The sequence below is a fragment of the Paenibacillus sp. JT22N15 genome, from assembly GCF_059383755.1.
This window is the reverse complement of the sequence record NZ_JBXENV010000019.1, coordinates 1-57103: the sequence shown is the minus strand read 5'-3', so window position 1 is coordinate 57103 and position 57103 is coordinate 1. Positions and strand designations below refer to the sequence as shown.

At 49.0% G+C, this 57103-nt stretch carries 58 protein-coding genes, 2 rRNA genes and 4 riboswitches (1 of these 64 cut by a window edge); of the genes, 10 read left to right on the top strand and 50 right to left on the bottom strand.

All coding sequences use genetic code 11. The features are described from left to right. A riboswitch (guanidine-I (ykkC/yxkD leader) is annotated at positions 1-55 on the bottom strand (it extends 95 nt beyond the left edge of the window). A gap of 148 nt (positions 56-203) precedes the next feature. From AC50X8_RS28640 to AC50X8_RS28610, 7 genes are all read right to left on the bottom strand, one after another. Then, positions 204-995 (bottom strand): hypothetical protein, encoded by a 792-nt coding sequence (locus AC50X8_RS28640; protein ID WP_494882949.1) that lies wholly within the window; start codon positions 993-995, stop codon positions 204-206. Between the two features lie 241 nt (positions 996-1236). Then, positions 1237-1437 (bottom strand): type II toxin-antitoxin system antitoxin, encoded by a 201-nt coding sequence (locus tag AC50X8_RS28635; protein WP_056034846.1) that lies wholly within the window; start codon positions 1435-1437, stop codon positions 1237-1239. 13 nt (positions 1438-1450) lie between these two features. Then, entirely contained in the window at positions 1451-2323 is an 873-nt protein-coding gene (locus tag AC50X8_RS28630; RefSeq protein ID WP_494882947.1) for an SPFH domain-containing protein, read from the bottom strand. A gap of 560 nt (positions 2324-2883) precedes the next feature. Then, positions 2884-3684 (bottom strand): ABC transporter permease, encoded by an 801-nt coding sequence (locus AC50X8_RS28625; RefSeq protein ID WP_056034985.1) that lies wholly within the window; start codon positions 3682-3684, stop codon positions 2884-2886. 5 nt (positions 3685-3689) lie between these two features. Further along, the gene (locus AC50X8_RS28620) at positions 3690-4706 is read right to left on the bottom strand and encodes an ABC transporter substrate-binding protein (RefSeq protein ID WP_494882945.1); all 1017 of its coding nucleotides are present in this window, start codon (positions 4704-4706) and stop codon (positions 3690-3692) included. A 182-nt stretch (positions 4707-4888) separates the two neighbouring features. Next, positions 4889-5037: riboswitch (guanidine-I (ykkC/yxkD leader) on the bottom strand. 144 nt (positions 5038-5181) lie between these two features. After that, on the bottom strand, positions 5182-6357 hold the full coding sequence (locus AC50X8_RS28615) for an asparaginase (RefSeq protein ID WP_494882943.1): 1176 nt from the start codon (positions 6355-6357) through the stop codon (positions 5182-5184). Positions 6358-6571: 214 nt separating this feature from the next. Then, a riboswitch (guanidine-I (ykkC/yxkD leader) is annotated at positions 6572-6720 on the bottom strand. Between the two features lie 58 nt (positions 6721-6778). Continuing rightward, complete coding sequence (locus tag AC50X8_RS28610; protein ID WP_494882941.1) at positions 6779-7954, bottom strand: asparaginase; 1176 nt, start codon at positions 7952-7954, stop codon at positions 6779-6781. A gap of 187 nt (positions 7955-8141) precedes the next feature. Here AC50X8_RS28610 and AC50X8_RS28605 point away from each other — a divergent pair, with 187 nt between their 5' ends. Further along, positions 8142-8717, top strand: a complete 576-nt coding sequence (locus AC50X8_RS28605) for a TetR/AcrR family transcriptional regulator (RefSeq protein WP_494882939.1) — start codon at positions 8142-8144, stop codon at positions 8715-8717. Positions 8718-8811: 94 nt separating this feature from the next. After that, on the top strand, positions 8812-10635 hold the full coding sequence (locus tag AC50X8_RS28600) for an alpha/beta fold hydrolase (protein WP_494882937.1): 1824 nt from the start codon (positions 8812-8814) through the stop codon (positions 10633-10635). Between the two features lie 8 nt (positions 10636-10643). On the opposite strand, the gene AC50X8_RS28595 is transcribed toward AC50X8_RS28600, so the two are convergent. Continuing rightward, entirely contained in the window at positions 10644-11279 is a 636-nt protein-coding gene (locus AC50X8_RS28595; protein ID WP_056034867.1) for a DUF2306 domain-containing protein, read from the bottom strand. A gap of 145 nt (positions 11280-11424) precedes the next feature. Between AC50X8_RS28595 and AC50X8_RS28590 the strand changes: the two genes are divergently transcribed. Both AC50X8_RS28590 and AC50X8_RS28585 read left to right on the top strand, forming a co-directional pair. Further along, positions 11425-12021: a TetR/AcrR family transcriptional regulator gene (locus AC50X8_RS28590; protein WP_056034870.1), complete on the top strand. Its 597-nt coding sequence runs from the start codon at positions 11425-11427 to the stop codon at positions 12019-12021. A 119-nt stretch (positions 12022-12140) separates the two neighbouring features. Continuing rightward, on the top strand, positions 12141-13163 hold the full coding sequence (locus tag AC50X8_RS28585; RefSeq protein ID WP_494882935.1) for an iron chelate uptake ABC transporter family permease subunit: 1023 nt from the start codon (positions 12141-12143) through the stop codon (positions 13161-13163). Positions 13164-13223: 60 nt separating this feature from the next. Here the strand turns inward: AC50X8_RS28585 and urtE are convergent, their stop codons facing one another. The 6 genes from urtE to AC50X8_RS28555 all read right to left on the bottom strand — a co-directional run bounded on the left by urtE (position 13224) and on the right by AC50X8_RS28555 (position 19936). Further along, complete coding sequence (gene urtE, locus AC50X8_RS28580; protein WP_494882933.1) at positions 13224-13937, bottom strand: urea ABC transporter ATP-binding subunit UrtE; 714 nt, start codon at positions 13935-13937, stop codon at positions 13224-13226. Then, a complete protein-coding gene (gene urtD, locus AC50X8_RS28575; RefSeq protein ID WP_494882931.1) occupies positions 13915-14694 on the bottom strand; it encodes an urea ABC transporter ATP-binding protein UrtD in 780 nt (259 codons plus the stop codon). The genes urtE and urtD overlap by 23 nt, the downstream gene beginning before the upstream one ends. Further along, positions 14663-15748 (bottom strand): urea ABC transporter permease subunit UrtC, encoded by a 1086-nt coding sequence (gene urtC, locus AC50X8_RS28570; protein WP_056034881.1) that lies wholly within the window; start codon positions 15746-15748, stop codon positions 14663-14665. The genes urtD and urtC overlap by 32 nt, the downstream gene beginning before the upstream one ends. A gap of 24 nt (positions 15749-15772) precedes the next feature. Then, on the bottom strand, positions 15773-16678 hold the full coding sequence (gene urtB, locus AC50X8_RS28565; protein WP_056034884.1) for an urea ABC transporter permease subunit UrtB: 906 nt from the start codon (positions 16676-16678) through the stop codon (positions 15773-15775). Positions 16679-16788: 110 nt separating this feature from the next. Beyond that, positions 16789-18051, bottom strand: a complete 1263-nt coding sequence (gene urtA / locus AC50X8_RS28560) for an urea ABC transporter substrate-binding protein (RefSeq protein WP_056034886.1) — start codon at positions 18049-18051, stop codon at positions 16789-16791. A 487-nt stretch (positions 18052-18538) separates the two neighbouring features. Then, complete coding sequence (locus AC50X8_RS28555) at positions 18539-19936, bottom strand: MATE family efflux transporter (protein WP_056034888.1); 1398 nt, start codon at positions 19934-19936, stop codon at positions 18539-18541. A 158-nt stretch (positions 19937-20094) separates the two neighbouring features. On the opposite strand from AC50X8_RS28555, the gene AC50X8_RS28550 reads away from it, so the two are divergent. Beyond that, on the top strand, positions 20095-20979 hold the full coding sequence (locus AC50X8_RS28550; RefSeq protein ID WP_056034891.1) for an AraC family transcriptional regulator: 885 nt from the start codon (positions 20095-20097) through the stop codon (positions 20977-20979). A 114-nt stretch (positions 20980-21093) separates the two neighbouring features. Here the strand turns inward: AC50X8_RS28550 and AC50X8_RS28545 are convergent, their stop codons facing one another. From AC50X8_RS28545 to pth, 4 genes are all read right to left on the bottom strand, one after another. Then, on the bottom strand, positions 21094-22254 hold the full coding sequence (locus tag AC50X8_RS28545) for a peptidylprolyl isomerase (protein WP_494865476.1): 1161 nt from the start codon (positions 22252-22254) through the stop codon (positions 21094-21096). A gap of 77 nt (positions 22255-22331) precedes the next feature. Next, positions 22332-25859 (bottom strand): transcription-repair coupling factor, encoded by a 3528-nt coding sequence (gene mfd / locus AC50X8_RS28540; RefSeq protein WP_494882928.1) that lies wholly within the window; start codon positions 25857-25859, stop codon positions 22332-22334. Positions 25860-26061: 202 nt separating this feature from the next. Further along, a complete protein-coding gene (gene fin, locus AC50X8_RS28535) occupies positions 26062-26295 on the bottom strand; it encodes an anti-sigma-F factor Fin (protein ID WP_056034901.1) in 234 nt (77 codons plus the stop codon). Positions 26296-26370: 75 nt separating this feature from the next. Next, on the bottom strand, positions 26371-26931 hold the full coding sequence (gene pth, locus AC50X8_RS28530) for an aminoacyl-tRNA hydrolase (RefSeq protein WP_056034903.1): 561 nt from the start codon (positions 26929-26931) through the stop codon (positions 26371-26373). A 374-nt stretch (positions 26932-27305) separates the two neighbouring features. Here pth and AC50X8_RS28525 point away from each other — a divergent pair, with 374 nt between their 5' ends. Continuing rightward, on the top strand, positions 27306-28448 hold the full coding sequence (locus AC50X8_RS28525) for a WG repeat-containing protein (protein ID WP_494882926.1): 1143 nt from the start codon (positions 27306-27308) through the stop codon (positions 28446-28448). Here the strand turns inward: AC50X8_RS28525 and AC50X8_RS28520 are convergent. Continuing rightward, on the bottom strand, positions 28445-29359 hold the full coding sequence (locus AC50X8_RS28520) for a metallophosphoesterase family protein (protein WP_494882924.1): 915 nt from the start codon (positions 29357-29359) through the stop codon (positions 28445-28447). The two genes, AC50X8_RS28525 and AC50X8_RS28520, sit on opposite strands and share 4 nt — an antisense overlap. Here AC50X8_RS28520 and AC50X8_RS28515 point away from each other — a divergent pair. After that, on the top strand, positions 29358-29492 hold the full coding sequence (locus tag AC50X8_RS28515; RefSeq protein WP_494882922.1) for a hypothetical protein: 135 nt from the start codon (positions 29358-29360) through the stop codon (positions 29490-29492). The two genes, AC50X8_RS28520 and AC50X8_RS28515, sit on opposite strands and share 2 nt — an antisense overlap. A gap of 22 nt (positions 29493-29514) precedes the next feature. On the opposite strand, the gene AC50X8_RS28510 is transcribed toward AC50X8_RS28515, so the two are convergent. Genes AC50X8_RS28510 through AC50X8_RS28490 form a run of 5 tightly spaced genes read right to left on the bottom strand, consistent with a single transcriptional unit; the run spans position 29515 to position 33853 of the window. After that, a complete protein-coding gene (locus AC50X8_RS28510) occupies positions 29515-29859 on the bottom strand; it encodes a DMT family transporter (protein WP_046234480.1) in 345 nt (114 codons plus the stop codon). Positions 29860-29866: 7 nt separating this feature from the next. Beyond that, the gene (locus tag AC50X8_RS28505) at positions 29867-30763 is read right to left on the bottom strand and encodes an HAD family hydrolase (RefSeq protein WP_081418784.1); all 897 of its coding nucleotides are present in this window, start codon (positions 30761-30763) and stop codon (positions 29867-29869) included. A gap of 3 nt (positions 30764-30766) precedes the next feature. Further along, positions 30767-32125, bottom strand: coding sequence for an ABC transporter substrate-binding protein (locus AC50X8_RS28500; protein ID WP_494882919.1), 1359 nt, complete (start codon positions 32123-32125; stop codon positions 30767-30769). Between the two features lie 40 nt (positions 32126-32165). Then, positions 32166-33005, bottom strand: a complete 840-nt coding sequence (locus AC50X8_RS28495; protein ID WP_494882917.1) for a carbohydrate ABC transporter permease — start codon at positions 33003-33005, stop codon at positions 32166-32168. A gap of 23 nt (positions 33006-33028) precedes the next feature. After that, a complete protein-coding gene (locus AC50X8_RS28490; protein ID WP_056034991.1) occupies positions 33029-33853 on the bottom strand; it encodes a carbohydrate ABC transporter permease in 825 nt (274 codons plus the stop codon). Positions 33854-34138: 285 nt separating this feature from the next. On the opposite strand from AC50X8_RS28490, the gene AC50X8_RS28485 reads away from it, so the two are divergent. Next, complete coding sequence (locus tag AC50X8_RS28485; RefSeq protein WP_056034994.1) at positions 34139-34678, top strand: GbsR/MarR family transcriptional regulator; 540 nt, start codon at positions 34139-34141, stop codon at positions 34676-34678. Positions 34679-34906: 228 nt separating this feature from the next. Here the strand turns inward: AC50X8_RS28485 and AC50X8_RS28480 are convergent, their stop codons facing one another. The 14 genes from AC50X8_RS28480 to AC50X8_RS28415 form a co-directional block, all read right to left on the bottom strand. Continuing rightward, positions 34907-35554, bottom strand: coding sequence for a 50S ribosomal protein L25 (locus AC50X8_RS28480; protein ID WP_494882915.1), 648 nt, complete (start codon positions 35552-35554; stop codon positions 34907-34909). A gap of 113 nt (positions 35555-35667) precedes the next feature. Then, on the bottom strand, positions 35668-37068 hold the full coding sequence (glmU, locus tag AC50X8_RS28475; protein ID WP_056034926.1) for a bifunctional UDP-N-acetylglucosamine diphosphorylase/glucosamine-1-phosphate N-acetyltransferase GlmU: 1401 nt from the start codon (positions 37066-37068) through the stop codon (positions 35668-35670). Positions 37069-37297: 229 nt separating this feature from the next. Further along, positions 37298-37585, bottom strand: a complete 288-nt coding sequence (gene spoVG, locus AC50X8_RS28470; RefSeq protein WP_020620824.1) for a septation regulator SpoVG — start codon at positions 37583-37585, stop codon at positions 37298-37300. A 129-nt stretch (positions 37586-37714) separates the two neighbouring features. Then, positions 37715-38113 (bottom strand): RidA family protein, encoded by a 399-nt coding sequence (locus tag AC50X8_RS28465; RefSeq protein ID WP_056034997.1) that lies wholly within the window; start codon positions 38111-38113, stop codon positions 37715-37717. Between the two features lie 35 nt (positions 38114-38148). Continuing rightward, a complete protein-coding gene (gene purR / locus AC50X8_RS28460; RefSeq protein WP_046234486.1) occupies positions 38149-38979 on the bottom strand; it encodes a pur operon repressor in 831 nt (276 codons plus the stop codon). Positions 38980-39062: 83 nt separating this feature from the next. Continuing rightward, the gene (gene ispE, locus AC50X8_RS28455) at positions 39063-39917 is read right to left on the bottom strand and encodes a 4-(cytidine 5'-diphospho)-2-C-methyl-D-erythritol kinase (protein ID WP_056034929.1); all 855 of its coding nucleotides are present in this window, start codon (positions 39915-39917) and stop codon (positions 39063-39065) included. 144 nt (positions 39918-40061) lie between these two features. Then, complete coding sequence (locus tag AC50X8_RS28450; protein WP_056034932.1) at positions 40062-40250, bottom strand: small, acid-soluble spore protein, alpha/beta type; 189 nt, start codon at positions 40248-40250, stop codon at positions 40062-40064. Positions 40251-40424: 174 nt separating this feature from the next. Continuing rightward, the gene (gene veg, locus AC50X8_RS28445) at positions 40425-40694 is read right to left on the bottom strand and encodes a biofilm formation stimulator Veg (protein WP_056034935.1); all 270 of its coding nucleotides are present in this window, start codon (positions 40692-40694) and stop codon (positions 40425-40427) included. A gap of 203 nt (positions 40695-40897) precedes the next feature. Beyond that, positions 40898-41788: a sporulation peptidase YabG gene (gene yabG / locus AC50X8_RS28440; protein ID WP_056034938.1), complete on the bottom strand. Its 891-nt coding sequence runs from the start codon at positions 41786-41788 to the stop codon at positions 40898-40900. Between the two features lie 103 nt (positions 41789-41891). Continuing rightward, positions 41892-42806, bottom strand: coding sequence for a 16S rRNA (adenine(1518)-N(6)/adenine(1519)-N(6))-dimethyltransferase RsmA (rsmA, locus tag AC50X8_RS28435; protein WP_056034941.1), 915 nt, complete (start codon positions 42804-42806; stop codon positions 41892-41894). A gap of 9 nt (positions 42807-42815) precedes the next feature. Continuing rightward, positions 42816-43364, bottom strand: coding sequence for a ribonuclease M5 (gene rnmV, locus AC50X8_RS28430; RefSeq protein ID WP_056034944.1), 549 nt, complete (start codon positions 43362-43364; stop codon positions 42816-42818). 332 nt (positions 43365-43696) lie between these two features. Beyond that, complete coding sequence (locus AC50X8_RS28425; protein ID WP_056034946.1) at positions 43697-44842, bottom strand: resuscitation-promoting factor; 1146 nt, start codon at positions 44840-44842, stop codon at positions 43697-43699. A gap of 245 nt (positions 44843-45087) precedes the next feature. Next, a riboswitch (cyclic di-AMP (ydaO/yuaA leader) is annotated at positions 45088-45295 on the bottom strand. Positions 45296-45479: 184 nt separating this feature from the next. After that, positions 45480-46253: a TatD family hydrolase gene (locus tag AC50X8_RS28420; RefSeq protein WP_056034949.1), complete on the bottom strand. Its 774-nt coding sequence runs from the start codon at positions 46251-46253 to the stop codon at positions 45480-45482. Between the two features lie 116 nt (positions 46254-46369). Beyond that, on the bottom strand, positions 46370-47665 hold the full coding sequence (locus AC50X8_RS28415; protein WP_056034952.1) for an HD domain-containing protein: 1296 nt from the start codon (positions 47663-47665) through the stop codon (positions 46370-46372). A 280-nt stretch (positions 47666-47945) separates the two neighbouring features. Here AC50X8_RS28415 and AC50X8_RS28410 point away from each other — a divergent pair, with 280 nt between their 5' ends. Then, entirely contained in the window at positions 47946-48200 is a 255-nt protein-coding gene (locus AC50X8_RS28410) for an AbrB/MazE/SpoVT family DNA-binding domain-containing protein (protein ID WP_012772023.1), read from the top strand. A 120-nt stretch (positions 48201-48320) separates the two neighbouring features. Here AC50X8_RS28410 and rsmI read toward each other — a convergent pair whose 3' ends face one another. From rsmI to AC50X8_RS28360, 10 genes are all read right to left on the bottom strand, one after another. After that, positions 48321-49199, bottom strand: coding sequence for a 16S rRNA (cytidine(1402)-2'-O)-methyltransferase (rsmI, locus tag AC50X8_RS28405; protein ID WP_056034954.1), 879 nt, complete (start codon positions 49197-49199; stop codon positions 48321-48323). A gap of 31 nt (positions 49200-49230) precedes the next feature. Next, complete coding sequence (locus AC50X8_RS28400) at positions 49231-49887, bottom strand: tRNA1(Val) (adenine(37)-N6)-methyltransferase (RefSeq protein WP_056035000.1); 657 nt, start codon at positions 49885-49887, stop codon at positions 49231-49233. Positions 49888-50008: 121 nt separating this feature from the next. Next, positions 50009-50449, bottom strand: coding sequence for an initiation-control protein YabA (locus AC50X8_RS28395; RefSeq protein WP_494882912.1), 441 nt, complete (start codon positions 50447-50449; stop codon positions 50009-50011). A gap of 94 nt (positions 50450-50543) precedes the next feature. Continuing rightward, positions 50544-51347, bottom strand: a complete 804-nt coding sequence (locus AC50X8_RS28390; RefSeq protein WP_046234497.1) for a PSP1 domain-containing protein — start codon at positions 51345-51347, stop codon at positions 50544-50546. Between the two features lie 4 nt (positions 51348-51351). Then, a complete protein-coding gene (gene holB, locus AC50X8_RS28385; protein WP_056034957.1) occupies positions 51352-52329 on the bottom strand; it encodes a DNA polymerase III subunit delta' in 978 nt (325 codons plus the stop codon). Positions 52330-52368: 39 nt separating this feature from the next. After that, positions 52369-52812: a YaaR family protein gene (locus AC50X8_RS28380; protein ID WP_046234499.1), complete on the bottom strand. Its 444-nt coding sequence runs from the start codon at positions 52810-52812 to the stop codon at positions 52369-52371. A 16-nt stretch (positions 52813-52828) separates the two neighbouring features. After that, positions 52829-53158, bottom strand: a complete 330-nt coding sequence (gene darA / locus AC50X8_RS28375) for a cyclic di-AMP receptor DarA (RefSeq protein ID WP_046234500.1) — start codon at positions 53156-53158, stop codon at positions 52829-52831. A gap of 66 nt (positions 53159-53224) precedes the next feature. Beyond that, entirely contained in the window at positions 53225-53851 is a 627-nt protein-coding gene (gene tmk / locus AC50X8_RS28370; protein ID WP_494865449.1) for a dTMP kinase, read from the bottom strand. A gap of 107 nt (positions 53852-53958) precedes the next feature. Continuing rightward, positions 53959-55485, bottom strand: a complete 1527-nt coding sequence (locus tag AC50X8_RS28365) for an aminotransferase class I/II-fold pyridoxal phosphate-dependent enzyme (RefSeq protein ID WP_494882983.1) — start codon at positions 55483-55485, stop codon at positions 53959-53961. Positions 55486-55669: 184 nt separating this feature from the next. After that, positions 55670-55861, bottom strand: coding sequence for a sigma factor G inhibitor Gin (locus AC50X8_RS28360; RefSeq protein ID WP_081418785.1), 192 nt, complete (start codon positions 55859-55861; stop codon positions 55670-55672). A gap of 217 nt (positions 55862-56078) precedes the next feature. Between AC50X8_RS28360 and AC50X8_RS28355 the strand changes: the two genes are divergently transcribed. Beyond that, positions 56079-56609, top strand: coding sequence for a transposase (locus tag AC50X8_RS28355; RefSeq protein WP_494882909.1), 531 nt, complete (start codon positions 56079-56081; stop codon positions 56607-56609). A 164-nt stretch (positions 56610-56773) separates the two neighbouring features. Here AC50X8_RS28355 and rrf read toward each other — a convergent pair. Beyond that, positions 56774-56890 (bottom strand): 5S ribosomal RNA (gene rrf / locus AC50X8_RS28350). A gap of 121 nt (positions 56891-57011) precedes the next feature. After that, a 23S ribosomal RNA gene (locus AC50X8_RS28345) occupies positions 57012-57103 on the bottom strand; the annotation flags it as partial.

The following is a 57103-nucleotide window of genomic DNA, read 5'->3' as shown; positions in this document are numbered from 1 at the left end:
TCATCAGAGGAGGCAATCCCCATATGCACCTAACGGAACCCTAGACAGCGGTTTGTTTCCAGTTTATTTTGCAACGGAAACCCATATTCAATTGTCACATAACCTAACACTAAATAGATTATATGACCATTGAATATCACTTGTCAACATTTATGTTAGATAATATAACATTAAATATGACGCTATATAAACAACTCACCCTTCTACGGCATTGAGTATGCGTCTAATCGCTCCTCTCGGTTTAGCGAAATAGTAATCTTCTTGATTTTTCGTTCACTTGAAGCGAACCAATTTCGAACTTCTTCAAACCCCGTTTTAGATGATTGCAGATCAGCCGAAGCTATCCAAAATTGATTATTATCTACCCATTCGTAGTCAGGAATCGGCCAAGTTGGCGTGTACATATACACCTCGCCCAGTTCCGCCCTCTCATATGGAACAACCTTCATCTGCACCAAATCAACAGCAAACAACACATTCCGGACAATCTGCCCGCCCTCATTGTAGCCAAATCTCAATAACAGCCTATTTTTCTCTGGAGAAAGCTTATAATCTTGAAAAATGCCGTCCGCCAAGCCAACGCTCACAAGCCCGGAATTACTTTCCTTCACCAAAATAGTCGAGCATTGCTTATTGCCACAATTGTACTTCAGCAAAATAAAACGTTCTTGATCAGCGATATCGAGCATTTCCAATTGAGTCCGTTTGACTTCTTTTTCAATATCAGCAGCATGAGCTTGCAAGCCTAAATATTCCTTATAGAGCGGGATATCCCCAATAGCTAATTCCACCTTCTCGCCGTTAGCCCCTTCGACCACGAGCACCTCAGGTCCAACCTTCTCCGTTTCCAAGCGAACCGAATCAGCCGCATCTGTACCGGCAGGAACCTCCTTATGATTGCCCTTCAAGAAATAAACAGCCGCTGCTCCCGAGACAAATACAAATGCCATCACAATAACAAGCACCAGAGATGAACTCTGCCGCTTTTTGTTCATTTTCATCCCCCCATCTGCTATACCATTAACCCTCATGCCTGCAACATACATACTAATAGCTTTAAAGTAAACGACGCTTCCTTCCATAAAAAAGTTACAAGGCAGCCGCGCTCGTTTAATGACCGCTGACCCAGTGAATCCCCCACCTCAAACAAAGCCAAACAGCAGCTTATCGTCCTTAGACGGCAGCTGCTGTTTGGCTTTGCTCTTGCCCATAATCAGGCTCTCTATCTGCTTCTCTCTATTCCTTAGGCTCACCAGCAATTTCCGGAGGCTCGGCTGGTTTTGGCTTTGGCAGCCTGCCAGAGCGGCTAAGCGCCTCGCGCAGCAGAAACTCAATATGTCCATTAACGCTGCGAAATTCCTCATTAGCCCATTGCTCCAGAGCGCGGTGAATGTCAGGATTCAGTCGGAGCGGAAAAGCTTTCTTTTCTTTTCCCATTATCGACAGCTCCTTACGTGTACAAAGACCCGGTATTAATGACCGGAGTAGCAGAACGATCCGATACGATCGCCACCATCAGATTGTTGACCATCGCCGCACGCCGCTCCACGTCCAGCTCAATTCCACTATCCTCCAATTGCTTCAACGCCGCATCTACCATACCAACTGCGCCTTCAACGATTTTCTGGCGAGCCGCCACAATCGCTGTCGCCTGCTGCCTTTGCAGCATCGCGCTAGCAATTTCCGGCGCATAGGCCAGATGCGTCAGCCGCGTCTCAATCACTTCAACTCCCGCAACAGCAAGCCTGCTTTGCAGCTCCTTGAGCAGCTCTTCAGCCACTTCCTCCGAATTGCCTCTGAGCGACATCGCATTCTCATCCGTATGCGTATCATATGGGTGCTGCGCCGCCGTGTGGCGAACAGCCGTCTCGCTTTGGATTTCTACAAAACGCTCATAATTGTCGACATCGAAGCTGGCACGGGATGTATCCGTCACTTTAAATACAACAACCGCTCCAATTTCAATCGGATTGCCGTCAGCATCATTGACTTTCAGCGTATGGCTGTTAAAGTTGCGCACTTTAAGCGACACCTTCTGCTTGTTCGTCAGCGGAAGCGTCATCCACAGCCCCGCATTCCTTACCGTACCGATATATTTTCCGAAAAAGGTGATGACCTTCGCTTCATTAGGCTGCACAATCGTCAGCGAGGAAGCGGCGATAACAAAAACAAGAATCAGCAAAGCACCTGCAATAATCAAAAGAAAGTCCGGCTGTGAGTCCGATGCGCCAAACACAATAAGAATAACTCCCCCAACAAGTGACAATATGCCAATGAGCAATGCTAAAAATCCATTCACATGCCAAGCTTTGTACTCCTTCATCGGTCAGAACACCCCTTAGTATTAATTTGATATATTTATGATATCACTTTTTACATTTATATGCAAGCAAGCGCAAACGGCTGAAGCCGTCCTCTGGCGGCAAAGCTGTCGTTTCGCGCAGAAATATAGAGAGAGGCTGGAAAAATCATATACTATCCTATAATTTAAAAAAGGCCCACAATCCTCAGGGAAATCTCCCTATTGGACTGCAAGCCTCGCATAGCAGGTACTGATATTCTTTTTTAACTAGGATATGGATGCAACCATGAACGTGAATGTAAGCGCAAGCAAGCCAGATCCCTATAACTCCCGATCCCGATCGAATGCTTCGCGTTCTTCATTTCAGGAGTTCACACCCTTCACCAAGGTAGACTTGGCGGACACAACAGCCGCTATTTTAACAAAATCAAGGGTTACGGCCAGACAGCGGACTCAGGAGCAGCTAACGCACTCCCCATCACCATTTTGACAGGATTATATAGGTGATAACGGATTCCCTGTCCGCTTACGGCCCAAAATCAGATCAAAAGCCAAAATAGCGGAACCTCAGTCCTCGAACGCTATACCCAAGGAAATAATCTGCGGTTCAAAAAGGCAAAAATGCGGTCGCTAATCAAGCCCAGCAATCCAATGACGAAAATACCAACAAAAATTTCCTCCGTATTCAAAAATCGCTGCGCCTTCATAATCGCATATCCCAGCCCGCTGTTAACCGCAACCAACTCCGCCACAACCAGATACGTCCATGCCCAGCCGAGAATAAGCCGCATCGTGTGCATGAGCTGCGGTTGGATCGCCGGTATCAGCACCGTCTCAATCGCCTTCCAACGACCTGCTCCAAGCGTAAAAGAGGCTTGCAGCAAATCTTGCGACACCCTGCGCGTATTGTCAGCTACCATCAGCACCAGCTGGAAGAAGCAGCCGATGAAAATAAGCAGCACCTTGGCCCACTCCCCAATCCCTGCCCATACCATAATAAGCGGAATGAAAGCGACCGCCGGCATATAGCGAATAAATTCCATCGGCGGCTCCACCAGCGCTTCGCCGAACTTGAACGTTCCAGCCAATATCCCGATGGGAATGCCCAATACACATGCCAACAGGAAGCCCGACATTACGCGAAATAAGCTAACGCCAATATGATTCCAATAATCAGAGCTGCCGAGCAGCTCTATAAAGGTAGTCAGAACGACATGCGGCTTCGGCAAAAATACAGGGTTCACTGCCTCCGTATAGCTCAGCAGCGACCAGAGCAGCAGAAGGAGCAGAAAAGAGCAGCTAGCTGTAAGCGCAAACGCCCGGGGGCCGATATCTTTAAAAATCTGTATCCGATGCGGCTTCCGCCGCCGAACTGCTTTCATCGCCATCACTTCCCTGCTGTTGTATTTTTGACGAATTGCGAGTCGAATAGTCCGCTCACGTCATCTATGTCACCGACCATATCAAGTCCGCGCAAGAAATTCGCCGTCTGCCCCGCCGTATACTCAAGCGAGGTATATTCATCACGCTTCTCAAAGGCATGGACATTATCCGCTTGAGAGAACAGCTTGATGCCGTCAAATCCCAGCTTGAGATCCTCCGGGGTCGTTTCCGCCTTAGCAGCGAGCAGCTTCAGCACTTCTTCCTGATTGGCTTCATAATACGCAAGCGCATCGAACCAAGCATCCACCACCTTCTGCACTTCAGCGGAACGCTTCTGCACGACCTCTTCACGGAACACAAGCAGATCCGGAATAAGCCCCGGCGTATCTTTAGAAGAGAACAATACCTTCCCCTTGCCCTCCTTCACCGCAATCGTCTGAAACGGTTCCCACAGCACAGAAGCATCTGACTTTCCCGAAATAAAAGCGGGTCCCGCATCATTTACCGTCATATTGACGTAGTTCACATCTTCTTCCTTCATGCCATTTTGCGCCAAGGCAGTCAGCAGCAGCAAATGATCGACAGTTCCAAGCTCCGTCGCAACCGTTTTTCCCTTCAAATCCTGAATCGACTGAATTTCCGGTTTGCTGACAATAGCATCGCCGCCAAAAGAATTGTCATTTACCAGAACCGCTTTAAGCGGAATTCCTTTTGAAAAAGGAGCAAGCGTATCGCTCAGCGTCTGGCTGTTCGCATCGACTCTCCCCGTTGCCAAAGCTTGCAGCGAGTCGCTGTATACCGGGAAAAACTCCAGCTTGACGTTAACGCCATGCTTTTCAAAAAAACCTTTTTCCTCTGCTACATACCACATATACCAGCCCGGCCACGGGCTTAGGGCAATCGTAATCGACTCCCCTCCCCCTCCTTCCTCCGCTTTGCCTTCTGAACTGCTGCAACCCGACACAACAAACACCGACACGACAAGCAACCCTAAGAGCCAAACCTTCCACGACCGTCTCATTGTCCCACCCCTTGTCTTTATAGCTCCAGCCCCTGAATAACGGGAGATTGGGCTAAGCGTAAACAGCTGTCACCGTCCTCTGGCAGCAAAGCTGCCATTTCGAGGGTGAAATATAAAAATGTATAAGTATGTAACTCATACATTTTTACATTTCTAAAAAAACAAAAGCCTAGGAGATTGTGATCTCCCAGGCTTTTATCCTTCCGTGTTATACAGCGGTTGCCGCCATCTCTCAATGGGTGCACGCTCGCCGTACGCCGTCTCTTGGACCAGACTTGATAAGGCGCAAGCACGCTTGCAGCCTTTCAACGGAACCCTAGACAGCTTGTCGTTCCCGATGTGTACAGCCAGCATAGGAACCATATGTTTTTTGTTAGAATACCTTACATTTATCTGTATTATAGTAGGGCATCCAACATTCTGTCAATACTCATGTCATGTTAATTTACGTCGTTTTTATCTAAAATGCTTTGTATTATGCAGCAGCTTTCACCGTAGTATCTTCCGGCACTTCCAACGCACCGTAAGTAGTGAACCATTTTTGCATAGTCTGGAAATCGCTTGTGTAAGTCAGAGTCAGCATAAGCAGAATACGAGCATGAGCTGCATTCAAGTTATCCCCTGCCAAAATCCCATCGCTGCCGCCATAAACATTGCCCGATCCGGTTCTTGTCGTCGTTACGAAAACAACACCCTTCTCAATCGCCTTCGTACGCTCTTCTCTCATTGCAGCGGAAATGCCGCCAGCTCCTGTACCCGCTGTAACAATCCCTTTTGCTCCGCCGTCTACGAAGCCTTTGATCGCCTCGCCGCCAGCTCCTTGATACGAATACGCAATTTCAACCTTCGAGAAGCCGGCCTTCGGCAGCTTGGACAGATCAAACGGCGTTGCCCACTCTGCATCGGTTTTCAGCGCTCTTGTCGGCACACGGTAAATTTGAATAATCGATTCATCAATGTAGCCCAGTGGGCCAAATCCTGGCGACTCAAATGTGTCAAGACGCAGCGCGTTTGTTTTCGTCACTTCACGCACAGCATGAATCTCATCATTCAGCATGAGCACGGTGCCGAATTTCTTCGTCTTGCCGCTCGCCGCCAGCTTGATCGCATTGAACAAGTTCGCCGGAGCATCGCTTCCGATTACTGTCCATGGACGCATAGAGCCTGTAATAACAACCGGCTTCGAGCTGCGAACCGTAAGATCGAGGAAATAACCGATCTCCTCCATCGTATCCGTACCCGTCGTAACGACTACACCGTCGTATTTCTTCAACGCTGCATCTACTGTCATCGATAGGCTTGCCAGATCATCCATCAGATAAGCCGATGAGCCTTTGTTGCCAAATTGTACAGTCTCAACGTCTGCCATCTTATCCAGATTCGGCAGGCTCTTCACCATATCTTTAATTAAAAGCGTACCTGCACGGTACGTTTGAAAGCTTGTCTCATCCGTCGATTGTCCAGCAATCGTGCCGCCTGTACCAATAACCAAAATGTTAGGGAGCTTCGATTTTTGGAAGGAAGCAGGCACCTCAGGGAAAGCAATTGCCTGAATAGCAGCCTCAGCGGCTCCTACGGGAGAAATAAATGTTACGAGTGCGATAATGGCAGAAAGCGAAAAAACAGTCATCCTTTTAATAGACAGCATCATCTTGGTTCCCTCCACTTAACTATAATGTAATCTCTATTGCGTTATATTATCTCACATATTTAAATCAAACAAGTGACTTTATACCTATATGTGTAAGAATAACTAACATAAATTTAATGACGGTGTGAGGTCTTCTGCTAAAACAATCCAACCGCGAGATCGCCTTGTCCCGCTCCTTATATTTCTAAAAAAAACAAAAGCCTGGGAGATTGTGATCTCCCAGGCTTTTATCCTTCCGTGTTACACAGCGGTTGCTGTCATCTCTCAATAGGTGCACGCCCGCCGTACGCCGTCTTTTGGACCAGACTTGATAAGGCGCAAGCATGCTTGCGGCCTGTCAACGGAACCCTGGACAGCTTGTCGTTCCCGATGTGTACAGCCAGCATAGGAACCATATGTTTTTCATCTAAAATGCTTTGTATTATGCAGCAGCTTTCACCGCAGTATCTTCCGGCACTTCCAGCGCACCGTAAGTAGTGAACCATTTTTGCATAGTTGGGAAATCGCTTGTGTAAGTCAGAGTCAGCATAAGCAGAATACGAGCATGAGCAGCATTCAAATTATCCCCTGCCAAAATCCCATCGCTGCCGCCATAAATATTGCCCGATCCGGTTCTTGTCGTCGTTACGAAAACAACACCCTTCTCAATCGCCTTCGTACGTTCTTCCCTCATTGCAGCGGAAATGCCGCCAGCTCCCGTACCCGCTGTAACAATCCCTTTCGCCCCGCCGTCTACGAAGCCTTTGATCGCCTCGCCGCCAGCACCTTGATACGAATAAGCAATTTCAACCTTCGAGAAGCCGGCCTTCGGCAGCTTGGACAGATCAAACGGCGTTGCCCACTCTGCATCGGTTTTCAGCGCTCTTGTCGGCACGCGGTAAATTTGAATAATCGATTCATCAATGTAGCCCAGCGGGCCAAATCCTGGCGACTCGAATGTGTCGAGACGCATTGCATTTGCTTTCGTCACTTCGCGCACAGCATGAATTTCATCATTCAGCATGAGCACGGTGCCGAATTTCTTCGTCTTGCCGCTTGCTGCCAGCTTAATCGCATTGAACAAGTTCGCCGGAGCATCGCTTCCGATCACTGTCCACGGGCGCATAGAGCCCGTAATAACAACCGGCTTCGAGCTGCGAACCGTAAGATCAAGAAAATAACCGATTTCCTCCATCGTATCTGTACCTGTCGTAACGACTACACCGTCGTATTTCTTCAACGCTGCATCCACTGTCATCGACAGGCTTGCCAAGTCGTCCATCAGATAAGCTGATGAGTCTTTGTTGCCAAACTGCACAGTCTCAACGTCTGCCATCTTATCCAGATTCGGCAGGCTCTTCACCATATCTTTAATTAAAAGCGTACCCGCACGGTACGTTTGAAAGCTTGTCTCATCCGTCGATTGTCCAGCAATCGTGCCTCCTGTACCAATAACCAGAATGTTAGGGAGCTTCGATTTCTGGAAGGAAGCAGGCACCTCAGGGAAAGCAATTGCCTGGATAGCAGCCTCAGCGGCCCCTACGGGAGAAATAAATGTTACGAGTGCGATAATGGCAGAAAGCGAAAAAATAGTCATCCTTCTAATAGATAGCATCATATCGAATCCCTCCAGTTAACAATAATGCAGTCATTATTGTATTATATTATATCATATGTATATATTTAACAAGAGATTTTATAAGGGTAACTGGCATTCATTTTATGATAATGTGATAGGTTCTATTGAAGCAGTCTGCGCATGTGCAAGCATTGACAAAATAATTTTAGTGCTATACAGTACTAGTATGAAAACAAAACAATCCAACCGCGAGATTGCCTTGCACACGGCCCAACAGTTATTTTTGAGCAAAGGTTATTTGGTTACGAGCATGGATGACATCGTTGCTGCCAGCAAAGTGTCCAAAACGAACATCTATTATTATTTTAAAAGCAAAGAAGAGCTGCTGTCCGCCATTATTGAACGGATGATCAGCCAATATGAAAACTTATTCCAGCACATTGGCAGGCAGACTGACATCCCTGTACTTACGCGTCTGGATAAATTAGTCCAGCTATTGACCGAGCAGGATGTACGCTGCCTTGGCGGCTGCCCATTTCTGACCCTCTATACGCAGGCACCGCTGGAGAATGGCCCTTTCCGCGAGCAGTTCCGCCGTTTTTTCCAAAGCCAGCTTTCCTTTATCGAGCAATTGCTGTATGAGGGGATAGCGCTTAAGGAGCTCAAGTCCGACTTACCAGTCGAACCAACCGCCGCGCTCATGCTGTCTACGATTGAAGGAGCTTTATTTTTGCAGCATGCCAGCCAGAATCCAAATACCGTTCAACATGCGTTTCATGCTTTAGCAGCCTTGCTAAAGTAATTTTTTTGAACATTTTAGTACTAAATAGTACTATTTCTTGAGAGGATGATTCCCTCTTAACTAATAAAATGATTGATACAGAAGGAGCAAGCACATGGCACATTTATTTGTTACGGGCGGTACAGGATTTATTGGACAACGATTGATACAGGCACTTGCACAAACCAAGCAGCACGTGACCGTTTTAGTTCGTTCTTTAAACAAGTATGAGCAGCTTTTGGACAAGCTGGACCTTCAGCAGCATAACGAGTACATCAAACCGGTATGCGGTGATTTGACGCAGCCTTTATTAGGTTTGAATGAAGAGGATTTGGCACGAGTGAAAACAGCAGAAGTCATTATTCATGCGGGAGGCCCTATGGATATCAGACTGAGCGACGAGCAGGCAAAACAAGTGTTTTTACAAGCCTCGCAGCATATGGCTGATATAGCCTCACTTATTCATGCGGAGACGACGCTGCGCCATTTTATCCATTTGGTCGGCTTTAAAAGCCCCTTTCGCAATGAGGATCTATCGCAAAAAGAGCAGGCTATTGCGTCTCTCAACCATGAGCCGCCTTACGAACAAGCCAAGTTCCTTGCAGACCTGCACATGCGGGAGCAAAGTACAAAGCAAGGCTATCCCCTGTCCGTCGTTCACCCCGGCGTCGTCATTGGCGATTCCGCAACAGGAGAGACGGAGCAGCTCGGCGGTCTAGGTCTGTTAGTTGATGCTGCACGCCGAAAGTTGATGGCGCTTGTGCCGGGAGGCGAGAAATATTGGCTGCCCCTGTTCCATCTCGATCACGCCGCAGCCTTTATCGCCGCACTTGCCCAAGAAGAGCAGCCCATCAGCCAAACGTTTTATTTGCTGCAAGCAAAGGAAGACAACCCTAATATGAGGCAGCTTATTACAACGATGGCAGAGGAGCTTCGCGTAGCAAAACCCATTGGTTCTCTGCCTCTTAGCTTCTTATCCAAGGTGCTTGGAAGCCCGCTGGGCAGCAAGCTAGGCATTCCCCAAGAATCGCTGAGCTTTGTCGTAGACGATTCTTATTCGCTCGATTCAGCCCGACATATCCAACAAAAATATGCGCTGGACTACAGGGTAACGCCGTCCGCTCTGCGCCATACGATCACTGACCTCGATTTTCGCCTCTCGCATTCAGTGACGGCACATAAAGGCTACAAGCAGAGCAAGTTAGGCAATATGACTGCACTGCACAATAACAATAACAGCGGAAATCCTATTATTTTCATACCTGGCACCTTTAGCGGAGCGGATTGCCTGATTCCTCTGGCTAATCATTTTCAGAATGCCAACGTATGGCTCCCTGACCTCCCCGGGTTGGGCAGAAGCCCTTATCACCACAACTCCCATGTAATTGACGGCCACGTGGAGAGTTTTATAGAATCCATCGAAGCAATGGATACTCCCGTTACCTTAATCGGGCATTCTTACGGAGCGCTCCTCGCTGCCAAAGTCATGGAGCGCCTGCCGGAGCGAATTCAAGCGCTCGGACTGCTGCAGCCCGTTTTTCATCCGGCACCGTCCATGTATAAACAGCGCTGGCTTACAGAAATGGCGCTCTCACGCATGAGTGAGGCTGCGCTGGTGAAGTCGCTGATCAAGCAAAGCTGCTTCGAATCAGAGGCACAAATTCCAGCTGAATATATCCGTTATGTGCAGGAGGAGCTGCGCTCACCGCGGGTAAGAAAAACACTTGCCGAGCTATTGCGCGAACTGACACGCCCGCAAAGCTTTCAGCTATCGCCGGAGCAGTGGGATGAGAAGAAGGTGCATATTTTATGGGGAGAGAAGGAGCGGAATTATGAACTGCCTGATCGTTACCGCCATTTGAAGCTGAGCAGCCTTCCTTATGGGCATCATTTTCCGATTTCTCATCCAGAGCAAACTGCCCAGCTGCTGTTGCAATAGCTCCTGCATTAGGCAGGCCTACGTCTATAAATAAATTGAATAACCAACTCTGCAATTAGAAGGTTCAAGACAATAGATCCATAGACGCCGATCGTGTAGCTGGTGACGTAATCCAAGCCAAACCCTTGCTGCGATACAAATGTAAGGCTATGAATGAACATGTTTGTAAAGCAAAAAACATAGCTTCTTACCATCCATTTGCGATGCTTGACCACCTGCTTCTTTCTAATTTGAACAATTGCCGCAATTGTCATCGCTGTCCATGCCATATTGATTATATTGAAGGGAATGCTATTGATTTTCCCGCCTGTCGTATAAGGGGCCATATAGCCTGAGCTAAGGACGACAACAAGAACGGCAATCAAATACACATAGCCATTGACACGGTGAAGCTTTCTAAAGCGGGCTAATACTTTTCCTGAAAAATTGACTGCCCCGGATACCATCGCAAGGCTTGCGAACACAATATGCACATACATGACAATCAGCCAGGCGGCCGCATTGGTCGGGCGTTTCGTTTTATGCTCCAAGAAGGCGGTCGCCTGTGGGTCATAGAAGAAATTTTGATAAACGACGTAACCGATGTAAATCACTGCTGCGGCAACCATTAAGGAATATAAGGACCTGCTTGATAGAGACTTCATAAGCTATTTCTCCTCCTCTTAAAAACCGAACCGTTCGGTATTTTTATTGTAGCTCATTCGCTTCTTTGTTTCATCTGCAAAATGTTACAATACTTAGACAACCATGAAACGAGAGCTGTAACTATAGAGAGGAGATTGACCGCCCATGCGTAAAGGAGAAAAAACACGCCGTCATATTATTATAAAATCGGCGGAGCTTTTTAATCAAAAGGGAATTACGGGATCGTCGATCCAGGATATTATTGAGGCAACTGGCGTAACGAAAGGCGGTATCTATCGGAGCTTTAGCAGCAAGGATGAAATTGCTCTTGAAGCTTTTGCCTATGCGGGAGAAGTGCTGCAAGAGCATTTCGAGAAGGCCGTGGGAAGTGCAGAAACAGCACTCGGCAAAATCATGGCGCTTTGCCATATTTACAGTGATACAGTCAACAATACTCCAATAAAGGGCGGCTGCCCGTTTATTATTAGTGCAGTCGAAAGCGATCACGCTTTTCCTGCTCTTCGCGGACATACGATTGCCGCTTTTGAAGGCTCGCTTGCCATGTTACAGGAGATTTTGAAGCTAGGCATAGCCAGAGGCGAATTTCGGGCGGATTGCGATTTAGAATCAACCGCCTCCTTTATCTTCTCCTCCCTTGAAGGAGGCATTATGGTCAGCCGGCTCACACAGGATAATAAATATGTGAATTATTCTATAGATAATATAGAAACATTTTTAAAGGCCACAATCGCCGTTTCTTAATTGAAAAATAGATTTGCCAGCGGTCGCCATACTAAGGTGATGAACAGTCCGGTTAAAATTTCCCTGCTATATTTCCGATATAAAGGAAAATAGATTTTTTCAGGAAGGACTACTGCTTCATGACAACACGTACGAAAGTGAACCCGCTGTTTGTCTCTGCCTTGTTTATTTTAGGGCCTATTCTGGTGATTGCTTGTTTTGCTTGGTCTTTGTCTACGGGGCCCATGGGGTTTACACTTAATGACTTTAAACAAGTTATTCTTGTAAAATATTGGGAGGCCGATGCGTACGTGGTATTGACGACATTGCGGCTCCCTAATACCATAGCCATTGCATTAGCAGGAGCAGCACTGGCCTGTTCCGCAGCTATGCTTCAAGGGCTGACACGCAATCGTCTGGCTGCACCCACAACTTTTGGACTGACAGAAATGGCAAGCCTCTCCTTACTCGTTACTTGGTCTAGCATAACTAGTATGCAAAATTCAATTAGCGTTTCTACTCTTACAGTAGCAACCACTATGGTAGGTTGTATACTAGGCTACATCCTTCTATACGCCGTTGTTCGTTTACTAAAAATTTCTACGTCCTCCATCCAGCTTATTTTTGCTGGCGCCTTCATTGGAACAGCCGCTCACTTTATCTTGGCGCTGCTTTATATGCTTAACCGATTTAGCGAGGAAGCCACTATCTCTTCCATTCGGGGGCATGGCATTTTCAAAGGAGAGTCATATACTCTGGCTTTTGTAATTATTGCTGCCCTAATTGCCGCCACCTTGATGTCCAGCCTTATTTCCAAACACTATAATAATGAGAGAAGCGCTGGAGTTATTGTTCACATCCTGTCCACTGTAATCATTACCATTATGACTGGCATTGCCGTATGGTTTGTTGGTCCCGTAGCATGTGTAGGATTTGCATCATCAGTCTTACTAAGTAAATGGTGTGGAAATAATTACAGCATTATTATTCCAGGCTCAGCTATAATCGGAGCCATTATCTTATTACTTGCAAATATATTCAGCAAATCTCTCTCCCCCATTTTCGAAATGCCGCTTGCCCAATTCACCAACGTGTTTGCCATTCCCTTATTTATTGTTATGCTATGGAGTTATTATCGCAAAAAGAAAGCCTTACTCTTCTAAAGGCTCCTGCCTAGAGTAAGACTTTCATTTTTCTCTTGTTATCTGCTTTGAAGCGGGGCATTAAACCGTCAAATACTTTTTGATTACGTCGTCGCTCAACTGCGCGAGTGTTCCTTCCCATGCGATAGCGCCCTTTTCTAATATATAAAAATAATCGCCCACGCTTTTTACAAAGTCGAGGCTTTGTTCAACGAGCAAAATCGCCGTCTGGCCATCCGCCTTAATGGAACGAATGACCTCGCGGATATCATCCACGATGGAGGGCTGAATCCCCTCGCAAGGCTCATCGAGCAGCAGCAGCGAAGGCTGCGAAGCGAGCGCTCTGGCGAAAGCGAGCTGCTGCTGCTGCCCGCCGCTGAGATCACCGCCGCGCCGCGCATACATTTCCGGCAGCACCGGGAATTTCGCAATGGCATCAGGCGGGATCATATTCGCCTGCCCGCGCCCGCGCCTCTCCCGCGGCGCAGCCTCCAAGCCGATAAGAATATTTTCGTATACGGTGAGCTGTCCGAAAATCTCTCTGCCCTGCGGCACATATCCCATGCCGCTCTTCGCCCTTCTGCCCGGTGCGCGCTTCGTCAGATCTACGCCGTTGTAAGCTACTGTTCCATGGCGTGCTTTCAGCAGCCCCATAATGCTTTTCATTAACGTCGTTTTGCCGACGCCGTTACGCCCGAGCAGGCACACAACCTCGCCTGCCTCCACCTTTAACGATACATCGCGCAAAATAATGCTTTCTCCATAACCCGCTTCAAGCTGTTGAACGGCTAACATCCGCATCCCGCCTTTTTCCCAAGTACACCTCCGCTACCCGGTCATCCCGCTGCACATCCTCCATCGTGCCTTCCTTGAGCAGCTTGCCCTCGTGCATAACGGTCACCTTGCTTGCAAAGCTGCGCACAAATTCCATATCATGCTCAACGACAACGATGGAGCGTTCACGCGCAATTTCCTGAAGCAGCTCCCCCGTCTTATCCGTCTCCTTATCGGTCATGCCGGCAACCGGCTCGTCGAGCAGCAAAATATTCGGCTCCTGCAGCAGCATCATGCCGATCTCCAGCCACTGCTTCTCGCCATGCGACAGCCCGCCAGCACGGCTATCTTCTTGATCTGCCAGCCCGATCATCTCCAGCTGCCGCTTCATCCGTTTCTGTTCTCCAGCCTGAAGCCTTGCAAACAGAGTAGCGAACACCCCGCGCCGCTGGCGCAGCGCGATCTCCAGATTTTCCAGCACCGTCATGGAGGGGAAAATAGATGGGGCCTGAAACTTGCGGCCGATGCCCAGCTCCGCAATTTGATGCTCTTTTTTTCGCGTAATGTCGATATCGCCATTGAATGTGACCTGCCCCTTTGATGGCCGCACCTTGCCGCAGATCACATCGAGCATCGTCGTTTTGCCCGCGCCGTTCGGACCGATCAGGAAGCGCAGCTCTCCTTTTGCCAAGGTGAGACTCATGCCCTGGATGGCTTTAAAACCGTCAAACTCTACCGTCACATCATTACACTGCAGGATACTCAATGGTTGGCTCATTTTTCGTCACCCTCCGCTTTTTGCCGAGCTTGATTTTGCCAAGCAGTCCCGTTAAGCCATTAGGCAGGAATACAACTACGATGACAAACATCGCACCGAGAAAATAGGTCCAGCCTTCGGGGTAAGAGGTGCTGAATTCGCTTTTTGCCCAATTGAGCAATACAGCGCCCAGCGCCGCCCCAATTAAAGTGCCGCGCCCGCCAATGGCCACCCACAGCACCATTTCAATGGAGGGCACGATGCCCATCATGGAAGGCGAAATAATGCCAACATGGAGCACAAACAGCATACCCGCGATACCCGCAAATGCGGCAGATAAAGTGAAAATAGCCATTTGGTACATCGCAGGATTATAACCGATGAAGCGCACGCGGTTTTCCCCGTCGCGAATGGCGCGAAGCACCTTGCCGAAGCGGCTGCCGACAACGTAGCGGCAAGCTACAAAAACAGCAATCAGCACCAGCACCGTAACAAAATATAAAATCCGCTTCGTATCAGGGGAGGCGAGCGAAGCGCCCAATATTTTTCCAAACCCCGTCACGCCATTCGTCCCGCCCGTAAAAGCCTGCTGCCCGACGAGCAGCGTCGTCGTAATAATAACCAACGCCTGCGTCAAAATCGTGAAATAAACGCCACGAATTCGATTGCGGAAGGTGAAAAAGCCGAGAAATAGCGCCAGGAGCGCGGGCATTATTATGCCCATCGCTACCGCAAAGCCAAAGCTGCTGAACGGCTGCCAGAACAGTGGCAGCTCCTTAAGCCCGCTCCAGCCCATGAAATCCGGCAGCTTCCCGCCGCTCGCCTCCAGCTTCAAGTACATCGCCATCGCATACGCGCCAATTCCAAAAAAGATGCCATGGCCGAGGCTGAGAATGCCTGTATAGCCCCAAATCAAGTCCAGTCCTAGCGCCACAATAGCAAAAGCAAGAAATTTTGCGAGCAGATTGAGGCGGAAATCACTTAAAAACATCGGCGCCGAGAACAACGCCGCGGCCGCAGCCGCATAACCTGCCAAAATCCACAATCGCTGGGGTGATAACCTTCGCTGTTCCATTTTCACCCGTCACCCCTTTCCCTATTAATCAAGCGAGCGTGTACGCATTGCCACAAATCCGGAAGGACGCCATTGCAGGAACGCCACTATGCATAGGAACACCAGCACCTTGCCGAGCGAAGCATTCGTCCAATATTCAAACATTGTATTAAATACGCCGATCCCGAGTGCGCCAAGCACCGTACCAACCAGCTTGCCGACACCGCCAAGCACGACGACCATGAACGCATCAACAATATAATAGGTGCCCAGAGAAGGGCCGATTGGCCCCATCAGCGTTAAGGCACAGCCCGCAATTCCTGCGATACCTGAGCCAATCGCGAAGGTCATTGCATCTACGCGGCGGGTCGATACGCCAAGGCACGCCGCCATATCGCGATTTTGCATAACGGCACGCATGCGTCGCCCTTCAAGGCTGCGGTAAATATAGAAGTACATGGCGATCAGACAGGCCGCGACCAAGCCGACAATGAACAGCCTTTTGTAAGGAAGCACGACATCGTTCAATATGCGCATGCCGCCATTCAGCCATGAAGGGCTGGTCACCGCCACATTGGGAGCGCCAAATATGGACCGTGCTAGCTGCTGAAGTACAAGGCCTACGCCCCAGGTTGCCAGCAAGCTGTCAAGCGGCCTGCCATACAGATGGCGAATCAGGCTGACTTCCAGCAAAAGGCCAAACAAGAATGCAATCAGGAAGCTCGCCGGAATTGATAAAACAAAATACCAGTTGAACCAGGAGCCCGGCATATAGGCGTGAAACAGATTTTGCGTCAAATAGGTGGAATAAGCGCCAATCATAATCAGCTCGCCGTGGGCCATATTAATGACCTTCATTAAGCCGAACGTAATGGCCAGCCCCAGTGCGATCAGCAGCAAAATCGAGCTTACACTAATGCCATTGAACAGCTGCAAAATAAATACGTCCATTCCGCTCTTCACCTCCTGCGATGGCTTGCGCCATCGCCATTATCCCGCTGCTGTTATAGGCATTTCAAGCCCAAGGGGCGTTCCGAAAGCATGAGCCGAGCCTAAATTTCCTACTCAGATGGCTGTATGCTTGCAGCCCATTCATAGCTTTTCAAATAGGGGTCTGGCTTCACGGCTTCACCGGAATTCCACAGCTCTTTAAACTGTCCGTCTGCTTGAACCTCGCCAATCCTTACGGTTTTGTAAATATGCTGCGTCTCGCCGTCAATGCGCACCTTGCCTTCTGGCGCATCCCACTCCAGCTCCTTCGCAGCCTCCTTTACTTTGGCAACATCAGTAGAACCCGCCTTCTCTACGGCTGCTTTCCATAAGTACACTGCTGTGTATCCAGCTTCAATCGGGTCAGCCGTCACACGATCCTCGCCAAATTTCTTCTTATAATTCGCTACAAAAGCCGTATTGGCCGGGGTATCCGTCGTCTGATAGTAGTTCCATGCCGCTAAATGCCCTTCCAGCACATCAACACCGATGCCGCGGATTTCCTCCTCCGCTACCGATACCGACAATGTCGTCAAATCCTTTGCGGAAATGCCTGCATCCTTCAGCTGCTTGAAGAAAGCGACGTTGCTATCGCCGTTCAGCGTGTTAAATACGATGTCCGGCTTTGCTTCTTTGATTTTGCTAATAATGGTGCTGTAATCCGTATGTCCTAGCGGCGTGTATTCCTCACCAACCAGTTCTCCGCCCTTAGCCTTGAGCTGTTCTTTAATAATCAGATTAGCCGTGCGTGGAAATACATAATCTGATCCGAGCAGATACATTTTTTTGCCGCGATTTTCGAGGAGCCAGTCAACAGCTGGCACAATCTGCTGGTTCGTCGTCGCTCCCGTGTAGAAAATGTTCGGCGATGCCTCCAGCCCCTCATATTGCACCGGATACCAGAGCAGTCCATTCAATTCTTCAAATACCGGCTTCATCGCCTTGCGGCTCGAGGAGGTCCAACCCCCGAACACCGTCGCCACCTTATCTTCGGAAATCAGCTTGCGTGCTTTCTCGGCAAAGGTCGGCCAATCCGATGCTCCATCTTCAACGACCGGAATAATTTGCTGGCCCAGTACGCCGCCTGCTGCATTAATTTCTTCAATGGCCATCAGCTCTGCATCTCTTACGGACACTTCACTAATCGCCATCGTACCGCTGAGCGAGTGCAGAATCCCTACTTTAATGCCTTCTGCCGCCGCAGTTCCACTACTTCCCCCCGCGGTTTCCGAAGGTGTGGTTGAGGCTGTCTCTTTATTCCCCCCGCATGCCGACACTACAAGGCTAATAAGCAATAAGATCATTCCCGCTTGAATTACATTTCTGTTTTTCATTTCTCCACTCCCCTAAGTTAAGCATTATTTGTATAAGAGCTATCTAAAAACCGAACGTTAAGAGAAATTATGTATGGATCGTTCGTTCAGAGGCAACGTTCGCAGGTTCATTATAGATTGGCAATTTATCTCATGTCAATATATCTAACACAACTTTTTCTGATTCTATTTCATTCGACAAAAAACTTGTTTTTATGACATAATTATTCAGTCGAAAGATGATTCCAGCGCCTCATTTGCGCATCGCCTTACTCTCCCCTTTATATTAAAGTTATTTTATCTAACATGAAATTAGACTTCCAACTTGCTTTTGCGTAGCGCTATGCCCCTTGATCATTCGCTGCTCTTGTTCTCAAGCACAAAAAAGCAGCTATACGCTTAGCGCATAGCTGCTCTATCTATTGTTTATTGATACGATTTCCTTTTGTTGCGTCTGTATTTATCATCGCTTAATCTTGAACGGCACTTCAAAGCTCTGAGCCCGTCATTACTTAGCAAGTGCACCCGAACCCGCTGCTAAACCTTGTGCAGCCTTATGCTCCAGTTCATGCTGCCGCTCAGCTTTGAGCAGAAATTTCCTACCCCGCCAGCGCAGCAGAGCAAGTGTGCCCCGAATGTACTCATCCAAAATCATGCAGGCATAAATGCCGAGCAGACCCCAGCCCATCTCGATGCCGACCCAGTAGGCCAGCCCCGTTGCAATGAGCCACATGGAGATTAGCGAGCTCCACATCGTAAACCTTGTGTCACCGACTGCGTTTAGCGCATTTCCCATCGCCATATTGACCATTTTGCCTGGCTGCAAGATTAGGTTAAGTCCTAGCAGAGAGACGCCGAGCGCTATTATTTCATGATTTTGCGTAAATAAACCGAGCAGCTGCTTGCCGAATAAGAAGATAAGCGTGGCATTGACCGTAACGATGGCAAGCCCGATCCACATGGCGCGATACGCTATGCCATAAGCTTCTTTAATTCTTCCCGCTCCATACAAATGAGCAATTTGAATTTGCACAGCCAAAGCAATGGAATAGCCCAGCATAAAGCAAAACGATTCCAGTGTATTTAAATACGTTCGAGCTGCCAGCTCATTCGTGCCGAGCATCGCCAAAAAAGTATAAATAAGCAGCTGCGTAAACACCCAGCAGGACATATTGATGCCAAGCGGCCAACCGATTCGCAGCACATCGCCAAACAGCTTGCGGCTGAATTTTGCAAGATCGCGAATCCGAATCGTATGTTCAAAGGCATGCATGAACATAACAAACAGCACCGTGACGGCGAGCAGACGACAGATGACCGTCGATATCGCTACCCCTTTCAGCCCCCATTCCGGGAAGCCAAAGGCGCCAAAAATAAACGCATAGTTGAGAACCACATGTACAATGTTCATGCCAATGGCTGTATACATCGGTCCCTTTGTATTGCCGGTGTTGCGAATCGCCGTACTAAGCGCCGCCATCAAGGAAATGAGCATCATGCCCCCGCCTACGATGGAAATATAAGTTTCAGCAAGCGGCATTAAATGCTCTGGCAGCTTGAGCAGCGAAGCAATTTGCCCCGGCATCGTATACAGTACGATGCTTAGCCCAATCCCAATTATGCCGCTCACACTGACTGCCATTATCGCAATCGTCCGTGCTTCCTCGCTTTTGCGAGAGCCCAGCTTTTGGGCAATGAGAATGCCGGCTCCACTCGCCACTGTAATAAACAGCGTCGTGAGCGCCTGAAACAGCTGATTGGAGAAGCCGACAACGGCAACCGCCTGATCGGAAATCCGGCTTACCATCAGCGTATCTGCCGCACCTAGCAAAAATTGTAAAAATAATTCAATAAAAATCGGCCATGCCAGCAGCCACAGCGAAAATTTTTTGTTCGTTACTGCCATTTTCCTATCTCCCTCTGGAGCCAGCCTTGCTCGCTCTTCCGCTGCTCTTGTATCATTCGTCATCTCAAATTATAGATGCTATACTGAGCATGATGTATCATTTTCAAAACCGAAACTATTAAGATACAAACTTCACAGCAAGGAGGAAGCACGGCCACATGACGATGATTCATTTGACGATTCCCCCGCTTCCCCATTACATTATAGGCGGCCTCTCCATCGCCCCGGCAGGACGCAGACACCCGAGCAGAAGAAATATTGGCGTGTTCGACCTGCTCGTCGTGACGAAAGGCTGCCTTTATATCGGTGAAGAGGAGCGGGAATATGAGGTGCATGCTGGTCATGCGCTCATTTTGCGGCCCGATGCTTACCATTATGCGACAATGGCATGCCAAGAAACTACAGCTTACTACTGGATTCATTTCCAGACGACCGGAGCATGGAGCGTTTCAGAAAGGCTCGCCGATCAGCAGGCTGGCGGCGGCAGCCTTGAGCGTATACAAAACAATAACTATTACACGATGCCAACCTTTACAAAACAACTCCCGCAATTTGCAAAACTGCTCCAGCCATCCCGCATGGACAGCCTGCTGCGGCAGCTTGTGCAGTTGAATACGAATGATCATATTCCCGGCGTCAAGTGGAAGCAGCAGCTCGCTTTCCAGGAAATTATGGAGCAGCTTTCCGCCTCCTTGGAGGTAACTGGACCTTCTCCCTCCGCGTATTGCGCCGAGCAAGCCGCCTCGTATTTGCGTGAGCACTACCGTGATAACATAACCGCACAGGAGCTAAGCGAGGCCGTTAACTTTCATTCTGTCTACATTGCCAGATGCATGCAAAAAGAGTTCGGCTGCGCGCCCTTCGATTATTTAATGCGCTTCCGCTTGGAGCAGGCCAAGCTGCTTCTGCTTCAAACGGACCTTGCAGTCGCCCGCATTGCCGAGGAGGTCGGCTTCAATCAGCCTGCCTATTTCACCTCCTGCTTCTCGCGTTATGAGGGGCTATCGCCGCGCCAATACCGCCAGCGCTTCTCGCATGGCTAAACGCGTGCGCCAAGCAGGCACAGCAAAAATCCCCATGCCGCCAGCTCGTTAGCTGGACATGGGGATTTTTGCGTATCCTATAAGCTTATCGCATGCATGCGCGATAGGCGTTTATTACTTCGTCGCAGGCGATGCGGACGGTTCTACCGACGCGCTAGGCGAAGCCGATGCAGCTGGCGCTTGCGATGCCGCAGCAGCATCATCAGTTGCTTTCGCATCATCGCTTGCTGCCGGGGATTGCTCTGCACCTGGGGCAGGAGATTGCTCAGGCAGTGTAATTTTCACTTCTTGATTTTTCATATCTTCGCTCATGAAAGTGCTCATGTGGCTGTAAGCTACAGCGCTCTCTACTGCTTCTTTCGTCGTATCATCAAGCTTGTCATACGTCAGCTCATCGCGTTTCTCAACCAAAATGACATGATAGCCATATTCAGTTTCTACTGGCTCGCCAATTACGCCGATTTTTTGCGTCATAGCTGCATTTTTGAAGTTTTCAACCCAGTCGCCTGGCTTCGCATTTGCATATTGACCGCCAGCTTCTTTGGAGCCCGGGTCGTCCGAATAGACCTTAGCAAGAGCCGCCCAGTCGCCGCCCTCATCCAGCTTCGCTTTTACTTCTTTGGCAATTTTCAGCGCTTCTGCTTTCGTACGAATTTCCTTCGTTTCTTGCGTTTCCGAATCCGTTTCGCTTGTAGCCACTAAAATATGACGAAGGGTCACGGTCGAATATTTAGCAATATTCGTTTCGAACTCTTTCTTAAGCTCTTCGTCGGTCACTTTGGATTTCATGTGGTCTACGACAACCAGCATCAGCTTCATGTAGGCTTTTACATCGCTATTCGTGATTTTTTTTGCTTCCAGCTGCGTCTTCAGCTCGGCTTGCTGCTCCAGTGCCGCTTCAAAATCCGCATACTGCTTGTCCGTATCTGTAGTAGCCTGTTTCACCGTTTCTTCGCTTGCTTGAGCCGCCAAGATTTTGTAAGCAATGTACTGCTGCAGCAATTGCTCCTGGAACTGCGGCAGAGCCGTTACGGACTCATACCCTGGCTGCAAGAAATTAAATACCGCCAAATACTTGTTGAATTCAGCCTCTGTTACTTTGCCATTGTCCTTATAAGTAGCAACAGTCGCTCCTTCGCTTGTACCGCTGAACGAGGTACCGTTTCCTTCTTCTTTCTTCGAGCCGCAAGCCGCCAGTACCGTCATGACCAGCACTGCCGCGACTACAAGCAGAGCCAATCTGCGCCATGCCGATTTGCGTGTGTTGTGCAACATTAAGAAATCTCCTCTCAAATCATAAAGTTGATTGTATTGTAACAGATATGTGGGCCCTATTGCGAATTTACAGTAAATCAAGGAGCTGTGTCCTGCAGCTCCTCCTTCACAATGCGGGCATCCGCGTAACGCTTCAAAAACTGCTCAAGCAGCAGCAGACGCTGATCCATATCGAGTCCCTTGCCTCGAAGGGTAACTACCGGATTATCCTCCAGCGAGCTGCCTTGGTGGAAGCGATTTTCAAAATGCAGGCACAGCTTGTCGACCTGCTTTCTATCGATCCGCTTCTTCTCGGCGGAGGCAAATCGAACGACGAGTTCATCGTTGCGCTGACTAATCTGCTCAATGCCATACATCGCGCCATACACCTTCAATTTGGCCACCGTCATCAAATTATCTACCGCCTGCGGCAGGTTGCCGAAACGGTCGATGATTTCCTCGGTCAGATCATCCGCCTCATCGAAGGAGCGTACGGAAGCCACCTTCTTGTAAATCTCAATCTTCTGAATGCTGTCATAAATATAGTCGGATGGCAGGTAGGCATCTACGCTGACATCAATGAGCGTGCTGACGACTCTGCTTTCCTGCACAGGGGCGCCATCGAGCTCCGCCTTGCGCTTGCCAATCTCATCGGCAAGCATTTGCGAGTACAAGTCAAAGCCGACCGACGCAATAAAGCCATGCTGCTCTGCACCCAGCAGGTTGCCGGCACCGCGAATGGCAAGGTCGCGCATCGCGATTTTGAAGCCGGAGCCAAGCTCCGTAAACTCTTTAATGGATTGCAGACGTTTCTCTGCCACTTCCGTCAGCACTTTATCGCGCTGGTAGGTGAAATAGGCATAAGCGATCCGATTGGAGCGGCCAACCCGTCCCCGCAGCTGATAAAGCTGCGACAGGCCCATTTTATCCGAATCATGGACAATGAGCGTATTGACGTTCGGAATATCAACGCCGGTCTCAATAATGCTTGTGCTGACCAGCACATCGGATTCGCCGTCGAGGAAGTCGAGTATCGTCTTCTCCAGCTCCTGCTCTGACATTTGCCCATGCCCGACCGCTACCTTCGCATCCGGTACGAGCTCCGAAATCAGCTCCGCCATCTGGTAGATTCCCTGAACGCGATTGTACAAGTAGTATACCTGGCCGCCACGGGCCAATTCACGCTCAATCGACTCTCTCACAAGCGCAGTGTTGTATTCGACCACATAGGTCTGTACCGGGAAACGGTTTTCCGGCGGCGTCTCGATAACCGATAAATCGCGAACGCCCAGCATCGACATATGCAGCGTGCGCGGAATCGGCGTTGCCGTCAGCGTCAGCACATCGACGTTATTTTTCAGCTTCTTGAGCTTCTCTTTGTGCGATACGCCGAACCGCTGCTCTTCATCGACAATCAGCAAACCCAGATCCTTGAACACAATGTCCTGCGACAGCAGCCTGTGCGTGCCAATGACGACATCGACCGTTCCGGCTTTGAGGCCCTTCATCGTATCATTTTGCTCCTTGCGCGAGCGGAAGCGGCTGAGCACTTGAATATTGAATGGATAACCGGAGAAACGCTCGCGGAACGTCTCATAGTGCTGCTGCGCAAGAATGGTAGTCGGCACGAGAATGGCAACCTGCTTGCCTTCAATTGCCGCCTTAAACGCTGCCCGTACAGCAACCTCCGTCTTGCCATAGCCAACATCACCGCAAAGCAAACGATCCATCGGCATCGGCTTCTCCATATCCCGCTTGATTTCCTCAATGGCCCGCAGCTGATCCCGCGTCTCATCGTAAGGGAACATTTCCTCAAACTCGTTCTGGTAAGCGGTATCCTGTCCAAAGGCGAAGCCCGGCGCCGATTGGCGCTGCGCATACAGCTTGATCAAGTCATCGGCAATGTCCTTAACCGAAGACTGCACCTTGCTTTTCGCCCGCGTCCATTCGCTGCCGCCCAGCTTATTGATCTTCGGCTCTTTTTCCTCATTGCCGACGTATTTCTGGATCATATCGACTTGTTCAATCGGTACAGACAGCTTATCCCCACCTGCATATACGATGTGCAAATAGTCTTTATGAATGCCCGCAATTTCCAGCGTGCCGATGCCGACATATTTGCCGATGCCGTGGTTCTGATGCACGACATAGTCGCCAACCTTCAGCTCGGTGTAGCTTTTGATTCGTTCAGCATTGTCTATCTTCTTGTCGATACGGCGCGCCTTGCGCTGCTTCTGGGAGAACATTTCTCCTTCTGTGATGACGACCAGATGCGAAGAGGGCAGCTCAAAGCCAGACTGCAGATTGCCTTCCAGCAGCGTAGGCGGCTCAATATTATAATCGAACAGCACGCGGCGCATGCGCTCCATGCGCTCTGCATTGCCAGCCAGCATGAGCACGTTGGCCCCAATTTTGCGCCATCGGTCCATCTCCGCCTTGAGCACATTCATTTGTCCGTGGAAATTTTGCATCGCCCGGCTCGTCATATTGAGAATATTTTGCGGCTGCGAATGCGGAATTTGCCTTAAAAACAGCGATAAGAACAACGTAGGAAACCGCTTACCATACAAAACTTCCTCCGACTTGCATGCAAGCTCAAAACCTGGCAGCGACTTGCCGTTTTGCAGCAAATGGGTTGCCCATTCTGCCTCATCGCGCTCCAGCTGCTTCGCCGTCTCGATCAAGCGGGTAGGCTCATCCATAACGAGCAGCGTATCTTCCGGCATGTAGTCCATAATGGTCTGGCGTTCCGGATACAGCAAGGAAATATATTTATAAATATCGGTGAAATACATATGCTCGCGCAGCTTCTCCAGCTCGCTGCCGATTTCCGAACGAAGGCGCTCCTTCGCCGTACGGTCGGACATTTTGCCAAGCTGCTGCTCCAGCAAGGCTGCCGCTTGGCTGGCTGCTGAGGCAAAGCGCTCTGCGCTCGCAACAATTTCCTGGCAAGGCGGAACCGTATACGTCTGGATGTTATCCTGCGACCGCTGGTCAGCCGCGTCAAACGTCCGAATGGAATCGACATCATCGCCGAACCATTCAATCCGGAAAGCGGAAGCTTCAGTCAACGGGTAAAAATCGACGATTCCCCCGCGAACGCTCATTTCACCACGGGATTCAACGCGATCTACGCGAACATAGCCAAGTCCCGTCATTTTTCTTAGGAAGCTGTCTATCGGCAGAACATCGCCTACACTAATCGTAATTTTCGCTTCTGCCATAACGCCGCGTACAGGCAAATAGCGCCGCACACCGGAAAAGGGGACGACAACAATCCCGCGGAAGCCTTCGGACAGCTTGATCAGCACGTCCATTCGCTGTGCCAGCGTCTCAGGACTCGAGATCGCCGATTCGGCAGCTACAAGCTCATTGGCGGGATAGAGCAGCACAGTATCCGAAGAGAAGCATTCCTGAAGATCCTCTGCGATTTTCTGCGCTGAAAACATATTATGTGTCACGACTAGCATCGGACGGTCAATCTCTTCTTTCACTGCGGCCATCAGCACTTGTCTGGATGAGCCAGCAAGCCCTGATACCATCTGCTCGCGCATTCCTGAACGGATTCCGGCTATTATGGACTGCACATCCGGATCAGCCGCAAAAGCCTGTATTAACGCTTTCAATCGTCTCGGCACCCCATTTCTATAAACAGACCACTTATAAACTCTTAAATTAATTTCAAGCAAAACCGCCCACCTAAAAAGGTGAGCTCAGCGCTTTGCTTGTATGAATCGCTATCATCGAAAAGAAGCCTCAGCCAGCCGCCAAGGCCTTACTATACTTGTGAGCTAAACCTTTTCCAACCACTTCCAAGCCACCTTCAAGCTACTGCAACGGGCTCGCGATTAAGTTCAGCTCAGGATTCGCCTCCAGCGCTTCCCGGCAATAATCGCAAATCACCTTAACCGTCACGTCTCCGTGCTGGTCATACGTAATTATATCGCTGCGCTCTTCAAGGGTCAAGAAATCGAACCCCAGCTGCTGCTCGGTAATTCCGTCCCCGCCTGCAATCGTCCCTATAGGCGTACGGCAGTGTTTGCAAATATAGTTTACAGCCATATGTATGCCTCCTGAAGAATCGTTATACCCTTCAGTATGCCCGGCTTTACCCTATTTTACGCATTTTTCCCCAAGCTAGCGATTAAACTTCGCCATCGTTTCCTCGAACGACGCTTTCAGCGAGAACTCCGCCGCATCGCATGCTTGATCAATCATCGTTTTCAACTGCTCCTGCTCGCTTTTTGGAAAATTGGACAGCACATAGTCGGCAATGTTGCCGCCGGGCTGCGGACGTGTAATCCCCATGCGAATCCGGTCAAATGTCTGTGTGCCCAAATGCGCAATCAGCGATTTAATACCGTTATGCCCGCCTGGCCCGCCTTGGAATCGAAGACGGATACGCCCCACCTCCGTATCGAGATCATCGTAAACGACGAGCCCTTCGGTCACATCGGACTTAAAATAATCGATGAACGAACGCACCGATTCTCCTGATAAATTCATATACGTCATCGGCTTGATCAGCACAACCTTCGTTCCATTCACATTGCCCTCGCCAATCAGCGCCTTGCATTTGCTTTGCGTCACTTGGATGCCCCAACGCCGTGCAAGCTCATCAATAACCATAAATCCAACGTTGTGCCTCGTACCCTGATATTGCGATCCAGGGTTGCCGAGTCCCACAATCCATTTCATAGCGGTCTTTCACTCCTTGCTGTCTCGATCCTTATCGATTGTTATGTTCTCCATTTTACCTTATTTTCCTTCATTGCGGGCAATATATTGCAGCAGATGACCGAAATTATCGATAATGCTGCGCCCCTCTTTTACGAAAAATGTTCCACGTGAAAAAAGCCTGACCGCCAGCGGGATCATCCCAGCGGGCCATCAGGCGTTTCAAAGGTTGATTGCTTAAGCCTATTTAATTCCATTTCGATGAACAAACCTTTCATAAACTAGATCATATCACGCTACTACTGCAACCTAATCCTCCCCAACAACGTCCATAAAACATGGAAAATAATCATTCCATATTCAACCATACTAGCTATAAGAGAGGAAATAGGCCTATGCGATTATTTCGTGCATTATGGATGTTTGCCATCATCACCAGCCTGATTACAGGCACGGTTTCTGCCAGCAGTGCGGATGACACAGTCTCGCAAAAGGAGACGAAACCAGCGGCTGAAGCCCGCAATTATTTGTATTTGATCAAGAAGGATGGCAAATACGGCTACATTAATCAAAGCGGGAAAATCGTCATTAAGCCCGTATACGACGGCGGTTCACGCTCCTTCTCCTTAAAGCCGAATGAACCAGTCCAAGTTACTGACAATAAACAGAAGACGATCATCTATTTTTCGGCTGAAGGAACGAAGCTGTTTGAATGCCCTCAGACGCGCTGCGTTGGCATTATGCAGAACGAGCGGGTCATCTACACAGAGAAAGTTGAGGGAGCAGATGGAAAGCTGCAGAAGAGGTATGGTTATTTGAATGCCCAGGGGGAAAAGGTGACCGAGCCTATTTTTCATAAAGCCCGTGAATTTTCCGAAGGGCTCGCCATCGTGACGATGGGCAAAGGCAGCGGCTACATTAATACAGAGGGCAAGCTCGTCATCCCTTATCAGTTCAGTAGTGCGACTAACTTTTCAGATGGCATGGCCGTAGTCGGATATTTGAAAAAAAGCAAGGATGGCGTGACCATCAAATACGGATTTATTGATAAAACCGGAAAGGTCGTTATTCCTGCGCGCTTCTACTATGCCGATTCGTTTACAGACGGCGCTGCACGCGTGTCTTCTGGAGACACCTACGGTTTTATTAACAAGAGCGGCGAGTTTCTGTTTGAGCCCAATTACACCGCTGTTCAGCCTTTCTCAGAGGGCCTTGCCTACGTGGAACGCAATGGCAAATCCTTTTTCGTCGATAAACAAGGAAAAAGAGCAACCATGAACGTGAGTTCTAGCGGCCCTTTCTCAAACGGACTAGCCCCTGTTCAAGCAGGCTCATCCTTTGGCTATATCAATCCACAAGGTGCTTATGCGATCAAACCTACGGCTGCATATAGCTATGCCGAGCCGTTTCGGGGAGAGCTGGCTGTCGTCGAGCTCCGCGAAAATGCTAAAACGAAGACGCCCGCTATGAAAGCCTACATCAATAAAACAGGCGCAATCGTTTGGAACAATATTGAAGACGAAAAATGGCAGAGCTAGCTTCCTTTTTCACCCGCATGACCGTTATGCACAAAATAGTCCTGGGCTTCCATCCACTGGCGCGCCACAAAATCACGGCCCCGGACACGTACGCCCTGCTCGTATACTTCTATATAATAGCCTTGGCTGCCGGCCTTATGCGCATCCTCATCCATCCACAAATAGGCGACGGACGCTGCGTTGAACATGGTCGCGATCTCGCCTTGCCCATCAAACACCGTATGCGGCGCACCCAGTTCCCAGTGGGTGTGCCCAGTGAATAATATCACCTGCGGCCAGCTGGCCAGCACCGCGCGCAGCTCTTCGTCCTGATTCACGCCGTACCACTCCTGCTCCTCCAGCGAGCCAGCAACTGTATTTTTCAGCGGCTGATGAAGAAATAGGAACACGGGACGCGAATCTCCGCGATGCTCCTCCAGCTTCTCTCCAAGCCACGCCAGCTGCGTGCTGGACAGCTCCGCATTTTTAGCCGTCTGGAGCTCAGAACCTAGAAAAATAAAATGGCTGCCGCCAATCCAGCGGTCATAATAAACAGCAGTCATCCCTGTAAAATGCTTGAAGCTGCCGAGCTCCTGCCCTTGCTCCCAATCCTTCCAAGTGTCATGGTTGCCAATTGTATACAGCATAGGTGGAAGCTCGCCCTGCTGCTTTACACGCTCGACAATCGCTGAAAACTGCGCATATTCCGCTTCATCTCCATGATCCGTAATATCTCCGGCATGCATAATGCCAGCGCTGCCCGAAGCAGCCGCCAGTTGTTGAATATCCAGCAGCGCCCGCTCAAAATGCTGATTATGCACATGGCTCGGGTCAACCGTAACATGCGTATCCGTAATGACTTGAAAAAACATCAGCGGCTCGCTGAAGCTGGGCGCCGTCTCTTTTTCACACCACAAACTAACCTTCTTCATGGTCAAAACTCCTTTTGCTGATGTTGCCGCCTATGCTGTTTTTGCTGTTTTTGCTGTTTTTGCTGTTTTTGCTGTTTTTGCTGTTTTTGCTGTTTTTGCTGTTTTTGCTGCTTTTACTGCCTTACTCCCTTAGCCGCTTCGCTGCTCTAACTCCGTTAATTCCCTCTAACGGCTGCGCCATGCGCGCTAATGCTCATGTTCAGCCCAACTACCCCGATAACGATGACTCCGACCCATAGCAGAGCTGAAAGCGGGATTCGCTCGCCGAACCAGATATATCCCGCTCCTGTAATGAGCGTAATGCCTATGCCTGACCATACCGCATACGCAACGCTTACATGCATATAACGCAGGGCGAAGTTCAGGCACGTAAAGCTGCTTCCATAAAAAATAAACATAGCAATCGACGGAACCACACGCGTAAAGCTCGCCGAAAGTTTCATAGATATTGTTCCTGACAATTCCAGCACAATCGCCAGTGCCAGCCATAGATAACCCAATGTTTACTCACCCTTCAGTATGAGCTTCCTCCACAGCAAGCTGCGAATAGGAAGCAATGATGACATCCGCCGAGGGAAGCACGCTCGCGGCCTGATTCGCTATGCCAATACAAAGTGCCGCTCCTGCCGCCTGCCCCATTCGCATATCGCCATCGGTATCGCCAATAATAGCGATCGACGATGGGGCAACGCCAAGCTCCTGGCAAGCCAGCTCCAGCATATCGGGATACGGCTTGCTGCGCGGTACGAGATCCGCTCCTACGATGACGGAGAAATGGGGCAGCAGCCCCATCCACTCCAAATGCTCGCGCGCCGCTTCGGTATCATCTGCCGTGACGATGCCGAGTTTCAGCCCCGCTTTCTTGCACTGCTCAATAAAAGGGACAACGCCCACAAGCGGGATGGCTGATTTACGCCTTTTCAGCTCCCCATCAGCTTCTTCCTTGCTTTCCCTGACTAGCTGCATCGACTCGCCCCAGGATAAGCCAAGCTTATAGCCTTGCAAGGCTGCAATGGCATACAAGTCATTCATCGTCCCCATCGCGAGCGGCCCGTTGCGGTCATATGCGCATACATTTCCCGTCGCATCCAGGCTGGTTCCCCAGAGGGAGGGGAATATCCCTTTCGGCAGCAGCAAGCCTTTAGCCGCGAGTCGCGCTGTATAACGGCTCGCCAGCAGCTCGCTCCAATTCCCCCACATCGAGACAAAATCAATAATCGTTCCATCTTTATCAAAAAGAATGGCTTCAACGCCGCACGGCTTGCCGCCGTCAACCTTAAGGCCAGCAACGGTAGTCTGCTTCCCTTGAGCTTGCTTCTGGCTTCGCCACTTTTCCTGCACCAATCCATCTTGTAGGGCTTGTAGAGCTTGTAGTGCTTCTGAATGAGCTGAATGTTCTGCCATCCCTTATTTGCCCTTCAACGCTTTATCCAGCTCACGCTGTGCGGTTTCCTTCGCCTGCTTCAGCGCCTTCTCTGCCGAAATGTTCTCGATTTGCACCTGATCAGCCGCTACAGTCAGTGCATCGTTGATTTTGCCGCCCGTCGGATCAAGGAATGGCTTCGAGCCGTGCGAAGCTTGCTGCAAAGGAATTTTGATTTGCGGATTTGTTTCGCTGAAGGCCTTGAAAGCCGGATCATCCTGCGCGGACAAACGGACGGCAATGTAGCCTGTGTTCATCGACCAGGCAGCTGTATTCTCGCTTTTTGTAAAGAACGACAACCATTTAAAGGCCGCTTCCTTCTGCTCATCCTTCGCTTTGGCAGGAACGCCCGCCATAATGGCCTGTGCGACTGGCTTGCCTTCCCCTACCCCTTCCCAGCCGGGCTGCTGCATTGCGCCAACGATGTTGAAATCCAGGTCGCCTTGGTCGCCGCTGGAGCCCGTGTAGCCTGCTGCTTGGCCCTTCATGACGTCGTCTATCGTTTTGTACCAGTACTCCCAGCCTTGTCCACCGGAGTGAATCGCCATCGTTTTATCTTCATGCAGCCATTTGCGGAATAAATCCCATGTCTCAATCCATTCCGGCGAATCGAATACGACTGTTTTGCCGTCATCGCTTAAAATTTTACCGCCTTTGCTAAGTGCCGCATCAATCATATTGCCCGAGCCCCACATCGGCTCCCAGCCATAAAAGGTCGTTTTGCCGCCATCCTTCACAGCCATCGTCTCCGCCGCTTTAGCCAGGTCTTCCCAAGTCTTAATGTCCTCTGCCTTAATTCCCGCTTTCTCGAACGTGTCCAGACGGTAATACATCACTTGAGTCGTCCCATACATCGGCATAAAATACTGCTTGCCCGCTACTTGCCCTTGCTCCAGAAAGGTTTGAATAAAATCTTCTTTCTTAAAATCCGGAGCAGCCGCGATATAGTCATCTAGCGGTTCAAAATACCCTTTAGCTGCCCAGTCCACATTGGAGGCCAGCACCGCAGCTGGCGGCTGATTGGCGGCAATAGCGGCCTGAAGCTTTTGCTCCGTTTCGCTGTAATCCCCCTGGACAACGCCTTTAACGATAACTTCGCTTTGCGATTCATTGAATTTCTTAATGAGTGCTTCCACATTTTCGCCCAGCTTGCCGCCAAGGCCGTACCAAAACTCGATCTGCACCGGCGCTTTCGGCGCCTCCGAAGCTGCTGCCGATTGCTGAGGCGCACTGCTGCTGCTCGCTCCACCCGTCTGCGTGCCTGCCGTCTGTCCACATGCGCTAAGCGTCACCATTGCAAGCGTGAGCGACATCGTGCCCGCCCATTTCATTGTTCTCAACATCGTCCATTCCTCCACTATTTATATTGTCGATTTCGTAAAGCTACCCCTTAATGCCTGAAGATAAGTTAACACTCTGCATAATCGTCCGCTGGGCGAACAGAAACAGCAGCAAGAGCGGAATAATCGTGAAGGAGCTTGCCGCCATAATGAGCGGCCATTTCAGCCCGTAAGCACCCCCTTCAACGAAGAAGCTGCGCAGTCCCGCCGATACGAGCTGGAGATCGGGATTTTTCGTAATGAGCATCGGCCAAAAATAGTTGTTGTACTGCGAGATAAACGTGATAAGTGCCAGTACTACGAACGAGGCGCGGGTCAGCGGCATCATAATCGTACATAAAATCCGGCTGTGCGACGCGCCATCAATTTGCCCGGCCTCCACCATCTCATGCGACACTTGCAGAAACGCCTGCCTGATGAGAAAAATCGAGAAGACGCTGACCGCGTTTGATAGAATCAGGCCCGCATACGAATCCAGCAAATAAAGCTTGGACAAAATCATATAGCTGGGCAAATACACCGCTGTGCTGGGAATCATGTAACCGAGCATTATAATGCCGGTCAAAAAACCTTTCAACCGAAATTTCATATGGGTCAAGGCGTAAGCCATCATAGCTGAATTTATAATTTGCAAAAGAACGATGGCGCCCGCAACGATTACGCTGTTGGCTATATATTGACCGAACGGCGCCGCCAGCCACGCCTCCACATAATTGCTCCATAGCGGCAGCTCCGGCCATAATGTCGGCGGAAACTGCCAAATCTCATCATTTGTCTTCAGCGCGCTCGTCATCATCCAATAGAATGGAAATGCCATCGCGAGCGCAATAGCCAGCAGGCTAATATGCCGCAGTGCCAGCCCTGCCTGGTAAACACCCTTCATAACTCCAAATTCCTCCCTTTTAGCTAGTTGTAATGCACCATTTTGCGGCTGACCGAGAAGGACAGCACGGACAACAGAACACAGATTGCGATCATAACGATGGAAATCGATGATGCTTCGCCAACCTGGAACGATTCGAAGGCCGATTGGTAATACAAATACAGCAGCGTACGCGTAGAGCCTGATGGACCGCCTTGCGTCAGTACATTAATGGAATCGTAAGCTTGCAGCGCATCAATCGTCTGTACAACGAACAGGAAGAACGTCGTTGGCGAGATAAGCGGCAGCGTTACGTGCAGAAATTTTTGAATCGCACCCGCTCCATCGAGCCCCGCCGCCTCCAGCATATCTGTTGGCACGCTTCGCAGCGCTACAATGTAGAAGATCATCGCCCATCCGACCGATTTCCAGATGCCCACTAGCAGCACCCCGACCAAAGCCCATTTGGGATCTTGCAGCCAGCCAATGGCCGGAAGACCAATTGCCCCTAAAATCGTATTTCCAAGCCCCACTTTAGGCTCTAAAATCCAAGACCATACAATGGAAACGGCAACCGTTGGCGTTACCCAGGGCGCGAATACGAGCGTTCGGTACAGAGCCGAGCCCTTAAGCGAGCGTCCGAGCAGCAGCGCCAGCCCTAGCCCGCCTGCCATAATAGGCAGCACGCTGCCAAGACAGAATAGAAGCGTCACCTTCAGCGACTGGTAGAAGGCGGGATTTTGCAGCAAATACACATAATTATCCAAGCCGACGAACAGCTTGTCCGGACTCATAAAGTCCCATTCCACAAAGCTCAGATAAAAGACATAGGCCAGCGGCGCCAGCCAGAACACCGTAATCGGAATCATCGCCGGCAGCGTAAACAGCACTGCTTTTATCTCATTCAACCATCCTGTCCGTTTCAACACTCAAACTCTCCATTCAATAAAAATTTAATTAATGACCAAATGACCCATTTTACCGAAATAAAAATCTATGAATTCAAAATTTATTGTATACTCATTATGTCGCAGAACTATTAACGCATCGTCATCACCAGCTTAATTTCTTGTAAAGATACAAATATAAAGCTGGATTTTTAAGAATTCGCTATAATATGGGCAAGAGGCAGACGGGAGAAATGGAGGATGGTTATGCCAGACCATACGGAGGAGCAGGAGACACAGCGGCTTGCCTTGCGCCAAACGATGATTGACGCAATCGCGCAAACGATGAATTTATACGGGGCGAATTATTCGTTCGGACAATTATATGGCATTATGTTTTTCGAGGATAAACCGATGACACTTGACGAGATGAAGGCGCATATGAATATGAGCAAAAGCAATATGAGCTATGCGGTGCGCTCGTTAATGTCGTCGCAAATGATTATGAAGCTGCCGGAGAAGCGGGAGCGGCAGGACCTGTATCAGGCGGAGACCGATTTTTTCAAAACGTTCCAAAACTTTTTCACCTCCAAGCTTCAGCACGAAGTGGATGTCATGACGGAAGCGGCCGAATCGACTATTCCGCTGCTCAGCGAGCTGATTCTGGATATGAAGACGAGCGAGGAGGAGCGTATGCGCTGCCTGGAGGATTTGCAGAAGCTGCGGCATGCCGTGCAATATTACGCTTGGCTCCAGCAATTCGTGGACCAATTGAAGGCGGGAGCCTTTTTCGAAAAAAGCACCTAAGCATGGCCGGCTTCGCAAGGTTAGAAGGTTAGCGTCGAGAGGCGCTTCCATCCATTGACGATTGAAGGAAACTCACATATCAGGCAAACAAAAAGCGGCCCCATGCAAATGCATGGAGCCGTTTTTATCGTATGGAAACGTTTCTTTGACACCTATATAATGATCCAGCAGAAGCTGCCAGTCACGCTTGCCCTTCGAGCTACTAGCTAAGAACCACGTGCTTGCAAGCTACGAGCTGCTGCCAACCTCTTTCGCATCCTCGGAGCGTATCTCGTGAGCAAACGTCTCGGCTGCCGCTTCCTCCGCTTCCTCCTCGGAAATTTCCTTCTGAGGAGCCAGCACAGTCACAACGACCTGCTCGGGATCGGACTTCACTTCTACACCGCTTGGCACCACGATATCGCTGACGAGCAGGTTGCTGCCCATCTCCAAATCCGCCACGTTCAGCTCAATGGAATCCGGAATGCTGCCTGGCAAGCACTGCACCTCAAGCTCATGGAGCATCACCTGCAGGATTCCGCCTTCCTTCACCCCGTTCGCTTCACCGAGGAAGTCGATACGAACCTGCGTCTTCACTTCTTCATTCATGTTAATTTGATGAAAATCCACATGCAGCACTTGGCGCGATACCGGATCACGCTGTACATCCGTTATCATAACCGGCTTTTTGCCATGGGATGGAATATTCAGTTCCAGTACGGCCTTTGGATGCGAACGGAGCAAAGCCAGCAATTCTTTCTCTTCAAGCAAAACAGATGTGGATTGGGACAGCTGTTTGCCATATACGACGGCAGGCACTTTGCCCCGCTGTCTCAGGGAGCGCAGCTCACCGTTTGTAAGAGCAGTTCTTGTTTCGGCAATCATCGAGTTAGACATCATGGAAACCTCCTAGAAAAGTGATATTCCATTTAGCTTTACCCTAATGAGCCAAAAAATAAACAAACTTAAACGGCGCTGCCTTTTTTGAGGCCGCTTGAATTTTATAAAAATCAGCCCTTTTTGCTTTTTTCCTTCTTCGCTTTTGCACGAGTACGAATCTTCTCGGCATAGCCTTCCTTATTCTCCTGACGGGCACGCGCAACCGCCAGATCACCTGCCGGCACATCCTTTGTAATCGTCGAGCCAGCAACGACAAAAGCGCCGTCGCCAATCTTCACAGGAGCAATCAAATTGACGTTGCTGCCAACAAACGCGCCATCGCCGATTTCCGTTACCGACTTATTGAAGCCGTCGTAATTAACCGTAATCGCGCCGCAGCCGATATTCACGTCTTTACCGACTACCGCATCGCCTACATAGCTCAAATGCGATACCTTGCTGCCGTCGCCAAGCGTAGCATTTTTCAGCTCGACAAAATCGCCAATTTTGCAGTCTTCGCCCAGCTTGGAGCCGGGACGCAAATTCGCATATGGCCCAACCGAGCTTTTATTGCCGACTTCGGATTCGGCGATTACCGAATATTTTACGCTGACGCCGTCTCCGATGACCGAATCCTGAATATCCGCATTAGGCCCAATGATGCAATCCTCGCCAATGACTGTGGAGCCGCGCAGCACCGTTCCTGGGTATATCACTGTATCTGCACCGATTTGCACATCTGCTTCTATATAAGTCGAGGCTGTATCTATAATCGTAACACCTTCAATTAAATGCTTGCGGTTAATGCGCGCGCGCATCAAGCCTTCCGCCTCGGCAAGCGCCACGCGGTCATTGATGCCAATCGCTTCCGCCGTATCTTCTGTGCAATAGCCTTGAACGGACTCGCCTGCTTGGCGGAAAATGCCAATGACATCGGTCAAATAAAATTCGCCTTGCGCATTATTGCTTGTTACCTTGGCAAGCGCCTCGAACAGCTTGCGGTTATCGAACACATACGTACCCGTGTTGATTTCCTTCGTCGCTGCTTCCTCTGGCGTGCAGTCCTTCTGCTCGACGATTCTCTCTACCTCGCCGCTCTCGCCGCGAATAATCCGGCCATAGCCAGTCGGATCAGCGAAAGAAGCCGTCAGTACCGTTGCTGCCGCTCCGCTCGACTGCTGCAAAGCCAGCATCGCCTGGATCGTCTCTGCACGCACAAGCGGCGTATCGCCGCAAATAACGATCGTCTTGCCGTCTTCCGCGCCAATCAGCGCCTCAGCTTGGCGTACCGCATGGCCCGTACCGAGCTGCTGCTCCTGCAGCACATATTCTGCCTGCTCACCCAAATAAGCTTTAACGGTTTCCGCGCCATGGCCGACGATGACAACCGTCCGCTCGCTAGCTGCCTGTTTCACCGTGTCCAGCACATGGCCTACCATCGGCTTGCCGCATACGTGGTGGAGCACTTTATATCGTTTGGATTTCATCCGCTTGCCTTGACCTGCTGCAAGCACAATCGCCATTACTTTCAATTGCTATTCCTCCCAAGTTAAAAGTCCAGTAAGCACAAGCGCCTTCATGCATGAAAGCGGCTTTTCTCTACCAGGCTCTAAATCTTTGTTGTCCTATTATATATACGGTCTGCCGCATCGATCTATCTACAAGAATATATCCCATCTTGGGCAAAAAGAAAAGGGAGCCCCCTTGGCCCCCTTTTCCCCTCATGCAGATACTGATTTTTGCCCTCTAACGAAGCTGCTATTAAGCACCCTCTTCAATGGCCACTTCTTCTTCTGTTGCAGCGCGCTCGTACTCAGCGAGTACAGCAGCTTGAATTTTCTCCCGAGTGGTCGAAGAAATCGGATGAGCGATATCTCGGAATTCTCCATCGGGGGTACGCTTGCTCGGCATTGCAACAAACATTCCATTGTTTCCGTCGATCACACGGATATCGTGAACGACGAATTCGTTGTCAATCGTGATGGAAGCAATAGCCTTCATGCGACCTTCCGAATTGACACGGCGGAGTCTTACATCAGTAATTTGCACTTGTGTTCACCACCTTTGCCTATCTGGGACTTGGTGTAATATTCCACATTTTTGTGCCAATTCCTTCTCCTATTTTGGAAAAAACATGCATATTTTTAAAAAAATTTTCTATTTGAATTTTATTTGACTCTATTCGACAGGAATCGCTGCAATCACTTCAATTTCGACAAGCACATCCTTCGGAAGCCTTGCCACCTCTACTGCCGAACGTGCTGGTTTGTGGTCGCCAAAGTAAGAAGCGTACACTTCATTCATCGCTACAAACTGGTCCATGTCCTTCATAAAGACGGTTGCCTTCACTACATTTTGCAGGGTTGCTCCCGCTTCGGCAAGTACAGCCTCCAGGTTGCGAAATACTTGGTTCGCCTGCACCGTGATATCGCCCGTCACAAGCTCGCCGGCTGCATTAAGCGGAATTTGTCCCGATGTAAAAAGAAGTCCTCCAAGCTGAATCGCTTGCGAATAAGGTCCGATAGCGGCAGGCGCCTTATCTGTTGCAATAACCTTCGGTTCTAAATGCTGTGACATCATTTATTCCAACCCTTCTTTAGTTATTATCGTTATTATTCCGTGCGAAAATAATTGCCCGGAATGACCGTCGTCTGCTTGGTCTTCAAATCCACGGCCGTCAGCTTGGCTAACGACACATAATCTTCTAATAAACGCTCTTCGAGCTCCACCTCGCCCGATTCTACAAAGACGCCAACGCCGGCAACGGTCGCTTTGAATTCAAAGAGCAGATCCATCATCCCTTGAATGGTGCCGCCTGCTTTCATGAAGTCATCAATAATAAGCACGCGGGACTGTTCCTTAAGCGCGCGCCTCGCAAGCGACATCGTCTGAATGCGCTTATTCGAGCCAGAGACGTAATTGATGCTGACCGCAGAGCCTTCCGTCACCTTATTGTCCCGGCGTACGATAACGACAGGCAGGTTCAGGCAGGCAGCTGTCGCATAAGCGAGCGGTATGCCCTTCGTCTCTACCGTCATAATGACATCAATCTTCCTCGCGGCAAAAGCGGTCGCGAACATGCGGCCAATATCGGCTAGCAGCTCAGGCTGGCCAAGCATGTCCGTCATATACAAATAACCGCCGGGGAGCACCCGTTCTGGCTGCTCCAGCTGACGGCAAATATTATTCATAATGTCGAGTGCATCCGAGGCATGCATCTTCGGTGCGAATTTTACGCCGCCTGCGGCGCCCGCAAGGGTATTCAGCTCGCCAATGCCCTCTTCCTCAAATACTTCTTTAATGATCGCCAGATCCTCGCTAATGGATGATTTGGCTGACTGATAGCGGTCCGCAAAAGCTGTTAGCGAGATTAACGTATGTGGGCGACTTAGCAGGTATTGCGTCATCTCTACCAGTCTTGCGCTGCGTTTTAACTTTTTCAAGGAATTCTCCCCCTGCTAAAATCCGAATATTATAATGTTAATATAACATTTTTATACGGATTTAATCAAGGGAAACGTCACTTTTATGTTAGCATTCTTACCACGTAAACTTCCTTGCAAAAGCCACGCAGCCCATTATATATGCGCGGGAGCTTTCCTTCTTTGGAAACGAGCCCGAATACTGTAGGTCCACTGCCTGACATTAACACGCCATCAGCTCCAAGACGAATCATGCTCTCCTTGAGCTGGCGCACCTCCGGGTACAGATCAAGCGTGACCGATTCCAGCACATTGCCTAGTCCCCCGCACACATCGGCGAAGGAGCCGCGCTGAATCGCTGACACCATGTCAGCGGCAGACGGATGCTGGCCAATGCCCGCTACCCGAAACTTGCCGTATACATCTGCGGTGGAAACATTGATTGGCGGCTTCGCAAGGACGACCCAGCATTGCGGCGGGCTTTCGATCGGCTCCAGCCGCTCGCCGCGTCCGGTAGCGATGGCAGTACCGCCCGTTACGCAGAACGGGACGTCGGAGCCCAGCTCCGCTCCAAGCGTGCACAGCTCCTCCTCGGGAATGTTCAGCCCCCACAGCCTGTTCAGCCCTCTAAGGGCTGCTGCCGCGTCGCTGCTGCCGCCGGCAAGGCCAGCGGCTACCGGAATCTTTTTGTCCAAATGAATATATACACCTTTACGCACATCATAGCGGTCTTTAATAAGACGTGCCGCCTGAAACGCCAGGTTTTTCTCATCTAAAGGTATGTAGCCGGCCTGGCTCGATATAATAATCGTGTCGCGCGGCAGCTCCTGCATTTCAAGGCGGTCTGCAAGGTCTACCATCGTCATAATCATCTCGACCTCGTGGAAGCCGTCCTCACGCTTGCGAAGCACATCGAGCAATAAATTGATTTTAGCCGGAGCTTTTTCATAAATTTTCATCCTAAGCTCTCCCGTTCCTATCATTAACTTATCCAATATTATAGCAAACGGGCAGAAGAAAAGCTAAGAGTGCTGCCGCTTATATAAAGAGCGGCGACTCTTAGCCGATTATTGCCGTTTTAGCCTCGCATTGCGTGTACCTGGTTATGGCCGATTGATTCCATTCGCTGCGGCTTGCTCAGCCATTTGGATCGCCCTCTTGACCATGTTGCCAGCGTCTTTGGCGCGAATGCCGCCCCAGCCTTCCTTTTGCACCGTATCATAAAAACCTAGATCCTTCGCCAGCTCATACTTTAGCTCCTCGGACATTACACTGCGTCTTCTGCGGCTCATGCGTGAGATCCTCCCTTGCTGCTGAATTGGTTATGCCCCCTTAGTATGCGACAACCCAGCAGCCCTATACGCATGAGCGCCCACCGACCGCTTCCAGCTTAGAAAATGAAAAAAAACGCGAAGAACTGTCGTCTCCGCGTTTAGTATAGCCTGTCGGCATCTATAGATCTGATGTTATGTCTGGGTAATTCGGACTTGACCTTCATCATTGCATACGGTCACTTCCACCGACTCCGTCAGTATATCCGCATAACTGTAGGAAACACGCTTGAATGACTGCGATTCCTGATCCAGTTTAACAATGAAAACAGAAGGGTAGGTTTCTTCCAACACACCGGTGCGCTCAACGGTCTTACGACGACCGCCATTTGCTCGCAGACGAATCTTGGAGCCCACATGAGCTTCCAAATTGCGTTTTATATCCAGTAGGGCATTTTTTGCCATTGTCCACTACCACCTCTTTCCTTGTCCATTATAACAAAATGGAGAGGGGTTGTCAAACAAAGCAAAATATTATATCAGTCAACTTATTTAATTGTCAACGGTGTTTTCATCCATTTTTATCATTCCATGAATAATTTATCGAAAAATTATAAAATCAATGAAGCCGAGAACTGTTGCGAGTCTCAACTGCACTCGGCCGTTTGTTAGGAAATGCTTTGCAAGGATGACTCGGCTGCCTTAATTTTAGGTTTTGGCAAACCAATTCGGTACCTTCCCAGCGTCTCAATGCCGCCTACGCCATCAATGCCACTGATGGTGCCATGAATGACATCAGCCAGGTTAATTGTATCTCGTATGGACGTATAGCTTGCTTTGATCGCAATGTATACCGGGTCTAACGCATGAATCAAAATTCTCCCGGGCGAGCTTGCGAAGTTCGAACCGGCTTGCAGCAGCGCCTCAAAATGCGACTGGCACGCTCCCGCAATGACGACAAGGCCGTCGCGGTTCTTCTCATACTCCCGTGCTACGCGGACCGCATTATAGAAGCTCTGCGAGTTTTTATAGCTGCTTAGGCTGTGCAGATCGGCTTCCAGCCTTGTTTTTAGCACACCGTCATGTCCCGTAATGACCACAATGTCCGGCTTCACTTGAGGCAGCAGACGGTAAAGCAAATCAGCCATCTGTGATTCATGCGCGTGCACGCCGTGTGCCGGTACGTTCATCGTCTGGTACAGCTGCATGCTTTTACGCAAATAATTGCCGTCACCGTCCAAATGCAGCACTTTGCCGGGCACCTCGAAGAAAGGCTGGCTTTGTGGCATCGCATGCCGAATATCCGCCTTCACCTGAACGGCCATTTGCTCATGCTGCTGACGAATGCGGCTGAGCGAGTCGTTTACTTTCACTCGAACCAGCTGCGTAGCTTTTTCTTTTTTTGGATCGCGAACAACCGATAAATCAGGAATCGGTGCATCCGCAAGCAATCGGTAATCCGTGCCTTTCAACAGGGCATGATGTGTTCGAACAGCTTCTACGCGGAATAGCACGTCACCGCCATACGATTTGCGGACGACCAGCTCCCCTTGCTCCATAGGTAAATCACCTCTTCGTCTATCCTATGGGCATAAGGCGTGTAGTGTGCGCAAAAAACAAACGGGCGCCCCGAGGCCATTGCCCGGCGGCGCCCATCTTTATTTAGCCTTTCCAGCCCACTTCCAAAAATGCACGGCTGATCTTGGCGAATTCCTCCAGCGACAATGTTTCACCCCGCCGCGCAGGATCGATCGCAAGCCCCTGCAGCAGCGTTGTAAGGGCCTCCCGCTGTTCCTTGCCCACAAGCGCCGTCAAATTGTTGTAGAGCGTCTTGCGGCGCTGTGCGAAGCTGGCCTGCACGACGCGGAAGAAATGCGCCTCATCGGGCACATCAACAGCCGGCTTGTCCCGCAGCGCAAGCTTAATGACAGCTGAATCCACATTCGGCTGTGGAATAAACACCGTATGCGGAACGGTGCAGACGAGCTTTGGCTCGCAATAATATTGCACAGCCACGCTCAGGCTGCCATATTCCTTGCCGCCTGGCTTTGCTGCCATCCGCTGCGCGACTTCCTTCTGGATCATGACGACGATGTTTTCCAGCGGCAGGCGCTCTTCCAGCAGCTTCATCAAAATCGGCGTCGTCACATAGTAAGGAAGGTTCGCCACGACGCTAACGCCCGTTACGCCGCTGAAGCGCTCTTCGAACAGCTGCTTCAGGTCGAGCTTAAGCACATCGCCGTGCACAATGCCCACATTCGCTTCGCCTTCGAAAATATCATGCAAAATCGGAATGAGCCGATTGTCGATTTCAACAGCCGTTACCGTTCCCGCAACTGCAGCAAGGCGCTGCGTCAATGCTCCGATACCAGGGCCGATCTCAAGCGCGCCTTTTGTCTCGTCAAGCTCAGCTGCGCTGACAATATTGTTTAAAATATTTTGGTCGATGAGAAAGTTTTGTCCCAAGCTCTTCTTAAAGGAGAACCCGTACTTCGCAATAATTTCCTTTGTTCGTTTAGGCGTAGCTACCTCTGCGGCCTTAACTGCGCCTTTATTTAAGCTTTGTTGCTCCGTCATACGCCTTCGTCACCCCTGTTCCTGTTGTTCCATGGCTTGCAGCGCCTTCTCAAACTCTTCGCGCGTAATGCAGAAGCTCGTGCAGCGCTTGTAGAACTGCTTCCCGTTCGCATAGCCGATCCCCAGCAGCTTGCCCATAACCAGCCGCCGCTTTGCCGCTTCTTCATGCACAATTAAGCCAGCTGCCATCAGATCGTCCCATGTAATGGCCCCGACGCTCTCAGCCGTTTCTGTACGCAGCTCCGAGAGCGCCTGCCTAATCGCATCAGGCGCCGCATTCTCAATGCCGATATCCCCTTTATAGGAGGCCAGCTCCTGCGGTAAAAAAGCATGCTTGCAGCCCGGCACGCGCTGAGCGACAATTTTACGAATACGCTCTCCCGCATGATCCGGATCTGTAAATATAATAACGCCACGGCGCTCCTGTGCCAGCGCGATGCGCCGCAGCACATCCTCGCCAATGGCCGATCCATTCGTCTCAATCGTATCGGCTTCAACGGCCCGCTTAATCGCTACCGTATCCTCTTTGCCTTCTACTACAATCATTTCCTTGATCACATCGAACAATCCTTTCACAAAGGGAAACTTATCTTGGATATTCGTTCAAGCGTAAACGGCTGTCGCCGTCCTTTGGCGGCAAAGCTGCCGTTTCGCGGTGAAATATAAGCTGATTATAAACGTGAAACTTATCAATCTTATATTTCAGAAAAAATGGGCGATTGCTGCAACAACAACCCGCTCATTCACGTCTGTTTTATTATAACCCCAATTGGCCATTCAAGCGAATCTGACGCAAACAAAAAGAAGAGGCAAGGCCTCTTCCGCATCCTGTCATATTTAGCTTATGATTGCGATAAACTAGAGCACAATCCATAAAGAACTGCCACTAATTAGCTAAGCGATGGCTTGTTAGGACCAATCACATAAACGGTAAATCCTTTTTTCTTACCAAATTTATTAGCTTGCTTCTCACTGTCAAAATAAACATCGATCTTATTGCCCTTGATCGCACTTCCGGTATCTTCAGCACGGCGGAAACCAATGCCCTCGATATACACCCACCAACCGAGTGGAATGATATCCGGGTCAACGGCAATTGTCCGTCCTTCCGATACTTTAGCGCCAGAGGCCGTAATTCCGTAGTCCGGGTGCCCTTCGCTCTTGCCCGTTGATGCTAAGCCAGCTGAATAGGCCGTCAATGTGACGTTGCTGAGCACTTTTTTGGATGTGAGCGTTGTGCCGTCTACCGTTACATTGTTGCTGGTTGTCGCTGTCGACAGCACAGTAACTTTAGGCTCCGGCTTTTTCGTACCGACTGCAACGACCTGATTGACCGCAACCGTTTCGACTACCTTGTCTACCACTTTCTTGGAGACAAGTACGCCATCTTCAAACTGCTTCTCAATTTTGATCGTTACGACGCCTTCTTTGCCCGTCTGCACAACCTTCTCCTTGCCTACTTCCAGGTTCGGATCTTCCTTCTTCACAATGGTGAACGGTGTTGTGCTGGACGACTTGCCTAGCTTCGTATCGACGCGAATGACTGTTACGGTCATATCCGCGCTGACGCCCGAGCCAAGCGAAGGTAATACTTTATCATCATCTTCAACAGGAATATTTAATTTCTTTATCGCTGCCTGCACGGTTTTCTCTGTCGTGTACACCGTTGATGTTTTGCCATCAGCTTTTACAAGTAGCGGTACCGCATGCTTAATTTCAAAGCGGTCCCCATCCTTTACTGCCGTATTCAGAGGTACAGATACCTCGTCATGCGGGCCAATTGTAATAGCTTGTTCATCCAGTAGGCGTTGCAGGACCCATTGTTTCGTTGAAACAACGGTTTCTTGTCCATTCACTACTACGGATACGCTTTTGTCAGCCGATCCGTACAACAACACCAAAAACATGAAAGTCATAGCGATTGAGATCGTAGTACTCAAAAGAATCAAACGCAAGTTTTCACGCTTCCATCGCAATGCGAAAGACATGCTGGATGATCGTTTCCCATGGGTCTCACTTGCTTGAATAATGCCCACTTCATCGGTCCTCCTTCATAGCCCCGCCGTCGAATTACGCATGATACCATTGACGCGACTATAGTATATTGGCGTGCTTCTAGCACGCTCCAGTATATTTCCTCTGCAACCTCCTAGATTTACCCTATGACGACGGTTTACCCAATATTCAAAAATAAAAAGAAAGCCCGTCGACAGAGGATCTGTTTCGTGGCTTCCCGGGAACGTCAAAATAGACTATTCAGGAATGGTGGATGCACGAGGTTGATCACTCTCTATAAACGCTTACGAGGTTAGCTGTCGGGTTCGGGCAAGAGAGCTGCCCTATCGTCGGAAGAATGCTCATGGCAATCCCCGCCAAATTCACCCCTAGAAGAAATTCAGGTGCGCGTGCAATGTGATCCGCAAATTCCTCACAGCATCGTGCATGGTTCCCCCGCTCTCCAAAGTTCGAAGATTAAGCGCAAACTGGAAATCCAATACAAAAATTTAAAGCTCTGAAATGAATCATACCTTCATCGGAGCCTAATTGTAAAGATCAGATAAAAACCGATTTAAGCGAAATTTTAGGATATTTACGGAAAAGAGAGTCTATTTCAGCATGAAAAATTAGTTTTATCGCCGTAAAGGTCACTTATTCTCGTTTTTATAGCCGTTTTTACACAATTCCGAAACATTTTTTACCGTTTTCGGTCGTTAAATTGGCGATTTCGGCCACCGATTTTCCTAATATTTCTGCTGCGGCTTCCGCAACGAGCGACACATAAGACGTCTCATTTCGTTTCCCTCGGAATGGATGAGGGGTCAAATATGGGGCATCCGTTTCGATCAAAATTCGGTCACTCGGAACCATCGCAAGCACCTCTTTTGGCACCCTTGCATTTTTGAATGTAAGCGGTCCCCCGAACGATATATAGAAGTTCATATCGAGGCATTTTTGAGCCGTTTCTGGACTGCCGGAAAAGCAATGCATAATGCCGCCAACCTCAGAAGCATTTTCCTCCTTCAGCAGCTTGACAATATCCTCATGGGCATCGCGATTATGAATAATAATTGGTTTTTTCAACTTCTTGGCTAAGCGAATTTGCTCGCGAAATACGCGATGCTGGACGTCTTTTGGGGACGTATCCCAATGGTAATCCAGTCCGATTTCGCCAATGGCTACCACTTTAGGATGAGAGCAAAGCTCTTCAATCCATCCCAGATCCTCCGGCAGCATATCGATGCTGTCAACGGGGTGCCAGCCAACTGCTGCATATATAAAATCATATTTTTCTGCCAGCGCAAGTGTTGTTGGAATCGTTTCCCGATTGAATCCAATATTAACCATTAAATCCACCCCTGCCGCACGCGCTCTTTCGATAACAGCTTCGCGGTCTTCGTCAAAATGCGGGGAGTCCAAATGGGTGTGTGTGTCGAATAAAGAAATCATAATTGAGCAAGCTCCTTCTATATTATAGTCTATGGTGAAACGGTCGAAAGCCGTCCTTTGGCGGCGCGTTTCAGTCCGAGAAATATAGAGAAAGTATGGCAAAATCATATACTTTCCTATATTTTAAATAACATTCGTACTTTATCGCTTAATTGATCAGCGGCAGCGCGCAGCTTCTCTTCCGGATAATACAAATGGGACTGGCCCTGATGAAGTCCAGTAATGGAACGAATGATGTCAGATTTCGTGGAAATTTCACTGACAGCCTCGTAGCTATCCATTAACAAAATCGGCGTCTTTTCTTCTTTTCCGCCTTTTTTCGTATCAGGCTGATACACATCATACGGTTGATCAAATGGAAAATCAATTTCCATATGGTAATCCGGGTTCAACCCGATCGCTGCAAATTGTTGTCTTACTTCATTAAAGAGGCCAATATCCGGTTTATCCAACATGATGTATTTATAGAGGCGACGCGTCAAAAAACGATCACATAGCTCCGCCAGCAGTTCATCGCCTTCGTCGCTCCATTCTATAAAGGCTGTCTGCAAATACGCCTCATCCAGCTTCAAATATTGTTTAACCCCAATTGTCCCGTCAAGCAGCCGTTTCAGCGGCTCCGGCATCCAACCAAATGTGTACCCACCCTCATAAAGCTCCTTCGCTCTGCGAAATATTTGTCTAAGGATGATTTCCGAGCTTCTCGTAACCGGATGGAAATAAATTTGCCAATACATTTGATAGCGGGACATCAAATAATGCTCTACGGCGTGCATGCCGCTTTCTTTAACAACAATCCTTCCATTAATAGGACGGAGCACACGCAGAATACGCTCCAGATCAAAGTTGCCATAATTGACCCCTGTGAAATAAGCATCCCTCAATAAATAGTCCATTCGGTCCGCATCAAGCTGACTGGAAATCAAGCCGCTAACAATTGGATTCGGATATGTCTTATTAATAACAGCAGTGACATGTTCAGGAAAGTCGTCTGCTACATTTCGTAGTATACGATTGACCTCGGTGTCCTCAAGCAAAATGCTGCAGGTCCACTGCTCGTGATGCGTATCGAATACTTGTTCCAGCGAATGGGAAAATGGCCCATGACCAACGTCATGCAGCAGTGCAGCGCAAAGCGCCAATAGCCGCTCCTCCTGCGGCCAGCCGGGAAAACCATTGCGTTCGAATTGGGAAATAATCTTTCTAGTAATTTCATACACGCCAAGAGAATGGGAGAATCGGCTATGCTCAGCGCCATGAAAAGTAAGATAAGACGTTCCGAGCTGCCGAATACGCCGTAATCTTTGAAACTCCTTCGTATTGATTAGATCCCATATCGTCTGATCCTGAACATAAATATATTTATGAACGGGGTCCTTAAAAACTTTCTCTTCCGATAGCTGTCGGTTCATTCAACAAATCAACTCCTTTTGTTCTCTGGTTCGACATAAAAAAGCAAAAAATATGTCGAAGAATGTCGCAAAACAGTTTCCAAAATGTCGAAGCTGTTGTATTCTATAGTAAGAGTAATATGACCTTACTATATAGTCAAACTCCCTTAGTAGCTGCAATTTTCTTCAATAATTTCAGTTGACTATTATGGGAAACGTTGGTATTATAGTAGACATAAAAAGAGAAACTATGTCGAAAAGTGACGAATACACTTTTTGATGAGAGGGGAAACAAATTATTATGATGAAGTCCACAGGTATTGTCCGTAAGGTTGATGAATTAGGTCGCGTTGTTATTCCAATCGAGCTTCGCCGTACGCTTGGTATCGGAGAGAAAGATGCACTAGAGATTTATGTAGACGGCGAGCGCATTATGTTGAAGAAATACGAGCCAGCTTGTATCTTCTGTGGTAACGCTGAGAACGTATCTTACTTCAAAGGAAAAATTGTTTGTCACATTTGCCTATCAGAAATGCCTTCACCTGTGACAAAATAAAAAAAATAGGTTATAATAACCTTATTCAACTAGTTAATTCTAACCTTTTAATACTCCTTATTGCCTTCCTGTGCTAGAACCCGGCCAGGAAGGTCTTTTTTTTCTCTATTTTTTGTTTTTCTAGCGGTTTACTTCATTATAAACATCACGCTTTGATAGACCACGATCTGTAGCTGCCTTTTTTATCGCGTCCTTACGTCCAAGCTCTGCTTCGTAATGCTGTACATGCTCTTCCATGCTCAGCTCCGCCCACCAAGCGGCAGCAAGCTCCCCCGTATTCTCATCTGAGCTGCTTCCTTCTATTATAAGGCAATACTCTCCCAATGGCGGATTTTCCTCAATCCAAGTGATACATTCCGTTACTGTACCACGCGCCATTTCTTCAAAACGCTTCGTCAGTTCCCGCACCATCGCGATACGACGGTCTCCGAGATGCTCCAGTATGGCATCCAGCGTCTTCCGCAAGCGATGTGGCGACTCATACAGCATCAAGGTGCCTTCCTGTGCTTGAAGCTGAAGCAGCCATTTCGCAAGTGACTTTTTGTCTCGCGGCGGAAATCCGGCGAACATAAAACGCTCCGTTGGCAAGCCTGATACAATTAAAGCCGACAATGCCGCATTCGCACCAGGTATCGGAACGACAAAAATACCCTGCTCCACCGCTTCGGCAACCAAATCTGCACCGGGATCGGATACAGCAGGCAGCCCTGCATCGCTTACAAGGGCAATCGATTGCCCCTCTTGCAGCAATCGAATAAGCTCGCTGCCACTCGCTTGTTTATTATGTTCGTGATAGCTCACAAGCCGTGTCGCAATTTCAAAATGGGAAAGAAGCTTACGTGTTTGTCTCGTATCCTCGGCAGCTATAAGATCCACTTCTTTCAACGTACGAATCGCGCGAAAGGTCATATCCTCTAAGTTGCCAATTGGCGTTCCGACTAAATATAACGTCCCGGCACCGTGTTGCTGCGGCCCGCTAAAGCTTTTTTGCACAAACATTGTTGAGCCCTCCTTCTAGCATTCCACTAGGCTAAGTATCATATACCATAATTGGCGGCAGCAGCCTCAGTTCCGGTCTGCCATCACGCATAGCCTCAATAAGCACCATATTGGCTTCGCCATTTTTATTCGGATGAATGAACTGTACCCGCTTTGGCTCCAGCTTGTACTTGCGCATCGTCTCAATTATTTCTACAAAGCGTGATGGCCGATGCACCATGGCTACTTTCCCAGCTGGTCGCACCAGCCTTGAGCAAGCTTCGACAATATCCTGCAAGGTTCCGTGTACCTCATGCCTGGCGATCGCATAATGCTCATTTTCATTAGAGTCTCCTGCTTCAGCCGACATATAAGGCGGGTTGACGGTTACCGCATCATACGTTCCATAAATCGCTTTATTCGCTGCAAAATTTCGCAAATCAGCTTCCACGATATTAATTTGCTGCTCCAGCCCATTCAGCTTTACACTCCGCCTTGCCATATCCGCAAGTCTTGGCTGAATCTCCACTGCATCAATTTGTGCTTTCGTCCGCCCTGTCAATAGCAGCGGTATTACGCCATTCCCTGTGCAAAGGTCAATGACCTTTCCTTTTTTCGGAATGCTTGCGAAGTTGGAAAGCAGCACCGCATCCGTCGAAAAGCTGAACACTTCCCTGCTCTGAATAATTCGCAGTCCGGTATCCATCATTAAATCGTCCAAACGTTCATTGATTTCCAGCTTGATCTGCTCGTCCACGACTTTCCCACTGCTCCCTTGACATAAAGATACCGTCCTCTTAGCAAGGACGGCATAGTGTTGACCGATTGCATTATTTATTTAAGAAGGATAAGCAGAAGAGACAATCGCCTTCTGTCCGCAAATGCCCATAATAGACATTGCAAATATGGAAGCCTTCATGGTAAAGTCTCGCCAAATTATCATGCCCTTCTCCTACTGAATATGCAGCTGCATCTTCGGCAGAAGTGAACAAATCGGCTGTTTCTGTCTGCTGCTCTACCTTTGTGCTTGTCCCCATCGTCTTGCCCGCATTTGATTTTGAAGCCCCTGCTGTCTTAACTGACAAAGGTTCCTCCACTTGTTGCGGTATCCGCTTCAAAATTTTGCGCAGCTGATGGTTTTCCATGCTTAACCGCTTATTCTCTTCAAGCAGTTCCTTCACCCGCAGCTTCAGATCCCCAACTTGACGATGAAACTCGCCCATTTGGGTATCAAGCTGATCCATTTGAACAAAAATCTCTTTTTTCTCCAAGTTCCCACCCCAGAGCTTCAAGCATCGTCTTGCACCTTAGCTGTAAGCATTGCGCTTGGTCGTTTGGACATGCTATGAATTGTTCTTAATACTGTCATTTCAAAATGACATCGTCTAACGGAAGTTCCTTCGGTTTCCCCGAAACTTCAAACAAGTGTACGTACACGGTCTTGGAACCAACATTGATTCCCGTTACCTTGCCTTCACCAAGTGAAGTGATAACGATCTTGCCAATCGCTGGAAGCTCTTCTCTTGAGCTTTCATAATTGTCATGCTCGTATTTCAAGCAGCACATCAAACGGCCGCATAAACCAGAAATCTTAGTCGGATTGAGCGACAAATTCTGGTCCTTCGCCATCTTGATCGATACCGGCTCAAAATCGCCCAGCCACGAAGAGCAGCATAATATCCGTCCACATGGTCCGATGCCGCCAAGCATCTTCGCCTCGTCACGAACCCCGATTTGCCGAAGCTCAATCCGAGTACGGAACACGCTTGCCAAGTCTTTCACAAGCTCGCGAAAATCTACCCGACCTTCAGCTGTAAAATAAAAAATAATCTTGTTGCGGTCGAACGTGAATTCGACGTCAACCAGCTTCATCTTCAGCTGATGGTCTTTTATTTTGTCTGAACAGGTTGAGAATGCAGCTTGAGCAGCAGAACGATTCTCTTCTACAACCTTCGCATCCACGTCGCTGGCAATTCGTATAACGCGCTTTAACGGAAGGACAACATCCGATTCACCGACTTGCTTCTGTCCAACCACTACTTTGCCATACTCGATCCCCCTGGCCGTCTCAACAATGACATGCTGGTCCTTGTCAACGGGATGCAGGGCTGGATCAAAGTAATAAATCTTACCCGCCTTCTTAAAGCGGACACCCACGACATTATACAAGGATTTAGCCCTCCTGTAAGTTTACCATTAATTGCTCTAAAGCGAGTTGAGCAGATACATTCGACCTAATACGCTTGCTTGCTTCGAGTGTATGCTCCATGCAAGTGACCCAGCCTTCCACTGGCCGGCTGAATGCATGCTTGCTTATCCATTCCAACTGATCTATATATACAATATCTTCTTGCCTTCCGGCCTGAAATTTAATCATGTCCTTAAACCATAATACAAAAAGAGATAACAGCAGTTGCGGATCTTCACCAATATCCTTCTTAATGAACTGCTGCTGGACGGTAATCATTGCCGCGGTGAATCGGGTCAGACTGTCCTTCCCTAATTGTATCACTACGTTTCGGATTTCTGCAAACTGATTCTGCTGGATGATTTCCCTAGCGCCGTCCAATCCCGAGCTCAGCTGTACGGCTGCGCGAGCAAGAATAGAGGGCAGTCCTTCATTTGTTAACGTTTGAAGCATCTCATCGGAAGACATCGGGAGGAACGGCACCCACTGGGTGCGCGAGCGAATGGTCGGCAGCACAGCTTGTCCATTATCGGTTATCAATATCGCTACAACAGGGGATAGCGGCTCCTCCAAAAATTTTAATAGGCTGTTCGCCGCTTGAAGTGTCATCGTTTCTACTCGCTCAATCATGTATACTTTGCGTTTCGCCCCGCTGCCCCGCAGCCCAAGCTCCCGCTGCAGCTCGCGAATTTGATCAATCTTGATCGACTGCCCTTCCGGAGCGATCCGAATCATATCCTGCTGATTGTTATTATCAAACTTGCGGCACTCCAGGCAGTGCCCGCAGGCATCATCGCCACCGCTCGTACAGAATAAGGCTTTAGCGAAAGCTTCCGCCATCGCCATTCTGCCACTGCCCTTCGGTCCATAAAATAAATAAGCATGCGATACTTTACCGCTTTGCAGCGCATGCTGTAAAATACGCTTCGCTTTCCATTGACCGGTTAGCTGCTCCATGCTCATAAGCTCAAAAATTCCTTCCTCGATCGTAACCTTTCCAATCTAAAACAATAAATTAATCAGCATGCCACGCACTTCACCGATCCGGGCTAGCAATTCAATACGCCCTTCTTCGGTCTCCAGCAGCTCCTCCGCCATATTAACGAGCTCTGCATCAATCTCGTCAAGCAGCTTATAGCGCTTCGTACGGCCTCTGCGGTCAAACCCTCTAAGCTCTTTAAGCCCGATGCCGCGCCTAACGGTATCCTCCAGAAACTTCTTGACCATCTGGCGGTAAAGCTTTAATTCCCGCACCGTCATTACTCTGGATAAATGGTCACCCTGTCTATGAATGTCCTGCAGCTTCTGCTGCAATTGCTCTTGTGTCCGCTGTGCTTCCTGCTGAACCATAACATCGCCGAAGCTCTTCATCTGCGGCTGCTTGGAAGCTAGGTCGTTACTCGCGCGATTCGCCCCAAGCGGACGAAACCCTGGATCAATTTTCATCCGTTATCACGTCCAATCAGAAATGTTCAAAGCGTTCTACCGGAACGACGAATACGGCAGCGCCACCCACTTGTACTTCTACCGGGAAAGGAATATAAGAATCCGTTGAGCCGCCGATTGGCGATACAGGCGTAACTAATTGATCGCGCACTTTGCAGTTGGTTTTGATCACTTGAAGCACTTCGTGCACACGCTCATCTTCAATACCAATCATAAAAGTTGTATTGCCTGCGCGCAGAAAACCGCCCGTACTTGCCAGCTTCGTTGCCCGAAATCCTTCTGTCACAAGCGCATTCGACAAACGGTTGCTATCCTTATCCTGAATAATCGCAATGACTAATTTCATCCTGATTCCTCCCATTATTCGTTATCATTTAAACGTAAGCTCTAACGTTGCTTTAGTTCAAAAACGCTAGAGTTTGCCCTCTATTGCGGCCAAAACATCTTTCAGCACCATATCCAGCTCCTGATTTGCATCAACTCGGACTATTCGCTCAGGGAACTTCTCCAGCAATATAAAATAACCTTCCCTGACTCGCTCGTGAAAAGCGATTTCCTCCAAATCAAGCCGATTAATCTCACGATCATCCGATTGTCCAATACGGGCAAGACCTACCTCTGGCGTCACATCCATGTAGATTGTGAGCTGCGGCATCGCCCCTTCAATCGCAAACTGATTAATCGACCATACCTCTTCCATGCCAAGTCCACGCGCATGTCCCTGATAGGCTAGGCTGCTATCCACGAAACGGTCGCAAATGACAAGCTTGCCTGCTGTAAGTGCCGGCATGACCTTCTCTACAAGATGCTGTCGTCTTGAAGCCGCATACAAGAGTGCTTCTGTCCTAGCATCCATTGCGGTATGATTCCGATCCAAAATGACTGACCGGATTTTCTCCGCAATAGGGATGCCTCCCGGCTCTCGAGTGGTCAACACTGCTTTGCCCTGCTGCTTCATCGTATGCGCAAGCTGCTCGATCAGTGTAGTTTTCCCCGCCCCTTCGCCGCCTTCTATTGTAATAAAAATACCCTTATTCAACGGTTCGTAACTCCTAATCTATGAAACTGAATTTTCAGCGTAATGCTTACTTCCATTTTAACAAAGCGACTTTCCCTTGTATACGAGCTTTTGCCGTCTAATCACATTTATTCCACGATTGCAATGGATTGCATGGCTGGATCTACCGCACCTTGGAACTTCGCTCCACTGCTAGCAAGCTCTTTAATATAGCCCAGCATTTCCGCAGTAAGCAGTTCGCCCGGATATACAATAGGAATGCCCGGCGGATATGGGACGATCATCTCTGCTGCCCTGCAATTTATCGCATCTTCCAGCTTCACTCTTACCATAGTCCCTTTACTCACTCGCGAAAAAGCAATTGGTTCTACCGATTCTGGTAAGAACAGTAGGTTCCCAGCTCTTGCAAGCGGTTGTTCAGCTATTACCCGTCCTTTAGATGCGATAATCATCTCCACTGCCTGACAAGCTTGCATGAGACGATCGGCATCCTCAAACTGAATGCCAATCCCCAGCAAAAGCACGACATGGCGCATATCCGCCATTTCTGCCCAGCAGCCCTGCTGTTCCAGCAGCTTCAATATTTCAAAACCGCTTAATGCCCCCGTTCGATCCCATAATACAATTCGCAATGGATCTAATTGATTGTAAGCGGGCATTGCGGCTAGCCTATCATCGCTTTGCTTCAATATCTCAATTGCCGCACAGCACTCTTCTATTCCTTTATGCAAATATGCAGCAACAGCTAATGCATCATCAAACCAGTCAGCGCCCGACGCCTCTATCATTGCACGGGAAATATCGAGCGAGGCCATAATTGGAAAAGACGGACTCGAGCTTTGAATCGTCGCTAAAGCTTCTCTAATGGCGGTTCGGTTAAGAAACTCACCCTGCACATGAAGCATCGCTCCCATTGTAAGCGCAGTGAGTGTTTTATGAGTGGACTGCACAACGGCATCTGCTCCAGCCGCTATCGCTGAGCCAGGTAGCTTGGGATGCAAGCCATAATGGGCACCGTGTGCTTCATCCACAAGCAGCAGCATGCCGCACTGATGAATCGCTTCAGCATAAGGTTGTAGGTTCATGCTCATCCCATAATAATTCGGATTATTGAGAAATACAGCTTTCGCCTGTGGGTATAAGTCCATCATCATCTTTACCTGCGCTAGAGAAGGCTGCGTTGCAATTCCGGTAGGCTCATCTATTTGCGGCATTATAAATACGGCCCTTGCACCCGCGAGCTTCAAACCATTAATGACCGACTTATGGACGTTGCGCTGTACGAGAATATAATCGCCAGGCTCACATACAGCCAGCAGCATAGCTAGATTGCCAGAAGTGCTTCCTCCCACGAGAAAAAAGCTTTCCTCCGCGCCAAAGCAGCGAGCTGCCAAGTCTTGCGCTTCGGCAATGGCCCCCTCTGGATGATGCAAATCATCTGTAGCGGACAGTTCTGTCACATCCAGCCTCATAATCGCTGTAAAAGTCTCTTTCATTGCTTTTATAAAATCGGACTCCTGCCCTTCACCTTCCCGTTCGGGCTTATCTGGCCCAAATGCCTGGCCGTAGCGATGCCCGGGTACGTGAAAGCTAACCGGCTGCGAAGCTGTATGTTTAAGCAGCATTTCATATAGCGGAGCATGTATATGTTGCATCAAAGAGAGCCGTTCCTTTCGCTATAAACTTAAATCTATTTTAGTGGATTTGAACAAGCTTAAACGGCTGTTGCCGTCCTCTGGCAGCAAAGCTACCGTTTCGCTGGTGGAATATAAGCTAATGAAAACTTATACATTCATATATTTCATGAAAAAAAGAGCGAATTCTATAGGTAGAGTTCGCTCAAGCATTTTTTTCAATGAAGATTTGCTTCATCTGATGGATAAAGAATGGATATTTAGCATCTTTAACGTCGGTCTGCACCATTTCTATTTCGCATGATTGGCATATAAATTCAGTAACGATGCGAATTCCTTCACCCTCGGCTTTATGTTCGCCGCATATAATACAATGAAGCTGATGATTTTCAAGCATTTGAATCCCGCCTTTCATCCCAACTCTATAGCTACTATTATGGCATATATTCTAGCTTTTTAAACTTGTTTCATAGCCCATTTCAAATATTTATATATCGTATGCCGCCAGAGCCCAGATGGTGAATACAAAATTAGCCGTGTGCTATCGCGGGAAAGCTCTAATTAACCGATATATATAGGATAGGCTTGAACGTTATGGAAGGGATGTTAGAAAGATGCGTCAATCATTATCTGAGCAGCAAGCTGCAACGATTTATCAATACCAGCTCGTTAAACGTAAAATCATTAGGCCTGAGCTTGTCCAAAGCCATATCCTTATTGCCGTTATATTCGTCGCTTTTCAGCTGCTTATATATGGTAGAGATGGACTTTTCAGCTGGTTGTTCGGCTTTGCTGTCATTCAAGTCATTCACCTGATTATATTGCTGCTGACCTTTATCCGAGTAGAAGAGGCAGCTGATCGCCGCTGGGTATGGGGTATTACGCCACCTTGGTTCGGCTTTAAGCCTGCAAACGATATTAAGCTTCAGCTTTTCCGCCGCGTACACCGCCAGTTGTTCTGGATAGGGCTTTGTGGCACTGGCATCTTATATCCTTGGATTTCGGAATCGCTTATGATCAGCATCATCTGTTGGCATTTGTGGCTCATCGTTCCGCGCCTCCTTTTGTCCGTCGCTTTTCGCAAACAAAAAAAAGAAGGCATTCTCCGCCTTGGAAAATACGAAGCCTCGTACTACCATCGTTAACTGGCTATCCTATAACGCAAATATCTATGATTATGAAAAAGAAGCTGTTCCTCAGTCATTAGTGGAGGAACAGCTTCTTTAAATGCATATTTACCCTTTAATTCAGTGGTTATAAATTAAAATTGAAACAAAAAACCTGCCGCAAACTGCGGCAGGCTTCTCGTGCTTGGCGACGTCCTACTCTCCCAGGACCCTGCGGTCCAAGTACCATCGGCGCTGGAGGGCTTAACGGTCGTGTTCGGGATGGGAACGCGTGGTTCCCCTCCGCCATCGCCACCAAACAGGTATTTTTCATTGAATCCCTTCTCGAATCAGCTTCGAAAAGATCCAACGATCATCAAAGTATTGCTACCCTGAAAACTGGATGCGAAAGACAAAGTCAAGAAACTTTAGCGTGTTGTTTAGGATAAGCCCTCGACCGATTAGTATTCGTCAGCTGCACGCATTGCTGCGCTTCCACCCCGAACCTATCAACCTCGTCGTCTTCAAGGGGT

Excerpts from the sequence above, each read along its gene's own strand:
- AC50X8_RS28640 (WP_494882949.1), bottom strand. The coding sequence starts at position 995 with ATGAACAAAAAGCGGCAGAGTTCATCTCTGGTGCTTGTTATTGTGATG.
- AC50X8_RS28635 (WP_056034846.1), bottom strand. The coding sequence starts at position 1,437 with ATGGGAAAAGAAAAGAAAGCTTTTCCGCTCCGACTGAATCCTGACATT.
- AC50X8_RS28630 (WP_494882947.1), bottom strand. The coding sequence starts at position 2,323 with ATGAAGGAGTACAAAGCTTGGCATGTGAATGGATTTTTAGCATTGCTC.
- AC50X8_RS28625 (WP_056034985.1), bottom strand. The coding sequence starts at position 3,684 with ATGAAAGCAGTTCGGCGGCGGAAGCCGCATCGGATACAGATTTTTAAA.
- AC50X8_RS28620 (WP_494882945.1), bottom strand. The coding sequence starts at position 4,706 with ATGAGACGGTCGTGGAAGGTTTGGCTCTTAGGGTTGCTTGTCGTGTCG.
- AC50X8_RS28615 (WP_494882943.1), bottom strand. The coding sequence starts at position 6,357 with ATGATGCTGTCTATTAAAAGGATGACTGTTTTTTCGCTTTCTGCCATT.
- AC50X8_RS28610 (WP_494882941.1), bottom strand. The coding sequence starts at position 7,954 with ATGATGCTATCTATTAGAAGGATGACTATTTTTTCGCTTTCTGCCATT.
- AC50X8_RS28605 (WP_494882939.1), top strand. The coding sequence starts at position 8,142 with ATGAAAACAAAACAATCCAACCGCGAGATTGCCTTGCACACGGCCCAA.
- AC50X8_RS28600 (WP_494882937.1), top strand. The coding sequence starts at position 8,812 with ATGGCACATTTATTTGTTACGGGCGGTACAGGATTTATTGGACAACGA.
- AC50X8_RS28595 (WP_056034867.1), bottom strand. The coding sequence starts at position 11,279 with ATGAAGTCTCTATCAAGCAGGTCCTTATATTCCTTAATGGTTGCCGCA.
- AC50X8_RS28590 (WP_056034870.1), top strand. The coding sequence starts at position 11,425 with ATGCGTAAAGGAGAAAAAACACGCCGTCATATTATTATAAAATCGGCG.
- AC50X8_RS28585 (WP_494882935.1), top strand. The coding sequence starts at position 12,141 with ATGACAACACGTACGAAAGTGAACCCGCTGTTTGTCTCTGCCTTGTTT.
- urtE (WP_494882933.1), bottom strand. The coding sequence starts at position 13,937 with ATGTTAGCCGTTCAACAGCTTGAAGCGGGTTATGGAGAAAGCATTATT.
- urtD (WP_494882931.1), bottom strand. The coding sequence starts at position 14,694 with ATGAGCCAACCATTGAGTATCCTGCAGTGTAATGATGTGACGGTAGAG.
- urtC (WP_056034881.1), bottom strand. The coding sequence starts at position 15,748 with ATGGAACAGCGAAGGTTATCACCCCAGCGATTGTGGATTTTGGCAGGT.
- urtB (WP_056034884.1), bottom strand. The coding sequence starts at position 16,678 with ATGGACGTATTTATTTTGCAGCTGTTCAATGGCATTAGTGTAAGCTCG.
- urtA (WP_056034886.1), bottom strand. The coding sequence starts at position 18,051 with ATGAAAAACAGAAATGTAATTCAAGCGGGAATGATCTTATTGCTTATT.
- AC50X8_RS28555 (WP_056034888.1), bottom strand. The coding sequence starts at position 19,936 with ATGGCAGTAACGAACAAAAAATTTTCGCTGTGGCTGCTGGCATGGCCG.
- AC50X8_RS28550 (WP_056034891.1), top strand. The coding sequence starts at position 20,095 with ATGACGATGATTCATTTGACGATTCCCCCGCTTCCCCATTACATTATA.
- AC50X8_RS28545 (WP_494865476.1), bottom strand. The coding sequence starts at position 22,254 with ATGTTGCACAACACACGCAAATCGGCATGGCGCAGATTGGCTCTGCTT.
- fin (WP_056034901.1), bottom strand. The coding sequence starts at position 26,295 with ATGGCTGTAAACTATATTTGCAAACACTGCCGTACGCCTATAGGGACG.
- pth (WP_056034903.1), bottom strand. The coding sequence starts at position 26,931 with ATGAAATGGATTGTGGGACTCGGCAACCCTGGATCGCAATATCAGGGT.
- AC50X8_RS28525 (WP_494882926.1), top strand. The coding sequence starts at position 27,306 with ATGCGATTATTTCGTGCATTATGGATGTTTGCCATCATCACCAGCCTG.
- AC50X8_RS28515 (WP_494882922.1), top strand. The coding sequence starts at position 29,358 with ATGGTCAAAACTCCTTTTGCTGATGTTGCCGCCTATGCTGTTTTTGCT.
- AC50X8_RS28520 (WP_494882924.1), bottom strand. The coding sequence starts at position 29,359 with ATGAAGAAGGTTAGTTTGTGGTGTGAAAAAGAGACGGCGCCCAGCTTC.
- AC50X8_RS28505 (WP_081418784.1), bottom strand. The coding sequence starts at position 30,763 with ATGGCAGAACATTCAGCTCATTCAGAAGCACTACAAGCTCTACAAGCC.
- AC50X8_RS28500 (WP_494882919.1), bottom strand. The coding sequence starts at position 32,125 with ATGTTGAGAACAATGAAATGGGCGGGCACGATGTCGCTCACGCTTGCA.
- AC50X8_RS28495 (WP_494882917.1), bottom strand. The coding sequence starts at position 33,005 with ATGAAGGGTGTTTACCAGGCAGGGCTGGCACTGCGGCATATTAGCCTG.
- AC50X8_RS28490 (WP_056034991.1), bottom strand. The coding sequence starts at position 33,853 with ATGATTCCGATTACGGTGTTCTGGCTGGCGCCGCTGGCCTATGTCTTT.
- AC50X8_RS28485 (WP_056034994.1), top strand. The coding sequence starts at position 34,139 with ATGCCAGACCATACGGAGGAGCAGGAGACACAGCGGCTTGCCTTGCGC.
- AC50X8_RS28480 (WP_494882915.1), bottom strand. The coding sequence starts at position 35,554 with ATGTCTAACTCGATGATTGCCGAAACAAGAACTGCTCTTACAAACGGT.
- AC50X8_RS28465 (WP_056034997.1), bottom strand. The coding sequence starts at position 38,113 with ATGTCACAGCATTTAGAACCGAAGGTTATTGCAACAGATAAGGCGCCT.
- ispE (WP_056034929.1), bottom strand. The coding sequence starts at position 39,917 with ATGAAAATTTATGAAAAAGCTCCGGCTAAAATCAATTTATTGCTCGAT.
- AC50X8_RS28450 (WP_056034932.1), bottom strand. The coding sequence starts at position 40,250 with ATGAGCCGCAGAAGACGCAGTGTAATGTCCGAGGAGCTAAAGTATGAG.
- veg (WP_056034935.1), bottom strand. The coding sequence starts at position 40,694 with ATGGCAAAAAATGCCCTACTGGATATAAAACGCAATTTGGAAGCTCAT.
- yabG (WP_056034938.1), bottom strand. The coding sequence starts at position 41,788 with ATGGAGCAAGGGGAGCTGGTCGTCCGCAAATCGTATGGCGGTGACGTG.
- rsmA (WP_056034941.1), bottom strand. The coding sequence starts at position 42,806 with ATGACGGAGCAACAAAGCTTAAATAAAGGCGCAGTTAAGGCCGCAGAG.
- AC50X8_RS28420 (WP_056034949.1), bottom strand. The coding sequence starts at position 46,253 with ATGATTTCTTTATTCGACACACACACCCATTTGGACTCCCCGCATTTT.
- AC50X8_RS28415 (WP_056034952.1), bottom strand. The coding sequence starts at position 47,665 with ATGAACCGACAGCTATCGGAAGAGAAAGTTTTTAAGGACCCCGTTCAT.
- AC50X8_RS28410 (WP_012772023.1), top strand. The coding sequence starts at position 47,946 with ATGATGAAGTCCACAGGTATTGTCCGTAAGGTTGATGAATTAGGTCGC.
- rsmI (WP_056034954.1), bottom strand. The coding sequence starts at position 49,199 with ATGTTTGTGCAAAAAAGCTTTAGCGGGCCGCAGCAACACGGTGCCGGG.
- AC50X8_RS28400 (WP_056035000.1), bottom strand. The coding sequence starts at position 49,887 with ATGATGGATACCGGACTGCGAATTATTCAGAGCAGGGAAGTGTTCAGC.
- holB (WP_056034957.1), bottom strand. The coding sequence starts at position 52,329 with ATGAGCATGGAGCAGCTAACCGGTCAATGGAAAGCGAAGCGTATTTTA.
- AC50X8_RS28380 (WP_046234499.1), bottom strand. The coding sequence starts at position 52,812 with ATGAAAATTGATCCAGGGTTTCGTCCGCTTGGGGCGAATCGCGCGAGT.
- darA (WP_046234500.1), bottom strand. The coding sequence starts at position 53,158 with ATGAAATTAGTCATTGCGATTATTCAGGATAAGGATAGCAACCGTTTG.
- AC50X8_RS28365 (WP_494882983.1), bottom strand. The coding sequence starts at position 55,485 with ATGCAACATATACATGCTCCGCTATATGAAATGCTGCTTAAACATACA.
- AC50X8_RS28360 (WP_081418785.1), bottom strand. The coding sequence starts at position 55,861 with ATGCTTGAAAATCATCAGCTTCATTGTATTATATGCGGCGAACATAAA.
- AC50X8_RS28355 (WP_494882909.1), top strand. The coding sequence starts at position 56,079 with ATGCGTCAATCATTATCTGAGCAGCAAGCTGCAACGATTTATCAATAC.